Source organism: Sphingopyxis granuli (assembly GCF_001559015.1).
GTDB lineage: Bacteria > Pseudomonadota > Alphaproteobacteria > Sphingomonadales > Sphingomonadaceae > Sphingopyxis > Sphingopyxis granuli.
Map to the genome: position 1 here is coordinate 2,934,650 of NZ_CP012199.1, position 56,083 is coordinate 2,990,732.

Annotated in this window: 53 protein-coding genes and 1 tRNA gene (2 of these 54 cut by a window edge); 16 read left to right on the top strand and 38 right to left on the bottom strand. The window is 67.7% G+C overall.

Annotation, left to right across the window (positions count from 1 at the left end; genetic code table 11):
- A protein-coding gene (locus SGRAN_RS13620) for a FecCD family ABC transporter permease (protein ID WP_237233510.1) crosses the window boundary here: on the bottom strand, positions 1-762 show its 5' portion. 288 nt of this gene lie to the left of the window's left edge; 762 of the gene's 1,050 nt are visible here — the first part of the coding sequence; the start codon lies at positions 760-762; its stop codon lies off the left edge, out of view.
- Positions 763-892: 130 nt separating this feature from the next.
- Between SGRAN_RS13620 and SGRAN_RS13625 the strand changes: the two genes are divergently transcribed.
- Both SGRAN_RS13625 and SGRAN_RS13630 read left to right on the top strand, forming a co-directional pair.
- Positions 893-1,699, top strand: a complete 807-nt coding sequence (locus SGRAN_RS13625; protein ID WP_067184491.1) for an alpha/beta hydrolase — start codon at positions 893-895, stop codon at positions 1,697-1,699.
- A gap of 281 nt (positions 1,700-1,980) precedes the next feature.
- Positions 1,981-2,559 (top strand): cytochrome b, encoded by a 579-nt coding sequence (locus SGRAN_RS13630; protein WP_067184494.1) that lies wholly within the window; start codon positions 1,981-1,983, stop codon positions 2,557-2,559.
- On the opposite strand, the gene SGRAN_RS13635 is transcribed toward SGRAN_RS13630, so the two are convergent.
- Positions 2,556-2,993, bottom strand: a complete 438-nt coding sequence (locus SGRAN_RS13635) for a YciI family protein (protein WP_237233511.1) — start codon at positions 2,991-2,993, stop codon at positions 2,556-2,558. The genes SGRAN_RS13630 and SGRAN_RS13635 overlap by 4 nt on opposite strands.
- Positions 2,994-3,093: 100 nt before the next feature.
- On the opposite strand from SGRAN_RS13635, the gene SGRAN_RS13640 reads away from it, so the two are divergent.
- From SGRAN_RS13640 to SGRAN_RS13650, 3 genes are all read left to right on the top strand, one after another.
- Positions 3,094-3,654: a peroxiredoxin gene (locus tag SGRAN_RS13640; protein ID WP_067184496.1), complete on the top strand. Its 561-nt coding sequence runs from the start codon at positions 3,094-3,096 to the stop codon at positions 3,652-3,654.
- A gap of 221 nt (positions 3,655-3,875) precedes the next feature.
- Positions 3,876-5,423, top strand: coding sequence for an acetolactate synthase large subunit (locus SGRAN_RS13645; RefSeq protein WP_067184498.1), 1,548 nt, complete (start codon positions 3,876-3,878; stop codon positions 5,421-5,423).
- Between the two features lie 33 nt (positions 5,424-5,456).
- Positions 5,457-6,866, top strand: coding sequence for an FAD-binding oxidoreductase (locus SGRAN_RS13650; protein WP_067184500.1), 1,410 nt, complete (start codon positions 5,457-5,459; stop codon positions 6,864-6,866).
- 82 nt (positions 6,867-6,948) lie between these two features.
- Here SGRAN_RS13650 and SGRAN_RS13655 read toward each other — a convergent pair.
- The 19 genes from SGRAN_RS13655 to SGRAN_RS13745 form a co-directional block, all read right to left on the bottom strand.
- Positions 6,949-7,024 (bottom strand) — tRNA-Phe (locus SGRAN_RS13655).
- Positions 7,025-7,118: 94 nt separating this feature from the next.
- Complete coding sequence (locus tag SGRAN_RS13660) at positions 7,119-7,313, bottom strand: DNA gyrase inhibitor YacG (protein ID WP_067184503.1); 195 nt, start codon at positions 7,311-7,313, stop codon at positions 7,119-7,121.
- On the bottom strand, positions 7,303-8,271 hold the full coding sequence (locus tag SGRAN_RS13665) for a ribonuclease (protein WP_067184505.1): 969 nt from the start codon (positions 8,269-8,271) through the stop codon (positions 7,303-7,305). Before SGRAN_RS13665 ends, SGRAN_RS13660 begins: the two co-directional genes overlap by 11 nt.
- The gene (locus SGRAN_RS13670; RefSeq protein ID WP_067184507.1) at positions 8,264-8,836 is read right to left on the bottom strand and encodes a Maf family protein; all 573 of its coding nucleotides are present in this window, start codon (positions 8,834-8,836) and stop codon (positions 8,264-8,266) included. Before SGRAN_RS13670 ends, SGRAN_RS13665 begins: the two co-directional genes overlap by 8 nt.
- 26 nt (positions 8,837-8,862) lie before the next feature.
- Positions 8,863-9,081 carry a translation initiation factor IF-1 gene (gene infA, locus SGRAN_RS13675; RefSeq protein WP_010162480.1) on the bottom strand — a complete coding sequence of 73 codons (219 nt, stop codon included), beginning with the start codon at positions 9,079-9,081 and terminating at the stop codon, positions 8,863-8,865.
- A gap of 476 nt (positions 9,082-9,557) precedes the next feature.
- The gene (locus tag SGRAN_RS13680; protein WP_067184509.1) at positions 9,558-10,424 is read right to left on the bottom strand and encodes a cupin-like domain-containing protein; all 867 of its coding nucleotides are present in this window, start codon (positions 10,422-10,424) and stop codon (positions 9,558-9,560) included.
- A complete protein-coding gene (locus SGRAN_RS13685) occupies positions 10,421-11,620 on the bottom strand; it encodes a GNAT family N-acetyltransferase (RefSeq protein ID WP_067184511.1) in 1,200 nt (399 codons plus the stop codon). Before SGRAN_RS13685 ends, SGRAN_RS13680 begins: the two co-directional genes overlap by 4 nt.
- Before the next feature lie 80 nt (positions 11,621-11,700).
- Positions 11,701-13,596 (bottom strand): XrtA/PEP-CTERM system amidotransferase, encoded by a 1,896-nt coding sequence (locus tag SGRAN_RS13690; protein WP_067184513.1) that lies wholly within the window; start codon positions 13,594-13,596, stop codon positions 11,701-11,703.
- 11 nt (positions 13,597-13,607) lie between these two features.
- Positions 13,608-15,089, bottom strand: a complete 1,482-nt coding sequence (gene xrtA, locus SGRAN_RS13695) for an exosortase A (RefSeq protein WP_067184518.1) — start codon at positions 15,087-15,089, stop codon at positions 13,608-13,610.
- Entirely contained in the window at positions 15,086-16,294 is a 1,209-nt protein-coding gene (locus SGRAN_RS13700) for a TIGR03087 family PEP-CTERM/XrtA system glycosyltransferase (protein ID WP_067184519.1), read from the bottom strand. Before SGRAN_RS13700 ends, xrtA begins: the two co-directional genes overlap by 4 nt.
- Before the next feature lie 28 nt (positions 16,295-16,322).
- On the bottom strand, positions 16,323-17,393 hold the full coding sequence (locus SGRAN_RS13705; protein WP_067187093.1) for a FemAB family XrtA/PEP-CTERM system-associated protein: 1,071 nt from the start codon (positions 17,391-17,393) through the stop codon (positions 16,323-16,325).
- The gene (locus SGRAN_RS13710) at positions 17,390-18,250 is read right to left on the bottom strand and encodes an XrtA system polysaccharide deacetylase (RefSeq protein WP_067184521.1); all 861 of its coding nucleotides are present in this window, start codon (positions 18,248-18,250) and stop codon (positions 17,390-17,392) included. Before SGRAN_RS13710 ends, SGRAN_RS13705 begins: the two co-directional genes overlap by 4 nt.
- 44 nt (positions 18,251-18,294) lie before the next feature.
- Positions 18,295-19,440 (bottom strand): XrtA/PEP-CTERM system-associated ATPase, encoded by a 1,146-nt coding sequence (locus tag SGRAN_RS13715; RefSeq protein WP_067184523.1) that lies wholly within the window; start codon positions 19,438-19,440, stop codon positions 18,295-18,297.
- Between the two features lie 23 nt (positions 19,441-19,463).
- A complete protein-coding gene (locus SGRAN_RS13720; RefSeq protein ID WP_067184524.1) occupies positions 19,464-21,176 on the bottom strand; it encodes a porin family protein in 1,713 nt (570 codons plus the stop codon).
- Positions 21,173-22,201, bottom strand: coding sequence for an AAA family ATPase (locus SGRAN_RS13725; RefSeq protein ID WP_067111585.1), 1,029 nt, complete (start codon positions 22,199-22,201; stop codon positions 21,173-21,175). Before SGRAN_RS13725 ends, SGRAN_RS13720 begins: the two co-directional genes overlap by 4 nt.
- A 14-nt stretch (positions 22,202-22,215) precedes the next feature.
- Entirely contained in the window at positions 22,216-23,757 is a 1,542-nt protein-coding gene (locus SGRAN_RS13730) for an XrtA system polysaccharide chain length determinant (RefSeq protein ID WP_067111588.1), read from the bottom strand.
- A 48-nt stretch (positions 23,758-23,805) separates the two neighbouring features.
- Positions 23,806-24,459 carry an XrtA/PEP-CTERM system exopolysaccharide export protein gene (locus tag SGRAN_RS13735; RefSeq protein WP_067111617.1) on the bottom strand — a complete coding sequence of 218 codons (654 nt, stop codon included), beginning with the start codon at positions 24,457-24,459 and terminating at the stop codon, positions 23,806-23,808.
- A gap of 182 nt (positions 24,460-24,641) precedes the next feature.
- Positions 24,642-25,871 (bottom strand): pyridoxal-dependent decarboxylase, exosortase A system-associated, encoded by a 1,230-nt coding sequence (locus SGRAN_RS13740; RefSeq protein WP_067184526.1) that lies wholly within the window; start codon positions 25,869-25,871, stop codon positions 24,642-24,644.
- Positions 25,868-27,400: an acyl-CoA ligase (AMP-forming), exosortase A system-associated gene (locus tag SGRAN_RS13745; RefSeq protein ID WP_067184529.1), complete on the bottom strand. Its 1,533-nt coding sequence runs from the start codon at positions 27,398-27,400 to the stop codon at positions 25,868-25,870. The genes SGRAN_RS13740 and SGRAN_RS13745 overlap by 4 nt, the downstream gene beginning before the upstream one ends.
- A gap of 35 nt (positions 27,401-27,435) precedes the next feature.
- Between SGRAN_RS13745 and SGRAN_RS13750 the strand changes: the two genes are divergently transcribed.
- Genes SGRAN_RS13750 through SGRAN_RS13765 form a run of 4 tightly spaced genes read left to right on the top strand, consistent with a single transcriptional unit; the run spans position 27,436 to position 30,172 of the window.
- On the top strand, positions 27,436-28,431 hold the full coding sequence (locus tag SGRAN_RS13750) for a GNAT family N-acetyltransferase (RefSeq protein ID WP_067184531.1): 996 nt from the start codon (positions 27,436-27,438) through the stop codon (positions 28,429-28,431).
- 11 nt (positions 28,432-28,442) lie between these two features.
- Positions 28,443-28,706 (top strand): acyl carrier protein, encoded by a 264-nt coding sequence (locus SGRAN_RS13755; protein ID WP_234002610.1) that lies wholly within the window; start codon positions 28,443-28,445, stop codon positions 28,704-28,706.
- 15 nt (positions 28,707-28,721) lie between these two features.
- Positions 28,722-29,396, top strand: coding sequence for an alpha/beta hydrolase family protein (locus tag SGRAN_RS13760; RefSeq protein ID WP_067184534.1), 675 nt, complete (start codon positions 28,722-28,724; stop codon positions 29,394-29,396).
- Positions 29,381-30,172 carry a hydrolase 1, exosortase A system-associated gene (locus SGRAN_RS13765; RefSeq protein WP_067184536.1) on the top strand — a complete coding sequence of 264 codons (792 nt, stop codon included), beginning with the start codon at positions 29,381-29,383 and terminating at the stop codon, positions 30,170-30,172. Before SGRAN_RS13760 ends, SGRAN_RS13765 begins: the two co-directional genes overlap by 16 nt.
- Before the next feature lie 308 nt (positions 30,173-30,480).
- On the opposite strand, the gene trxB is transcribed toward SGRAN_RS13765, so the two are convergent.
- The gene (gene trxB, locus SGRAN_RS13770; protein ID WP_067184538.1) at positions 30,481-31,446 is read right to left on the bottom strand and encodes a thioredoxin-disulfide reductase; all 966 of its coding nucleotides are present in this window, start codon (positions 31,444-31,446) and stop codon (positions 30,481-30,483) included.
- A gap of 128 nt (positions 31,447-31,574) precedes the next feature.
- Between trxB and SGRAN_RS13775 the strand changes: the two genes are divergently transcribed.
- The gene (locus SGRAN_RS13775; protein WP_067184540.1) at positions 31,575-32,201 is read left to right on the top strand and encodes a class I SAM-dependent methyltransferase; all 627 of its coding nucleotides are present in this window, start codon (positions 31,575-31,577) and stop codon (positions 32,199-32,201) included.
- A 221-nt stretch (positions 32,202-32,422) separates the two neighbouring features.
- Here SGRAN_RS13775 and trhO read toward each other — a convergent pair whose 3' ends face one another.
- The 4 genes from trhO to SGRAN_RS13795 all read right to left on the bottom strand — a co-directional run bounded on the left by trhO (position 32,423) and on the right by SGRAN_RS13795 (position 37,315).
- Entirely contained in the window at positions 32,423-33,166 is a 744-nt protein-coding gene (gene trhO / locus SGRAN_RS13780) for an oxygen-dependent tRNA uridine(34) hydroxylase TrhO (RefSeq protein ID WP_082737265.1), read from the bottom strand.
- 39 nt (positions 33,167-33,205) lie between these two features.
- Positions 33,206-33,826: a DJ-1/PfpI family protein gene (locus SGRAN_RS13785; protein ID WP_067112040.1), complete on the bottom strand. Its 621-nt coding sequence runs from the start codon at positions 33,824-33,826 to the stop codon at positions 33,206-33,208.
- 88 nt (positions 33,827-33,914) lie between these two features.
- The gene (locus SGRAN_RS13790) at positions 33,915-36,008 is read right to left on the bottom strand and encodes a malate synthase G (RefSeq protein WP_067184544.1); all 2,094 of its coding nucleotides are present in this window, start codon (positions 36,006-36,008) and stop codon (positions 33,915-33,917) included.
- A gap of 134 nt (positions 36,009-36,142) precedes the next feature.
- Positions 36,143-37,315, bottom strand: a complete 1,173-nt coding sequence (locus tag SGRAN_RS13795; protein ID WP_067184547.1) for a GGDEF domain-containing protein — start codon at positions 37,313-37,315, stop codon at positions 36,143-36,145.
- A 193-nt stretch (positions 37,316-37,508) separates the two neighbouring features.
- Between SGRAN_RS13795 and SGRAN_RS13800 the strand changes: the two genes are divergently transcribed.
- The 5 genes from SGRAN_RS13800 to SGRAN_RS13820 all read left to right on the top strand — a co-directional run bounded on the left by SGRAN_RS13800 (position 37,509) and on the right by SGRAN_RS13820 (position 42,217).
- Positions 37,509-38,717, top strand: coding sequence for a hydrolase (locus SGRAN_RS13800; protein WP_067184550.1), 1,209 nt, complete (start codon positions 37,509-37,511; stop codon positions 38,715-38,717).
- Positions 38,714-39,715: an arginine N-succinyltransferase gene (locus tag SGRAN_RS13805; protein WP_067184552.1), complete on the top strand. Its 1,002-nt coding sequence runs from the start codon at positions 38,714-38,716 to the stop codon at positions 39,713-39,715. The genes SGRAN_RS13800 and SGRAN_RS13805 overlap by 4 nt, the downstream gene beginning before the upstream one ends.
- A gap of 50 nt (positions 39,716-39,765) precedes the next feature.
- Complete coding sequence (locus SGRAN_RS13810; RefSeq protein ID WP_067184553.1) at positions 39,766-41,016, top strand: N-succinylarginine dihydrolase; 1,251 nt, start codon at positions 39,766-39,768, stop codon at positions 41,014-41,016.
- Positions 41,017-41,143: 127 nt separating this feature from the next.
- Positions 41,144-41,380 carry a hypothetical protein gene (locus SGRAN_RS13815; RefSeq protein ID WP_067112049.1) on the top strand — a complete coding sequence of 79 codons (237 nt, stop codon included), beginning with the start codon at positions 41,144-41,146 and terminating at the stop codon, positions 41,378-41,380.
- Positions 41,381-41,458: 78 nt separating this feature from the next.
- Positions 41,459-42,217, top strand: coding sequence for an alpha/beta fold hydrolase (locus SGRAN_RS13820; RefSeq protein ID WP_067112022.1), 759 nt, complete (start codon positions 41,459-41,461; stop codon positions 42,215-42,217).
- Here SGRAN_RS13820 and SGRAN_RS13825 read toward each other — a convergent pair.
- Positions 42,165-43,205, bottom strand: a complete 1,041-nt coding sequence (locus tag SGRAN_RS13825; protein WP_067184556.1) for an alpha/beta fold hydrolase — start codon at positions 43,203-43,205, stop codon at positions 42,165-42,167. The two genes, SGRAN_RS13820 and SGRAN_RS13825, sit on opposite strands and share 53 nt — an antisense overlap.
- 97 nt (positions 43,206-43,302) lie before the next feature.
- The gene (locus SGRAN_RS13830; RefSeq protein WP_067184559.1) at positions 43,303-44,670 is read right to left on the bottom strand and encodes a DEAD/DEAH box helicase; all 1,368 of its coding nucleotides are present in this window, start codon (positions 44,668-44,670) and stop codon (positions 43,303-43,305) included.
- A 359-nt stretch (positions 44,671-45,029) separates the two neighbouring features.
- Here SGRAN_RS13830 and SGRAN_RS13835 point away from each other — a divergent pair, with 359 nt between their 5' ends.
- Positions 45,030-46,502 carry a glycerol kinase gene (locus SGRAN_RS13835; protein WP_067184560.1) on the top strand — a complete coding sequence of 491 codons (1,473 nt, stop codon included), beginning with the start codon at positions 45,030-45,032 and terminating at the stop codon, positions 46,500-46,502.
- A gap of 36 nt (positions 46,503-46,538) precedes the next feature.
- Here the strand turns inward: SGRAN_RS13835 and rpmE are convergent, their stop codons facing one another.
- The 10 genes from rpmE to pyrH form a co-directional block, all read right to left on the bottom strand.
- A complete protein-coding gene (gene rpmE, locus SGRAN_RS13840) occupies positions 46,539-46,766 on the bottom strand; it encodes a 50S ribosomal protein L31 (RefSeq protein ID WP_067112011.1) in 228 nt (75 codons plus the stop codon).
- 366 nt (positions 46,767-47,132) lie between these two features.
- A complete protein-coding gene (fabZ, locus tag SGRAN_RS13845; RefSeq protein ID WP_067184562.1) occupies positions 47,133-47,612 on the bottom strand; it encodes a 3-hydroxyacyl-ACP dehydratase FabZ in 480 nt (159 codons plus the stop codon).
- Between the two features lie 4 nt (positions 47,613-47,616).
- Complete coding sequence (locus tag SGRAN_RS13850; RefSeq protein ID WP_067184564.1) at positions 47,617-48,309, bottom strand: OmpH family outer membrane protein; 693 nt, start codon at positions 48,307-48,309, stop codon at positions 47,617-47,619.
- A complete protein-coding gene (gene bamA / locus SGRAN_RS13855) occupies positions 48,309-51,017 on the bottom strand; it encodes an outer membrane protein assembly factor BamA (protein WP_067184565.1) in 2,709 nt (902 codons plus the stop codon). Before bamA ends, SGRAN_RS13850 begins: the two co-directional genes overlap by 1 nt.
- Positions 51,018-51,086: 69 nt before the next feature.
- Positions 51,087-52,217: an RIP metalloprotease RseP gene (rseP, locus tag SGRAN_RS13860; protein WP_067184567.1), complete on the bottom strand. Its 1,131-nt coding sequence runs from the start codon at positions 52,215-52,217 to the stop codon at positions 51,087-51,089.
- Positions 52,210-53,373 (bottom strand): 1-deoxy-D-xylulose-5-phosphate reductoisomerase, encoded by a 1,164-nt coding sequence (locus SGRAN_RS13865; RefSeq protein ID WP_067184570.1) that lies wholly within the window; start codon positions 53,371-53,373, stop codon positions 52,210-52,212. Before SGRAN_RS13865 ends, rseP begins: the two co-directional genes overlap by 8 nt.
- A gap of 1 nt (position 53,374) precedes the next feature.
- A complete protein-coding gene (locus tag SGRAN_RS13870; RefSeq protein WP_067111633.1) occupies positions 53,375-54,049 on the bottom strand; it encodes a phosphatidate cytidylyltransferase in 675 nt (224 codons plus the stop codon).
- Positions 54,050-54,051: 2 nt separating this feature from the next.
- Positions 54,052-54,696 carry a polyprenyl diphosphate synthase gene (gene uppS, locus SGRAN_RS13875; protein ID WP_067111636.1) on the bottom strand — a complete coding sequence of 215 codons (645 nt, stop codon included), beginning with the start codon at positions 54,694-54,696 and terminating at the stop codon, positions 54,052-54,054.
- 165 nt (positions 54,697-54,861) lie between these two features.
- Positions 54,862-55,416: a ribosome recycling factor gene (gene frr / locus SGRAN_RS13880; protein ID WP_067111638.1), complete on the bottom strand. Its 555-nt coding sequence runs from the start codon at positions 55,414-55,416 to the stop codon at positions 54,862-54,864.
- 24 nt (positions 55,417-55,440) lie between these two features.
- On the bottom strand, positions 55,441-56,083 hold the 3' portion of the coding sequence (gene pyrH, locus SGRAN_RS13885) for a UMP kinase (RefSeq protein WP_067111641.1). It continues 80 nt past the right edge of the window; only the last 643 of its 723 coding nucleotides appear in the window; its start codon lies beyond the right edge, outside the window; it ends in the stop codon at positions 55,441-55,443.

The following is a 56,083-nucleotide window of genomic DNA, read 5'->3' on the forward strand; positions in this document are numbered from 1 at the left end:
CAGGAAGCGCAGCCGCCCGACGTCGACCCCGAAGCTCTGCGCCCGGTCCTCGCCGAGCCGGAGCGCGGTAAGCGCCTTCGCCGACGCCAGCGAAAAAGGCGCGACGACAAGCAGGACGAGCGCGAGCACGCTGACATTGCTCCACGTCGCGCGCGACAGCGACCCCATCGTCCAGAAGACGAGCTGCTGCAACGCCTCCTGTGACGAGAGGAACTGCACGAGCGAGGTCAGCGCGTTGAAGGCGAAGACGAGCGCGATGCCGAGCAGGACGAGCGTCTGTGCGCCCGCCGCGCGCTGCCGCGCGACCGCCTGAAGCAACAGCATCGCGAGGAAAGCGAAGAGAAAGGCGTTGAGCGATACCATCCAGTCGGCCGCCCAACTCCCCGCGAACGGCAGGCCGATCCCCAGCACAATCGCCAGCGACGCACCGAAGGAAGCGGCCGACGACACGCCGAGCGTGAAGGGACTCGCCATCGGATTGTCGAGGATCGTCTGCATTTCGGCGCCCGCGAGCGACAGCGATGCGCCGACCATCACCGCCATCATCGCATAAGGCAATCGCACGTCCCAGATGATCGCGCGCTGTCCCGGCGTGATCCGGTCGGGATAGGCGATGCCGTACAGCACGTCGCGCGCACCTATCCCCGACGGACCGGTCACCAGATCGACGACGAAAGCCGCCACCGCGATCGCCGCGATCAGCACGATGACGATCACGCGCCGCCGCACCGTGCGCCGATAATCGTCCAGCATGGCTTTCATCGTCGGAGAAGGTCCGGCCGACCGGATCATGACATTTTGTTTCCCTTGGATTGGCATGGGTTGATCGAACGGCGCATCGATGCCATCCGCCTTATTGAAAACCGCTCGCAATTCCAGCCCTAATCGGACCATGACCGCTTCCGCCACCCCCGCCACCGATCCACGCATCGCCGAAAGCCTGTCGCTGAGCCTGCCGCACGGGGATGCGGCCTATCGCGTCGACCTCCACGTCCCGGCGGGCGAAGCACCCGTCGGGGGCTGGCCCGCGATGCTGATGCTCGACGGCGAAGGCTGCTTCGCGACCGCTGTGGAAGCCTTGCGGCGGATGAGTCGCCGTCCCGACGCAACGGGAACCGGACCGATGATCCTGATCGGCCTGTCGTCGCCCGACCGCGACCCGCAGGATCGCCATCGCGAACGCGATTTCGGCGCGCGCGGCGCGGCGTCGGATTTCGCGCGTTTCGTCGAGGCCGATGTGATCGCCGCCGTCGCGGCGCACGCGCGGCTCGATCCGCGACGCCTGACCCTCTTCGGCCATTCGTTCGGCGGCTATCATGCGCTGTGGATGCTGGCGCATCGCCCGCATCTGTTCGCCGCGATCGCCGCTATCAGTCCATCCATCTGGTGGGACCCCGAAGGCCTGCGCGACGCCTTGCGGCAGGCGTCGCTCGGCAATCATCGCATCCTGCTCTGCGTCGGCGAGTGGGAGGAGGAACTGCCGCCCTGGCAGGCCGCGCGGCAGGACAGCGATGCGGTCCGCAACCGGCGGGCCGAGCGGCAGATGGTGGCGCGCGCCCGCGACATGGCGACGCTGCTCGCGGACCGCCTCGACCCCGCGAACGTCCAGTACCGGAGGCTCGCCGAAGAAGATCATGCGTCGATCATATCCGCCGCCATCCCGCGCGCACTGCGGCTTGCGTCGGCGGCCGGGCGCTAGGGTCAGGACCCATTAATTTGCGGTTCGAGGTTTGAAGCGATTTCGTTCAGGGCGAGGAAGAAAGGTGTAGGAATATGGTTATATTCCAAGGCTTTCTGACGAAGCCATGGACGAAATCGGTCAAATCCCGCAGGGACGCCGAAATGGCTTCGATCTCAAGCTCGTGCGGCCTTGCGGGTAGCGATGCTACCCGCTGCGTCCGCCCAAGCCCGATATCTTCGCCATTTCGACGCCTCGAACCGCAAATTAATGGGTCCTGGCCCTAGGAACGGAGAACCGACATGCTGCTGCGCGACACGCCCAACCATTATGGATCGGTGACACGTCTGCTGCATTGGACGATGGCGCTGCTGCTGTTCTGGCAGCTCGGCGGCATGATCATGAAGAGCGTACTCGGCCGCGTCCCGCTGATGAAATTCTGGGTCGGCACGCACGCATCGATCGGCGTCCTCATCCTTGCGCTCGTCGTCGTCCGCGCGCTTTGGGCGCTTCGCAACCGGCGGCGGCGCCCCGCCTATTCATCGAATGCGATCGGCCAGGCCGCGCGTATCGGCCATATCCTTCTCTATCTGCTGATGATCGTCGTGCCCGCGCTCGCGCTGTTCCGCATGGCTGGAAGCGGCAAGGGGGTGACGCTGTTCGGCATCGAGTTCGCAGCACCGACGGGGCAGGAGATCGCGTGGATGACCGCCCCGGCCAATGCGGTGCACGGCTTGCTGGCCTGGACGCTGCTTGCGCTGATCGCAGGGCACGTCGCGATGGTTCTGGTGCATCGCTTCGGGTGGCGGGACGACACGCTCTCCCGCATGCTCGGCCGCCGCGTGGACGCCGCGGCGCCGCTGCAATCGAGTACGGACTAGCTCGCGGGGTCGTACATGAATTCGCGAAGCTCCTGCGCGCACCGGCAGGCCGCCGCGATCTTGCTCGCCCACTCGACCGCCTCCTCGCGGGACGGCAGTTCCAGCACCGTGAAGCCGCCCGTGAGTCCGCTGCCGGGATAGATTTCGGCCGACACCGATCCGTCGGCGGAGACCAGTACGGGCGCAACCTGCTCCGCTATCCCTCCGCCGAACACATAGACGCCGGCGGCCCTGGCTTCCTCGATCACCGCGTGCGCGTCGGCGGACACGATCGGGAACTCCGCGTCGGTGAGGACCATGGCTTCGCTCGGAAAGGAGATGAGGTATTTGGTCATCGCTTGAGGATGCATCGTGGGGGCCGCGACGACAAGGGGCCCGTCGAGCGCGCGGCCGGGAAACGAATGATCGGTGTAGACGCCGCCCAATTTTTTCATCATCCTGTCCCCGCCGCACCTTTTCGCCACGCGCCGACGAATAGGGAGGCGGGAGAGTCCGGACGAGGCGCGCGCCCACCGTTCCAGTTGGAGAACCCAGATGAAAATCCGGAACAAGATCGCGACGTCGTTCGGCCTCGGCCTGTTGCTGGCCGTCCTTCCGGCGCAGGGCATCGCGGCTCTCCAGCAGGGCGCGAAGGCGCCCGACTTCACGCTGAACGCCGCGCAGGGCGGCAAATCCTTCAGCCTGACGCTGAAACAGACGCTGCGGAACGGGCCGGTCGTGCTCTATTTCTTCCCCGCCGCCTTCACCCCCGGCTGCACGATGGAAGCCCATCTGTTCGCGGAAGCGAACAGCCAGTTCAACCAGCTGGGCGCCCGCGTCATCGGCGTGACCGCAGGCAACATCGATCGCGTGGCGGAATTCTCCAAGTCGGAATGCCGCGACAAATTCGCCGTCGCGGCCGATCCGGGCGCCAAGGTCGCGGTCAAATACGACACCGCCATGCCGGGTCCCAACCAGACGCTCATCTCCAACCGGACGTCGTTCGTCATCGCACCCGACGGAACCATCCTGCTGAGCTACACCGACCGCAACCCGCAGGCGCATATCGAAAAGACGCTGGCGGCGGTCCGCGCATGGAACGCCAGGCGCGGCTGACCTCCTCCAAGTCTCCCGGCCATTCCCCGAACCGGGAGCAATGCATCCTTCACGAGCCTGAGGCGATCGACCGGGCTCCAAAACATCGCCATGACGACCGACAATTGATGCGGGAGAAGCGTGCGTTTTGCGCTAGGTCATTTCGTTGCGGCTGCCATCGGCTATCAATCGGTTCGCCACGCCACCGGGACCGGCCGCGATCGAGATAAGGGGAGATACGTATGAACGGCGCTGAAGCTCTGATCGAAACCCTGGCCCAGGCAGGCGTCGAAGTATGTTTCGCCAATCCCGGAACGTCCGAGATGCAGCTCGTCGCCGCGATCGACCGGCAGCACGGGATGCGCGCGATACTGGGCCTGTTCGAAGGCGTGGTCACGGGCGCGGCCGACGGTTACGGCCGCATGGCCGACAAGCCGGCGATGACCCTGCTCCACCTCGGCCCCGGCCTCGCCAACGGCCTCGCCAATCTGCACAATGCGCGGCGGGCCGGATCGCCCGTCGTCAACGTCGTCGGCGATCATGCGACCTATCATCTGCAATATAATTCGCCGCTGACCAGCGATCTGGCGGGCGTCGCAAGGCCGATGTCCGATTGGGTCAAGGCGTCGCGGTCCGAACGCGACCTGCCGCAGGCCGGTGCCGAGGCGATGGCGGTCGCCACAACCTATCCCGGGCGCATCGCGACCCTCGTCGCCCCCGCCAACCATGCATGGACCGAGGGCAGCGCGAGCGTCGCTGCGCGCCCGGCGCCGGCCGCGCCGACGGTCCCGGCGGCGGTGATCGAAGAGGTCGCGACGCTGCTTCGCGAAGCCGATGCGCCGAAAGCGATCTTCCTGGGCGGACGCGCGCTGCGCGAAGGCGCGCTCGAGCAGGCCGGGCGTGTCGCGGCGGCAACGGGCGCGCGCCTGATCTGCGAGACGTTCCCCGCCCGGCTGCAGCGCGGGGCGGGCCGCGTGGCGGTGGAGAGACTCCCCTATTTCGGCGAACAGGCGCAGGACTATCTGCAGGATTTCAAGGCGATCGTCTTTTGCGGCTGCGAACCGCCGGTGTCCTTCTTCGCCTATCCCGGCAAGCCCAGCCGGCTTTCACCCGATGGCGCGCGCACGGCCCGGCTCGCCTCCGCGGAAGAGGATGCCGAACGGGCGCTGACCGATCTCGCCGACGCGCTGGGCGCCCCGGCCGAGCCGGCGCTGGCCCAGCAGGCGGGAACGCCGCCGATCGACGGCGGCCGGCTCGATCCGGTGAAAATGGGTGCGGTCATCGCGGCCGCGCTGCCGAAGGACGCGATCGTCACCGACGAGGCGAACACGTCGGGCATCGCGCTATTTCCGTATACGGCGGGCGCCGCGCCGCACGACTGGCTGACGCTGACCGGCGGCGCGATCGGGATCGGCCTGCCGCTCGCCGTGGGAGCGGCGGTGGCATGCCCCGATCGCAAGGTGATCGCGCTCCAGGCCGACGGCAGCGCGATGTATACCTGCCAGGCGCTGTGGACGATGGCGCGCGAAAAGCTGGATGTCACCACGATCCTCATCAACAACGGCAGCTATGCCATCCTCAACATCGAACTGATGCGCGTGGGCGTGCAGAACCCCGGCCCCAAGGCGCTGTCGATGCTCGATCTGCGCAATCCGGCGATCGACTGGGTTTCGATCAGCGAGGGCATGGGGGTGCCGGCACGCAGAGCCACGACGTCGGAAGAGCTACGCGAAGCGCTGGACGAAGCGCTGGCCGACAAGGGACCGCACCTGATCGAAGTCCTGATCTGACCCCACCATATCCCGCCGCCAGGAGACGCAGCCATGCCACAGGACGATCTGCTCGACGCCATCAGGGCCATCGCGGGGGACGGCGGCGTCATCGCCGGTGCCGAGCTTGCCAAACGGCCGGGCGACTGGCTCGGTTTCTCGTCCTGCATGGCCGCCGCCATCGTCCGGCCGCGCTCGACGGACGAACTGTCCCGGATCATGCGCCTGTGCCACGCCCGCCGCCAGCCCGTCATCGCCGCGGGCGGACTGAGCGGACTGGTCCACGGCACCGACGCGGCCGGCCACGAGCTGCAGATATCGTTCGAACGGATGCGCGCGGTCGAAGCGGTCGATCCGGTCGGGCGAACGATGACGGTCGAGGCGGGCGTGCCGTTGCAGGCAGCGCAGGACGCGGCGCTGGAGCACGATCTGATCTACGCGGTCGATCTGGGGGCGCGGGGGTCGGCCACGATCGGCGGAACCGTCTCGACCAACGCCGGCGGCAATCAGGTGGTCCGCTACGGCATGACGCGCGAGAATGTCCTGGGGCTGGAAGTCGTTCTCGCCGACGGCACGGTGCTGTCGTCGATGAACCATCTGCTCAAGAACAATGCGGCCTATGACCTCAAGCAGATGTTCATCGGCAGCGAGGGGACGCTGGGCCTCGTCACCCGCGCCGTCCTGCGGTTGCATCCCAGGCCCCTGACCATCGCCACCGCCTTGCTGGCGGTGGACGATTTCGATGGCATCACCGGGCTGCTTTCGCTGTGCAGCGGCAGGCTCGGCGCCATGCTGACCTCGTTCGAGGTGATGTGGCAATCGCATTACCGGGCGATCGCGATCGACAGCGGGCGGCACCAACCGCCCCTCCCCGCCGGGCACGCCTATTATGTCATCGTCGAAGCGTCGGGCATGGACCCGGGGCGCGACGAGGCGTTCTTCACGGCATTGATGGAGGAAACGCTCGCCGGCGGACTGGCCGCCGACGCGGTGATCGCGGCGTCGGGCGCCCAGCGTGGCGCGATCTGGGGCATCCGCGAGGATATCCCCGGAATCATGGCGGCGATGATGCCCTGCGCCGTGTTCGACGTGAGCCTGCCCGTGACCGCGATGCCCGATTATGTCGCGGGCCTGACCGCTTCGGTCGACGCCGAATGGACCGGCCAGGGCAAGCTGATGGTGTTCGGCCATCTGGGGGACGGCAATCTGCACATCAGTGTCGCTCCGCGCCCGTGGAGCGAAGAGGCGCGCCACCGCGCGGAGGAACTCGTCTATCGCCCGCTCGAAGCGATCGGCGGATCGATCTCCGCCGAGCATGGCATCGGACTGGAAAAGCGCGCCTGGCTGTCTTCGTCCCGAACCCCGGAAGAAATCGCCACCATGCGGCTTCTGAAAGCCGCGCTCGATCCGCTGAATCTGCTCAATCCGGGCAAAGTCCTGATTCCGGAAGATAGCAGCGCCTGACCAGCGCAGCGGTCCGCCCGCTTCCGGGTGATCCGGAATCGGCAATGCCCTGGATTCGAAGACGATGATGATGAATGGCGAATGGTGCCCGGGGGCGGGATCGAACCACCGACACTGCGATTTTCAGTCGCATGCTCTACCAACTGAGCTACCCGGGCATCGCCGCCGCGGCTGACGGCCGGGCGGGAGAGCGGCGGCTATAGGCAGGGCTTTCGATCCTGTCCAGAGCCTTTGTGGCGTCCGTCGCGCCCCTCAATCTTCGCTTTGCCGGCCGCCGTCGGCGCCGCCGTCCGGGGCTTGGTCGACGGGCACCCGATAGCCTTCGCCGAACCACGCGTTGAGGTCGCGATCGCGGCAGCCGCGGCTGCAGAAGGGCTTGTAGGCCTCGTCGCGCGGCTTGCCGCACAGCGGGCAGCGCCGCGCCCTCGCCGAACGTTCATTGGGCATGGCCCGCTCCTTTTACCTGCGCATCGGCGACGACCGCCACGGCGCGTCCGCTCTGCTTCTGCAAGGCATCGATCCAGTGCGGATGCGCGCCGATCCATTCGGCAACGGCCGGGCGCGTCACAAGTTGCAGCGCTCCCGTTCCCACCGCGCGCCCCGCCTGCCGCAGCAGCAACGCCGCGTCGGTCGCAACCGGGTCGAATCGCACCTGCTCGATCAGCGACGGCCGTTCGCGCCGCCGCACGATCTGAAGAAAACCGAAACCGTTGACCGCGGTGCGCTCGAAAGGCTGCGGCAGCAAGGCGTCGATCAGCCCGTCGATCGCCTGCCGCTCGGCACGCCCGGGCAAGGACGGAAAGTCGATGCCGATCGCGCCGCCGACGTCGCAGCAGCGCACGACATGCACCGCCGCAGCCGCGCCGCCCTTCGCGAGCGCGAAGGCGTCGCCTTCGCCGTCGATATCGATCAGCAGCATCGCCGGGGTCGCATCGACCCACAGCGCCCCGCCCGCAAAAGGCCAGTATCCCGTGCGGACGCGGTCGATCAATTCGGACCAGCCGGCCTCTTCGAGCCGGTCGGGCCCGGTCGCGGGCAGATCGGCGACGGGAGCTCCGGTGGCGGCGATCCGCGCGCGCAGGTCGGGGCCCGCCGACGGCCGGGCACCGTCATCCGCCAGCCGCGCGCGCGCCGGCTTGTCGCGGCCGCGCTCGCGCAGCGCCATGCGGATGATCTCGACCGTCAGGCGGCTGCCGAGCGGGACGCCCGGCGCGGCGATCGTCGCGACCGGCTCGCCCGGCGCGTCGAGCGCCAGCCGGCCCGGTTCGACGAGCCGTGCCGTCAGGATCGCCCCGACACGCGGTCCCTCGCATTCGCGCTCGATCCGCGCCTCGACGATGTGGCCGTCCTCGACCAGCGCGGCGCGCGCCTCGCCGATCCCGGCCTCATAAAGCCACTCAGCCAAGCGGAATGCCTGCGGCGGTCAGCAGCGCCCGCGTCTCGAAGAGCGGCAGGCCGACGACGTTCGAATGGCTTCCCGACAGGAAGCGGACGAAGATTTCGGCGCGCCCCTGGATCGCATAGCCGCCCGCCTTCCCCATGCCCTCGCCGCTCGCGACATACCAGTCGATCTCGGCAGGGGTCAGCCGCTTGAAGGCGACGACGGTGTCGGCAACACGCGCCCGCGCCCTGCCATCGGCATCGACGACGCAGACGCCCGAATAAACATGGTGCCGGCGTCCCGACAGCAGCGCCAGCATGCGGCGCAAATCCGCCTCGTCGGCCGGCTTTTCGAGAATGCGGCGACCGACCGCGACCGTCGTGTCGCCGGCGAGCACGACCTCGTCCGCCGCCCGCTCGACCGCGCACGCCTTGCTTTCGGCGAGGCGCGCGACATAGGCGCGCGGGCTCTCGCCCTTCAGCGGCGTCTCGTCGATCTCGGGGGCGACGATGCGCGACGGCGTCAGGCCGATCCGCGCCAGCAGCTCGCGCCTGCGCGGCGATGTCGAAGCGAGGACCAGATGTCGCATGGGGGCGGGCATCGTCGCCGCACCGCTCATTTGAAGCGATAGGTGATCCGACCCTTGGTCAGGTCATAGGGGGTGAGTTCGACAAGCACCTCGTCGCCCACCAGCACGCGGATGCGGTTCTTGCGCATCTTGCCGGCCGTGTGGCCCAGAATCTCGTGGTCGTTTTCCAGTTTGACGCGAAACATCGCGTTCGGCAGCAGTTCGACCACCTGGCCGCGCATTTCCAGAAGTTCTTCTTTCGCCATCTATCCTCTGGGGGCTCGAAATATTCGGATGCGCGCCCATAACGCCAAATCGGCGCAATGGAAAGCCATCTGTCGCGGGGGTGGCCTTCACGCTGAAGGCATGAAGAATTTGCTTCACGCAAAGACGCAAAGAGGGTGCGCCGCCTTGCAAGCGTGCTTGCCGCCGCAGGCGGCCGTTTTTTAAAGCGCTGCGCGCATCATGCACGATGTCGCGGAGCGCAGTCGCCCTCTTTGTGTCTTTGTGTGAGATCTTTTATTTGGCGATTATATCGATTGCAAACGCAAGCGAGGACGCCGGCTTTGGGGTGGGAAGCGGACATTCGCCTGCCTTCCCCACCTTTGTCATTCCCGCGAAAGCGGGAATCCAGGGTATGCGTCGGCTGACCCCACGCTGGATTCCCGCTTTCGCGGGAATGACAAGATTTCTAAACATACCGGCAGTCGCCTTTATTTACGCCTTTGCGTGAGGCAAATCATCATGACACCAGCTTGAGTTTCCGCGCGATGCGCCAGCCCACCGTCTTTGCGCGCGCATAGTCCGGCCAGCGCGGCGGCATCGCGGGATCGAGCCCCAGACGCCGCAGCAGCGCGTTGGCGGCGTGCGCCTCGGACTCGCGATAGCTCCATTCGCTGCGCCAGGTGATCGATAGCGAGATCGACGGCGCATCGCCGTTGGCGACGAAATGCGGGGCCATCACCGGCACCAGCACCGCGTCGCCGGGGCCGAGCGGCACCTGTTGCTCGCCGCCGCGAAAGGCGTCCTGCCACGGCAGGTTGCGATGGCCGCCGGTGTGATAGCGCTCATGCTCGCGCCGGTCGGCGAAGCGTTCGTCCCCCGCGGGCCAGACGTGCATCACCTTGCGACCGCGCAGTTGCAGCAGGATGTTGTGCTCGGGATCGAAATGATAGGGGGTGATCGACCTGGGCGACGAGATGAAGAGAAAGCCCTGCGGCATCAGCATGGCGCCGGTGCGCGGTGCGACGACCGGTTCGAGCTCGCCGAGCAGGTCCATCAGCAACGCGCGGTAGCCGGCCTCCGTCTCGATATTCTTGAGCACCGCCCAGCTCCGGTTGGTCTCGATGGTGCGGATCGTCTCGCCGATCGACAGGCCGTTCGACGGGACGTCCTCGGGCCGGATGCCGACCGGCAGGTCGCCGGGATTATATTCGACCTGCCCCGCGGGCAGGCTCTCGCCGAGCGTCGCCAGCGCGCCCAGCGACAGCAACGGATGCTCATCGAGCCGATGGTGCAGCAATCCGGCCTGCGAGGGATAGAGTTCGGCCATGCGGTCGAGCGTCTCGGCGGGAAAGATCGGAGTGGCGATCGCCTGATGCATGGTCATGACGGGTCCTGTATTGCGTCGGAAGGGGTGGAATGCGGGCGCTTCCAGCGCCGCCAGATCGCCTCGATCCGGGTCAGCGCGTCGAAGCGCCAGCGATCGGGCGCGGCGGACAGCGGCACATTGACCCAGACCAGCCGCCGGCGCTCGCGCCAGATGCTGTCGATCATCGGATGATGCGGCACCGCGCAACTGTCGACCCAGTCGATCGCCGGATCGGCGAGCAGGTCGAGATTCTCGCGCTGGAGGAGGACCCCGGGGGAGAAGCGCGCATAAGCCTCGTCGAACGCCGTCTTGAACGAGAAGCCGCCGGGTGGGCAGAGGAAATGGATCAGCATCGCGAGCGGCCGGCCGTCGAGATCGAGCGCGCTCATCGCGAGCCGGTCGGCGGCGACAGCGCCCGCCAGCGTCGCGCGAAACCAGGCCTCGGTCTCGCCATGGCTCGCGAGCGCCGATCCGGCGCGCCCCTTCCAGCCGCGCATCTCGAGGTCGAGGAAAGCGTCGATCCACGGGTCGAGCGGTTCGTCCGGCCGCCAGCGGCGAAAGGCAAGCTCGCCCTGATCCGCGAGACGCTTCGTCTGTCGTCGCAGTTCCTTGCGCTTCTTGGCGCGCACCGCGGCCTGCCAATAGGCGTCGGGCGACAGGCGGCTGTCGAGCAGCGCGCGTTCCTCGCGGTGGACGATTTCGACCGCACGGCCGCGCCCCTGCGCCACATCGGCGAGCGCGCGGTGCAGCGGCCCGTCCTCGGTCAGGCGCGGCAGGTGGACCAGCGTTCTCGCCCAGGGCGCGGCATCGCACCAGCCGAGCAGGATCGACCAGAACAGCCGCTCGAATCCCGCGCGGACCAGCGGCAGGCCCAGGAAATGGTTGGGGTGCGCCCAGCCGATCGCATGGCGCAGCGGCAGGCGGCCGTACCGGTCCGCCGGCGCGAGCGGCATCACGCCGATCACCGGCCCGCCGTCGCCGTCGCGCACCATCACCAGCCGCGCCCGCCGTTCGGGGTCGAGCAGGTGGAGCGCGGGCTGCAGGCACCAGCGTTCGACAAAGGGGTTGGGCTCGCTCGCGTCGTCCGCCAGCGCGTCCCATGCCGCCGCCAGTTCGGGCGATAGCGACAGCGGATCGACGACGCGCACCGCCAGCGGCGCGGCGTCCTCGTGCGTCGCCACATCGTGGGCCGGAAAGGCGGGATAGACCGTCATCGGCGGCGAGCCTGACAGCAAGTCGTTAAGATGACGTGGCGATTCATGCGACGGATTTTCCGTAGGCCGATCTTCAGCCGTCACAATCCGAACAGCTTCGCCAGCGACTTCTCGAGCATGAAGAACTGCCAGATCAGCCGGCCGTGATCGCGGCGGCCCGCCTGGTGCGCGGCGACGATGCGTTCGATTTCCGCCATGTCGAACCAGCCCGACCGCGCCAGCGTCGACGAGGTCGCGAGCGCGCGCGCCTGATCGGCGAGCGCCCCGCGGAACCAGTGCGACACCGGCGTCACGAACCCCATCTTCGGGCGATAGAGGATGTCGTGCGGCAGATAGCGCTCCATCGCCTGCTTGAGGATCGCCTTGCCCGTTCCGCCCTTGACGCGCATCGCGGCGGGCAGCGCCGCGGCGAATTCGACGAGGCGATAGTCGAGCAGCGGCTCGCGCGCCTCCAGGCTGACCGCCATGCTCATCCGGTCGGTCTTGGTCAGGATGTCGCCGGGCAGCCAGATCTTCAGATCGGCATATTGCGCGCGGTCGAGCCGCTCGCGCGCCGGCGCCTCGACCATGGCTTTCCAATAGCGCGCCTCGGCGACATGATCGCCGAGCGCCCGTTTCGCGGCGTCGTTGAACAGGCGCGCGCGCTGGTCGGGGCCGGTGACGCCGACCGCCTCGGCATAGGCTTCGGCGCCGCCTTTCGACAGGCCGGCGAGCGTCGCGCGGGCACGCAGCGGGCGCGGCGCCCAGTCCATCTGCGGCCAGACGCGCGCGAGCGGGCCGAGCAGGTTGCGCCGCAGCACCGCCGGGATCATCGCGCGCAGCCGTTCCTCCTGATGCTGGAACACCAGCCGGCGATAGCCCGCGAACGCCTCGTCCGCGCCGTCGCCCGACAGCGCGACCGTCACCTCCTCGCGCGCCAGTTCACACACGCGGTAGGTGGGCAGCGCGCTCGCATCGGCGAAGGGTTCGTCGAACATGTCGGCGATGCGGTCGACCAGCGCAAAGTCGGCCGCCGCGACGGTACGCGTGCGATGGTCGGTGGCGAACCGCTCGGCGATCTGCTGCGCATAGGCGGTCTCGTCGAGCGCCGCCTGGTCGAAACCGATGGTGCAGGTCCTGACCGCCCGCGCGCTCGCCTCCGCCATCAGCGCGACGACCGCGCTGCTGTCGACCCCGCCCGACAGGAAGGCGCCCAGCGGCACGTCGGCGACCATCCGGTCGGTGACGGCGGCGCGCATCAGGTGGACGAGATGCTCGGCCGCCTCGCCTTCGCTGGCGCGGATGCGGTTCGAGAAATCGGGCGACCACCAGCAGGACGGCGCGGGAACGGCCTTGCCGCGTTCGAGCATCAGATAGTGGCCGGCGGGCAGTTTCTCGACCCCCGCGACGATGCAACTGTCGTCGGGAACATAGCCGAAGGCGAGATAATCCTCGACCGCCGTCAGCTTCGCCTCGCAGCGCAGCAGCGGGTGGCGGAGCAGCCCCTTGAGCTCGGACGCAAAGGCGATCGAACCGTCGGACAGGCGCGCATAATGCAGCGGCTTCACGCCCAGCCGGTCGCGCGCGAGGAACAGGCAGCCGCGCACATGGTCGTGGATCGCAAAGGCGAACATGCCGTTGAGTCGCGACAGGCAATCGGGCCCCCATTGCCGCCACGCGGCGATGATGACCTCGGTATCGCCGCTGGTGCGGAACCGATGGCCGCGATCCTCCAGTTCGGCGCGCAGCGCGCGGAAATTATAGATTTCGCCGTTATAGGTCAGCGTCACCGCCTCGTCGTCGCTCGCCATCGGCTGCGGGCTGCCCGCGATGTCGATGATCGACAGGCGCAGGTGGCCGAGCCCGACCCCCGGCGCGGTCCAGTCGCCCGACCCGTCGGGGCCGCGATGCGCCATCGGGTGCAGCATCGCACGCACGCGCGCCGGGTCGACGGGCTTCGCCGTTTCGAGATGATAGATGCCCGCGATCCCACACATGGATCAGGGCCTTAGCGGTTTTCGAGGGCGCGGTCAGCCATCGCCTGCGCTCCGCCCGACGCGGAAAGGAAATCGGCGATCGCATCGCGCCCGCCCTGCCCCGCCTCGCTCGACACGATCAGCGACAGCGCGCGCGGGTCGCCGCCGAGCAGCCGCGCGCGCAGCCCGGCCAGCTTCGCCGCGCGCGCGCTGCCGGTCGCGCGCCCGTCGACGACATACCAGGTCGCGGCGTCGCGGAGCACCGGGCCGGGGTGGAGCAGCCGCTCGGTCCGGCCGCCGTCCACCGGGGCAAGCGCCGCGCTCCATGCCCATTTGCTGGCGGGATCGACCGCCCCCTGCCCGAAAGCGACGACCTCGCGCCCCTCGGCCTGCCGCTCGTAACCGCCGACCGCGACCGCAACGCGGCGCCCCTTCGCATCGGCGAAATGGCGCAGCAGGCGCTGGTCGGCGCCGTCGAAACGCGGCACCCACGGCAGGCCCTCCGCCGCCGCCGCCGCATGCCAGCCGGCGGGCGTCTCGACCGGCATCGTCGCCGGCAGCGGCGCCGAACGCCCGCCGACCAGCGCCGCCCAGCCGATGAACAGCAACGGGATCGCCAGCGCGACCGGCAGGATGGCCCGGCCGTCGCCGCGATAGCGCACAGGCCCGCCGAGCCGCGAGACGTCGACCGCCGCATCGCCGGCCGGGCGGTCGAACCAGCGGCGCGCGCCCAGCATCACCGCCAGAATCACCAGACCGAAGAAGATCCAGCCATAGAAGATATGGTCGATCCCTGCCGCGCGCTCGATTCCCCAGATTTCGGCGGCGACCATCGTACCCCAGGCGCGCAGCGCGTTGGCGAGAACCGTCGCGGCCAGCGCGATGGCGACGAACAGGACGCGCCGCGGCCAGCTTCGGAAACAAAGATGCGCCGCGAACACCGCATAGGCGAGCATCGCGATCAGGAAATTGACCCCCGAGCAGGCTTCGGCCACCTCGAAGAAACCGGCGCGCGTCGTGATGAACACGCCCTCCATATGCGCTTCGAGCCCCGCCAGATGCAGCAGCGCGACGCTGATATGCGCGGTAAGCGTCTGGAGCAGCGGCACCAGTTCCTCGCCGAACGGCACAAGGAGCAGCGCATAACCGAGCGGAAAGAGCAGCGCGCGAACCGCCTTTTCGCCGAGCGTCGCGCCGACCGCTCCCTGCAGCATCAGCACAAGGCCCAACTGTCGCAGCAGCGCCACCCCCGCCGCCTCGCCGACCAGCCAGACGCATGCCGCGCCCGCGAGCCAGCCGACCGCCGGCCACCAGAAGGCCGGCGTCAGCGTCTTCAGTTGCGGCCAACGCTGCGCCACCAGCCAGCCGATCATCGGCACCATCAGCAGGCAATGGGTGAAGGTGGAGCTATGCCACCAGATACCGGCCAGATCGGCCAGATCGCGCGCGAAAAGCGCAAGGATCGCTCCCGCCAGCAATGCCAGCGCGGCCAGATGTCTCCGCCACACCGTCATCGCGTCGTCAGTCCCAGCAGATCGCGGAGCGGGGCCAGCCGCGCGTCCCAGCCATAGCGCGCGATCATCCGCGCGCGCGCGGCGGCGCCCATCGCCGCGGCCGCCTGCGGATCGTCGAACAGGCGGACGACCGCATCGGCCATCGCCGCAGCATCGTCGGCGACCAGCAACTGATCGCCGGGGACCGCGTCGATCCCCGTCGCGGCGGCGGCGCTGGCGACGACGGGCCGCGCCATCGCCATCGCCTCGAGCAGCTTGTTCTGCACCCCGCGCGCCAGCAGCAGCGGCGCGACTACGGCGTCGGCGGCGGCCAGCCACGGCCGCACGTCGGGCACCTCGCCGGTGACGGTGACGCCGGGCTGGCCTTCGAGCGCGCGCACCGTATCGGTCGGCGCCCGGCCGACGATCGCGAAACGCGCCTGCGGATGCCGTCGCCGGATCAGCGGCAGGATATCGGCCGCGAACCAGCTTACCGCATCGACATTGGGGCGATAATCCATCTGGCCGGTGAACACGGCAAGCGGCCCCTCGCCCGCCCCGACTTCGGCCAGCGGCAGCGCGGGATCGAAGCGATCGGTGTCGATACCGTTCTCGACCGCGTGCACCTTGTCGGCATCGACCTCGCTTTGCCGGCGGAACAGCGCCGCCTCCGCCTCGCTGACGAACAGACTGGCATCGGCGCTGCGCGCGACCTTGGCTTCATAGGCGCCAAGCACCCGTGCTTCGCGCGCATGAATCCAGTGGAGCGGCTGGCGCGCGTCCTGCTGTGCGTAAGTGGCGAATTTGGCCGAATCGACATCGACGAAATCCATGATGACCGGACCGTCGAACCGTGTTGGCAGATATTGCGCCATCTGGCCCGAAAACCCCACGATATGCGTGACCCGGCCACTCGCGAGAAGCCCGCGCACATGCGCGGCAAGCGCGCCGCTGCGGAACAGCCGGTTCGAAACCGGCTCGCCGCGCAGCACGGCCTGCGCCAGCGCCACCGGTCGCGACACCTTGCGAACCTCGATTGCCAAACTTTTGCAAAGCGGGGTCATTTTCTCACGCGCTACCGCTGCATCCGCCGCATCGTCGGCGAGCGCGGCAACATGCACCGGCGCCCATTTTGCCAGCGCCTCGAACATGTGCCAGCTTCTGATCCGGTCGCCGCGATCGGGCGGCCACGGCGCGCGATGCACCAGGAACAGGACCTCAGCCATCGGGAAAAGGCCGTCGAGGGGCAAGCATCTATCCCAACCCCCGCGCGATCAGCGGTCCGATGCGGTTGGCGGCCCACAGCGGTAGTTTCTTCCACAGATCGACCTGCAACCGGTATTTCGCGCTGGTGGGATTGGTATCGCGCGGCGTCTCGCCCGGCGCCAGCCAGCGCGCATAGACGAGCGGTCGCGGCTCGAACCCCCAGTTCTTCTTGTAGGCGAACGGCCCGGTGCCGACTTTCGATCGGCCGAAATCGAAGCGCGTGCAGCCCTTTGCGCGCGCATGCCGCATCAGCGCATAATACATCAGTTCGTTCGCGCGCAGCGCCCGCGCCTCGGCCAGCCCGCCGCCCCAATAGGGCATCACCGCGCCGCGCCAGTAGAGGCTGAGCACGCTCGCCACCGCGCGGCCATCCTCGCGCACGGTCAATATGTCGGCATCGTCGCCGAAGGCATCGAGGACCGCGTCGAACAATCGTTTCGGAAAAACCGGCGTCCCCAGATTGCGCACGCTCGTCGCATAGACGCGATAATGGTCGCGCCGTTCGGCGGCGTCCCGGCCTGTCGTCACCGTCAGGCCGCTTTCGAGCACCTTGCGCACCTCGGCGCGTTGCTTGCGCGGGATGGCGAGCAGTTCTGCGGCATCGTCGGCCGCCAGATCGCGCGCGAAACCGGCGTAGACGCCGTCCTCGCGCATCCATCCCTCCGCCATGGGCAGCACGCCGCCGCGCAATTCGACCGAAGGCACGCCCAGCGACCGCGCGACATCGGCCGCCCCGTCTGCCAGCGTCGCCGCGACGGCGGCATCGTCCGCCAATATCCCGCCATCGACGGCAAAGCCGGTCGCGACGAGCGCCTGCCCGAACAGCGCCGATCGGACATGATGAAGCGGCAGGATGCCGGTCAGCGCCCCTGTCGCGTCGCGCGCCGCGACCAGGTGGCACCGATGCCCCGTCGCCGCGGTCACTGCGTCGCACCACATGCGGCTGTGGAAAGGCGTCGCGGCGGGATGCGCCGCGACATAGGCGTCCCATGCCGTCGCTTCGCCAAGCGGCGCGGCCGAAACGCCCGGCGCTGCGGCTGGATGGTTGGGGGCGTTCATGCCGCTGCGCGCCACGGCCGCGCGCGTTCCTGCTGCGCGGGAAGCAGCGCATCGGCCCGCGTCCATTCGAAATCGGCGAGCAGTTGCTTCAGCTTGCCAGCCATGGCCGACAAGCCGCTGTAATGCCGTATCTTCGATTTCAGCGGCGCGTCGGTCACGCGCGGCTGGCCGGGGTCGATCTCCCACGGGTGAAAATACAGGATGGCCGGATGCCCCTCGGCATTCATCCGCCGGATCGCCCAGCGCGTGAAGCCATAGGGCAGCAGGCGCATGAAGCCGCCGCCGCCCGCCGCGAGCGTTCGGCCGAAGGCGCGCGCCGTCGTCACCGGCCATTCGACAAGGTCGCTGTCCGCGACCGGCCGCCATGCGTGGCGCGGACTTTGCGGCCAGCCATAATGATCGTGGACGACCGGCGCGACGCTGCTCGAATAGGCATAGCCCTGTTCAGCGAGGATCGGGTGGGCCCACGGCGTGCGCGCGTCGATCGAAAAGCTCGGCGCGCGATAGCCGCGCACCGCGACGCCGCCCAGGTCCTCGAGGATCGCGCGCGCCTTTTTCAGGTCCGCGGCGAAGTCGTCGGCGCTCATCTGAAAGACGCGCTTGTGGTCGTAGCCGTGGCTCGCCAGTTCGTGTCCCGCCGCGACGATCCGCCGGATCAGCGCGGGGTAGCGCTCGGCGACCCAGCCCAGCGTGAAGAAGGTGCCGTGGACGCCGGCTTCGGCGAACATCTGCAGCACCGCGTCGCAATTCGCCTCGACCCGGCATTCGAGCGTCGGCCAGTCGGCGCGGTCGATCGTGCGCTCAAAGGCGCCGACCTGGAACCAGTCCTCGACATCGACCGACAGGCCGTTCCGCATCGTTTTTCACCTCATCGACCCCATAGCCGGGAATCATGGCTGCGTCAGGCCGCCCATACCTGCGACCGCGCCGGATTGGGCGCATTCTCGGGATCGCGCTCGACCCATTCGATCAGCAGGTCAAGCACCCGGCGCAGCGCGTCGTCCTGTTCGGAGATGCGCGCCTCGAGCCGCGCGATCTGCTCGTGCAGGGCGGCAAGCTGCTCGGGATCGACCGCCGGCGGGTCGGCAGGGGCCGGCGCGGCAAAGGGCGCCGCGTCGGGCGTGGCCGGCGGCCATTCCGTCGGCGCCGTGGGCACGGCGACGGGTGCCATCGCAGCGGCAAGTTCCACGACCTCCTCGACCGGCGCCGGCGCCAGCGTCGCTTCGTCGATGCCGCGGTCGGCCTCGATCTCGGCGATCACGCTGCGGACATGATGCCCCGAAATCCGGTGCAGTTCCTCGACCGCGCCGAACAGCAGCAGGCGGCTGACCAGCACGTTCAGCTTGCGCGGCACGCCGCCGCTGTAATCGAAGATCAGCTCGAACGCCTCGGGGCTGAAGCTCGGGTTGCCCGTCCAGCCGACCTTGCCCAGCCGGTGCAGGATATAGGGCTCGACCTCCTCGGGCTCCATCGGGTCGAGGTGATGCGTCGCGATCACGCGCTGGCGCAACTGTTCGAGCGTCGGCGAATGGAACAGGGTCTGGCGGAACTCGGGCTGGCCGAGCAGGAAAATCTGGAGCAGCGAATGTCCGCCGAGCTGGAAGTTCGACAGCATCCGCAGTTCTTCGAGCGCGGAGATGGCGAGATTCTGCCCTTCGTCGACGATCAGCAGCGTGCGGCGGCCCGCGCGCGCCTGCTCGCGCAGATATTGTTCCATCGCGCGGATCAGTTCGGCCTTGCTCTGCCCTTCCCACTCCAGGCCGAACTGCTCGGCGACCAGGCGCAGCAGATCATCGCCCTCGACCTGCGTCGACACCAGCTTGACCGCGGTCAGCCGGTTGGCGTCGATCGTGTTCATCAGGTGGCCGACCAGCGTCGTCTTGCCCGCGCCGACATCGCCGGTGATGACGATGAACCCCTCGCCCTGCGCCAGGCCATAGCCCAGGTAGGACATCGCCTTGCGGTGCGTGCCGCTCTCGAAATAGAAGGCCGGGTCGGGCGTGAGCTGGAACGGGCGCCCGCTGAAGCCGTAAAATTGATCGTACATCGCTCTATCCCCGGGAGTCTGGATCAGAAATTATAGCGCAGGCCGACGAGCGCCGAACCGATAAGCTGGCTGTTGAAGCCATCCTGGTCGAAGGCATTCAGCGCCGCCGCCGCGGTTCCGGTCAACCCGCGCCAGAATCTACGCGAATAAGCCGCCGAAACCCCCCCCGACCGCACATCGCCGACCCCCGGCGTGCCATTGTCGAAATAGTTGACGTAACCCGCAAGGCTGAGGCTTGCATCGGTGCCGAGTTCGCGGCCCGCCGACAGGAAGAGATAATAGCTTTCATCCTTCACGCCGTCGAAATCGGCGATCGCCGACAGCGCCGGTGCCAGCAGGCGGCGCTGGTCATAGCCGATACCGACGCCATAGGTCCAACGCCCGTAGCGCGAAGAGTACATCGCCTGAACGCCGCGGCTGCGGAACTGGAACGCTGTTGCGCTGCCGAGTTGCGGATTGAGGCATCCGGCGCTCTGCTGGCCGAAGACGCAGGGATTGATGTCGCCGCCTACCGGGTTGCGCGTCGGATCGAACTGGGTCGGCAGCGCGGCAAGACCGCCCGACAGCCCGCGTCCGAAGCTGGAGAGGCCGTCATAGACGCCGACCTGCACCAGCGTCGCGTGATCGGGACGATAGGTGAAACTGCCGGTATAGATGGTGTCGCCATAACGGCGGCCGATGCGCGCGGTCAGCGAGGTGCGGCGGCTCGGCTGCCACATGACGCCCGCGTCCCAGATCAGTCCATCGGTATCGAAGGAAAGCTGACGCGGGCTCGATTTGTCGGTGATGTAGCGACCATTAGCGTCGAGGACGGGAATGCCGTTCGTGTCGAGCACGGGGTCGCGCTGACCGATCTCGATGTCCTCATAGCCGATTCCGCCGAGCAGTGCTACTGTCGGACCGATCGGGACGGTAACGTCGGCGCGTGCATATTTGCCTTCGAAGCGCTGGTCTAGTTGGCTTGCATCCTCGCGTTCGTAGCCGCCCGAAAGCTGCCAGCCGAAGGGCAGATCACCCGGCCGCTGGCCGATGCTGGCCCATGCCACGTGGTTGGTCGAACTGTCGAAGACATTCTGCCGTGCAGCGCCGCCGGGCAGCAGCGCGGGCGCTTCGACATCGACCTTGGTGTAACCGAAGCGATAGCCCGCCCCGACGTCAAGATCGCCGATACGCTGGACCAACGTCGGGCCGGCATATACGGAATAGAGGTTGGCGACATTGCTGGCGCGGCCGTTGAAGATGCCGTTGTCGGCGCCCTGCCCGTCGGCACGCGTTCGCGTCGCGAGCGCCCCGCCTTCGAGGTTGAGGCCGCGCACGAGTTCGAGCCGCCCGCGCGCGAGACCGCTGATGATATCCTGATCGCTGTAGCCGCGCGATTCGGCGAACTGATGCTCGTAGCGCAGCGTCGCCGCCAGCTCGGCGCGGCGGGTGACGATCGCGGCGTCGACCCCGGCCGCAACGGTCGTATAGGTCAGGACATCGCCGCCGCCCTTGAGCTCGGCGGTCAGCACCTGTCCGATTTCGAGATAGGGCGTCACGTCGATCGTTTTCTGCCCGCGCGACCGCTCGCCGCGGCGCTGGCCCGGCTCCGAGGCGGTGGACGCGCCGGCAGCGGGAGCATCGCTCGCCCCCGGACCGCCATCACCCGAAAATTGCGCGTGCGCGCCGGTCGCGGTGCCGGCGAGCAGCAGCGCTGCGATCGCGCCCACGCGGCGCAAGCTGGTTGTGCGCATCATGACGCGCCTCCCTGTCCGTAATAGGTGCCGAAGCGGCGACCGCCCGGTGAATATTTGACGCCGTTGAGCAGCAACTGGACGTGCGGGCAGGCGCCCATCAGTCCGATCGCGTCGCGCAGTGCCGATTCGAGCGTTTCGTCGGCGCGCACGACCATGATGAGCTGCCCCACATGGCCGGCGAGCACCGCGGCCGGCGATGCCGCCAGCACCGGCGGCGAATCGAAGATGATGATGCGCCCCGGCGCACCCGCTTCGAGCTGGGCGATCAGCGCCTCTGTGCGCGCGGAGGCGAGCAGTTCGGTATCGTGCGTATGCTGCGTTCCGGCAGGCATGACCTTCAGCCCCGGAATGTCGGTCTGGATCAGGCAATCGCCGAGCGTCAGATGCGGATCGGCGAGCGCGTCCATCAGGCCCGGCCCATCCTCCAGCCCCAGCGTTTCGAGCACGCTCGGCTTCGCGATGTCGGCATCGACGAGCAGCACGTCATGATCGGCCTCGACCGCGAGGCTGAGCGCGAGATTGACCGCGGAGAAGGTCTTGCCCTCGCCCGGATTGGCCGAAGCGATCAGCACGCGGTGGCCGCGCGGCACGACCGGGCGGTTCGCCGTTCCCGCGAAGTTGCGGATCAACTCGCGCTTCACGATACGATATTCCTCGGCGATCCCGGTGACGGGCGCGCCGGGCACGATCATGCCGCGCGCGGCAAGCCGCTCGCGGTCAATCGTCCCCTGGCGCGTCGGCACGACGGCGGGCGCGGCCTTGGCGACCTCCTTGCGCGGCGAAGGTTTCGCCGGCGCGGGATCGATCGCGGGGGCGGCCTCGACCACGGCTTCGGGAGGCAATGCCTCCGCCTGCGGCGTTTCGGCGGCGGGCGCCGGCCGGGCCTTCGCCTTCTTCTTCTCGGGCTCGGGCGGCAGCTTCGATACGTCGATCGTCGGCGCGTTCGCCGCGGGGTCGAGGCCGAACATGTCGGCGGCGCGTTCGAGCAGCGACGGCGGGCGCTTGACGGGGCGTTGGTCGTTCATGTCCTTCTCCCCGCTCACGCGACCATGCCGCGCTGGACGAACTCGGCGACGAGCAGCAGGGCGTAGAGGCCGACGAGCGCGCCCGCCCCGCCCGCGAGCCACATCAATCGCTTGCGTCGTTCGACATGCCGTTCGGGCGTCACCACCTCGGTGATCGAGCCGATCACCGGCAGTCCGCTTGCGCGTTCGAGCTTGCCCGCCGTCGCGTAGCTGGTGCGGACCTGCGCGAGGCCAAAGGCCACGCCGATGCCGCCGGCAAGACCCGCGAGCAGGACGCCGGTCAGGAACAGCGGGCGATTGGGCGCGGCGGGGCTGGTCGGCTTGGTCGGCGGATCGAGCAGCTCGACGCGGATCGCGTCGGTTTCCGTCTGCACGTCGCCGCGGAGGCGCACCTGCTCGCGCTGCCCGAGCAGCTTGTCATATTGTGCCTTGAGCGCGGTATACTCGCCGTTGATCCGGTCATATTCCGCCGCGATGCCGGGATTCTGGATCTGCTGCGACGTGATCCTGGCGATATCGGCGGTCAGTTGCGCCTTGCGCGCGCTCAGCGCGCTGACGGTGGCCTGCCGCTCGGCACGCATGGCGGCGAGCGAACCATAAGCCGGGTTCTGCGCGTTGCCGGCGCTTCCGCCGCTGCCTTCGCGATCCGCCTGCGCCTTCAGCGAGGCGATCTGGCTCTTGAGCGCGACGACGTCGGGGTGCGCATCGGTCAGCCCGCGCGCGCGCATCGCCGACAGTTCGGCCTGCGCGCCCGCCAACTGCTGGCGCGCGACGCCGCCGCCGGTGGCACCGAGACCCGGCACGTTGATCGTCGCCGGGGTCGAGGCGAGCTGGCCGTTGGTCGCGGCAAGCGCAGCCTGCGCGGCAACGAGCTGCGTGTCGATCTGACCAAGTTCGGCGCGCGCCGCTTCGACGCGCTGCGCGGGCGAGCCGGCGCCGGCGGGAATCAGCCCGATGTTCTGCGCCTCGAAGGCCGCGCGCCGACCCTCGACCTCGCGCAGCGCCTTTTCCCGGTCGGCGATCTGCGAATCGAGGAATTTCAGCCCCTCGCGCGCGTTCATGCGCCCGCCGCGCAACTGGTCATCACGGAAAACGGTTATCAGGCTGTCGAGTACCCCCGAAGCCAGCTTGGCATTGTCGGCATCCGACAGGCTGCCGACGGCGACGCTCGACGTGATCTCAAAGATATTATCCTGTTGCGGAACGATCTTGATGCTCTTCTGCAACATGCCGACCGCCCCGGCCCGCTCGCGCTCGCCCGCGCCGACGGGCAGCAAGCCCGTCGTCACCGCGACCTTTTCGAGGTTGCGCGCGCTGGTCAGCGTCTCGCGAATCTGATCGATCCGCTGACGGCCGCCGAAACCGGCGGTCGTATCGTCGGGCAGGATCTGGTTGATGTCGACGAGCAGGCGCGCCCGCGAATCGTAGCGATTCGGGATCGAGGCGATCGCGAGCCAGCCGAGGATGCAGATACCCCAGGCGACGCCCAGCACCAGCCACCGGCGTGTCCAGACGCTGTGCAGCGCCAACCGCAGTTCGTCATATAGACCATTCATCGCCGGGGTTCAGTCCTTCGGATCGCGGGGCAGGGTCGGCCGTCCATGTCAGAACATGCTTTCGGGAATGATGATGACGTCGCCCGGCTGAAGCTTCACATTGGCCTTGATGTCGCCGCGCTTGATCAGATCGTTGAGGCGCAGAGCATATTCGTGCTGCTTGCCGCTTCCCTTATCGTAGCGCACGAGCCGCGCCTTGTTGCCCGCGGCATATTCGCCGAGACCGCCGACGGCGATCATCGCGTCGAGCACGGTCATGTTGGCGCGATAGGGAATCGACGCCGGCTTCTCCGTCGCGCCGACGATGCGCACCTGCTGCGAGAAGGTGCTGTTGAAGCTGGTGACGATGACGCTGACGATCGGGTCGGTGATATATTGGCCGAGCGCCAGCTTGATGTCCTGCTGAAGCATCGTCGGCGTCTTGCCGACCGCGGGCATGTCGGTGATCAGCGGCGTCGTGATCCGCCCGTCGGGACGCACCTGGACCTTGCCGCCGAGTTCCGGATTGCGCCACACGAAAATCTGCAGTTCGTCGAGCGGCCCGATGATATATTCCTCGCCCGGCCCTTCCTGGTTCGCGACGAAATTGGCGCTCGGCAATTGCGGCGCGGTTCCGGCGCTCATGCAGCCGGTCAGCGCGGTCGCGGCGATGCCGGAAACCAGCGCGGCGCGGGCGGCGCGGAGCGAGGGGAAGGATCGCATGTTCATATCACCTTTCGCATAGCCGGGCGCCCTCGCGGGCCCGGAAACGCGCCGGAACCCGCAATGACATCCATTGCGTCAGGGTCAGCCATGCTCGAAAAGGGTGAACATACCGTTAGTATTGGGGTAGGTTCGCGCCGCGCTTGTCGCAAACTGTCCCTGTTCGGAACAGAAATCGCCGTCTAGACGAGCATTTCGCGCGCCGGTCCCTGGCCGAGAAAAGCTGCCGGGCTCGCCGTGGCGCCATAGGCGCCCGCCTGAAAAAGCGCAACAAGATCGCCGACTTGTGCCGCGGGTAGCGCAACCTGATCGCCCAGCCGATCGAGCGGCGTGCACAGACAGCCCACTACCGACACCGTCTCGGCCGGCTCGCCGCCGAAGCGGTTGGCAAGCGCGATCGGATAGTTGCGCCGGATCACGGTGCCGAAATTGCCGCTTGCCGCCAGTTGATGGTGGAGTCCGCCATCGGTGACGAGGAAGGTTTCGCCGTGGCTGACCTTGCGATCGACGATCCGCGTCAGGTAGACGCCGGCTTCGGCGACGAGCCAGCGGCCAAGTTCCATCGCGAAGCGGCTGGTCGCCAGCACCGGATCGCGCGCCGCCAGCGTATCGGCGAGTGCGGCGCCGACCGCCACAGCATCCACCGCGGTATCGCCAGGAAAATAGGGCACGCCCATACCGCCGCCGATGTTGACGAGCGGCGGCGGCGCACCGACGTCGTTCGCCAGCCGCGCCGCGAGCGCCACCGTCTGCCCCTGCGTCTCCGCGATGGCGGCGGCGTCCAGCGCCTGCGATCCGGCGAAAATGTGGAAACCCCGCCAATCGGCACCGGCGTCGATCAGCCGCCGCACCAGCGCCGGGACCTCCGCCGCATCGACGCCGAACGGCTTGGCGCCGCCGCCCATCTTCATCCCCGATCCCTTGAGGTCGAAGTCGGGATTGACCCGCACCGCCAGCCGCGGCGTGATGCCGAGCCGCGCGGCGACGGCGAGCGCGCGGGTCGCCTCGCCAATCGATTCGAGGTTGAGCGTCGCGCCCGCCGCGATCGCCGCTTCCAGTTCGCGGTCGCGCTTGCCGGGTCCGGCAAAGCTGATGTGTTCGGCCGCCATGCCGCTCGCCAGCGCGGCCCGCAATTCGCCGCCCGAGGCGACGTCGAACCCGTCGACCCGCTCCGCCATGAAGGCGAGCAATGGCGGATAGGGGTTCGCCTTCATGGCATAGTGAAGCTGCACCGTTTCGGGAAATGCGGCGCGCCATTCGGCGATCCGCGCCGCCAGCAGCGCGCCGACATAGACGAACAGCGGCGTGTCGCCCGCAGCATCGGCAAGCCGGTCCGCGCGCGCGCCCCCGATCAGCAGCATGCCGTCGGCGTCGGCGGCGAAGCCGGGCGGAATCGGGCCGTGCGGCTTCATGCCGCCACCTGCCGCGTCCAGTCCGCAGCGATCGCGACGCGGTCGAGCTTGCCGTTGGGATTGCGCGGCAGGGTGTCGCGCCACTCGATCGTCTGCGGCTGCATGAAGTTGGGCAGCGTCTGGCGCAGCCACGCCGCCAGCCCGTCACGATCCGCATCCCCCCCCCTGCCGCGCACGATCAGCACGATCGCCGCGCCGAGCCGCGCATCGGGGATGCCGAAGGCGACGGCTTCGTAAACAAGGCCGGAGGCGACGGCCGCATCCTCGACCTCGGTGGGGCTGACGCGGTTGCCCGCGGTCTTGATCATCGCATCGTCGCGGCCGACGAAGGTCAGCAGGCCCTCGGCATCGCGGCGCACCGTGTCACCCGACCAGACCGCGATGCCGCCATGGCGCGAGGCCGGCGGTGCGGGGCGAAAACGCTCTGCGGTGCGTTCGGCGTCGTGCCAGTAACCCTGCGCGACGAGCGGTCCGCAATGCACCAGTTCGCCCGGCTCGTCGTCGTCGGTCACGCTGCCGTCAGGGCGGCACACCAGGATTTCGGCATGGGGGATCGCACGGCCCATCGAGGTCGGATGCGACGCCACGAGCGCCGGGTCGAGCCAGGTCGACCGGAACGCCTCGGTCAGTCCGTACATCGGGTAGATGGCGGCATTCGGAAAGGTGGCGCGCATCGCATCGATGAGCGTCGGGGTCAGCGCGCCGCCGCTGTTGGTCAGGCGGCGCAGCAGGGCGGCAGTATCGGCGGGCCAGTCGCTTTCGACGAGTTGCACCCACAGCGGCGGCACCCCCGCCAGCGTCGTTGCGCGGTATCGCGCCACGGCCTTCACCACGTCGCGCGGGGTCAGATAGTCGAGCGGCGCGACCGCCCCGCCCGCGTACCAGGTCGAAAGAAGCTGGTTCTGGCCATAGTCGAAGCTGAGCGGCAGCACCGCGAGCACGCGGTCGTCGGGCGCGATCTTCAGATAGGAGGCGACGCTCTCTGCCCCCAGCCACAGGTTGGCGTGGCTCAGCATCACGCCCTTGGGACGTCCGGTCGATCCGCTGGTGTAGAGGATCGCGGCCAGTTCGTCCGTTCCGGCCCGCGAGGGCGGCAGCGCCGGCCCGTCCGAATCGATCGCCGTTTCGGCGGCCTTCAGATCCTCGAACGCGCAATCCGCCGGCCGGCCGTCGCCGAGCATGTCGGCGCGCGGCGCGTTGGTGACGAGCAGTGTCGCACCGCTGTCGGCCAGTATATGCGCGACCTGCGGTCCCTTGAGCAGCGGGTTGACGGGCACATGGATCAGCCCGGCGCGCGCCGCGGCGAGCGGCATCAGGCAGATCGCCCGCGTCTTCGCGCCCCAGCTGGCGACGCGCTCGCCCGGACCGCCCGCGCGCTCGCGCAGCCAGGCGGCCAGCCGCCCGACCCCGGCATCGAAGTCGGCGAAGGACAGGACGCGCTCGCCGATCAGCAGCGCGGGCGCGTCGGGAACGCCGCGCAGCGCAAGATGGTCGATCGGATGCGACGGAGGATTTTCGATCTTGGTCATCGGCTGTTAGGAGACGGGTGATAGAGCGCGCGACCATGCAAGGGAACGGTGAACATCCCGCTAATGATGCGAAACGCCCCCCGGCGCGGGGCGCTGGCTTCGCCTCGCCCTTCGACCGCGAAGAGTGGTTCGATCTGCTCACGGCGCATGGCTTTGCCGGCGCGGGACGCCATGACGCGCGCGGCACGGCCGTCGACACGCACGCCCTCCTGCCCCTGCGCATCGAACGACCGGGCCATTATGCCGGGCTCGCCAACTGGTACAGCTTCGCGATCCGGCCGCTCTACACCGGCGATGGCGACCGCCCGGCGGCGCTCGCGGACCTGTTCGCGGCGCTGCGCCGGCGCGCCGTGCGGCTGACCCTCTACCCCGTTCCCGATACCGAACAGATGGCCGTCGCCTCCGCGTTGCGCTCGGCGGGCTGGTGGGTGAAGGCCAGTCCGAAAGGCGACCGGCACTGGCTCGACCTGTCGGATCTCAACCATGACAGCTGGTGGGAGAGCCGCCCCGGCGCGCTGCGCAGCACCGTCCGGCGCAAGGCGAAGAAGGGCGTGGTCGACATCGAACTCTTCACCGCCTTCGACGCCGACGCGTGGGCGGCCTATGAAGCCATATACGCCGCGAGCTGGAAGCCGGAGGAAGGCGATTCCGCACTGCTGCGCGCCTTTGCCGAGGCCGAAAGCGCGCGCGGCACCTTTCGCATGGGACTCGCGCGCATCGAGGGCGCACCGGTCGCCGCGCAATATTGGACCGTCGAGGACGGCACCGCCTTCATCCACAAGCTCGCGCATGTCGAGGACAGCCTGAAAGCGTCGCCGGGAACCTTGCTGTCGGCAGCGCTGTTCCGCCATGTCATCGAGGTCGACCGCGTGTGCCGGGTCGATTTCGGCACCGGCAACGACGCCTACAAGCGCGACTGGATGAACCGGCACGAACCGCTGTGGCATATCGAGGCTTTCAATCCGGCGCGCATCGCGGCATGGGGACCGGGACTCAAGGCTTTTGCGCGTTCGGTCCTCGGGCGCGAATGAGGATCAGGATCGTGACCGAACCCGTCGACACCCAGCTTCGCGCCCTGCTCGCCGACATCCTCGGCCTGGGCGAAGAGCGCGCCGCCGCGCTGACCGCCGACAGCGGCCTGTTCGGCGAACTGCCCGAATTCGATTCGATGGCGGTCGCGACCGTGCTCACCGAGATGGAAGATCGCCTCGGCATCCTGATCGACGACGACGAGATCGACGGCGAGATATTCGAAACCTATGGCCACCTGCTCGCCTTTGCCGAGCGCAAGGTTCGAGGTTCATAGGATGGGCGGGGGCGCATGGACGGTCATCGGCTGCGCATAGACCCCGCCGGAACGCCGCGCGCGACCGTCCTGTTCGTCCCGCCGCTGTTCGAGGAAGCGAACCGCACGCGCCGCACGCTGGTGCTGGCGATGCGCGCGCTGGCGGCCGACGGATTCGCCGCGCTGCTGCCCGACCTGCCCGGACAGAATGAAAGCCTGACCCCGCTCGTCGAGGTCGATCTGGCGCGCTGGATCGAAGCGCTGGCCGCGATCGCTGCCCAAATCGACAGTCCGCTGATCGTCGCATCGCTGCGCGGCGGCTGCCTGATCGACCATCGCGCCAAGGCCGCGGCCCATTGGCGGCTGGCACCGGTCGCCGGCGCGTCGCTGCTCCGCACGCTGCTGCGCGCGCGCGTCAGTGCCGACCGCGAGGCTGGAAAATCCTCGTCGCTCGAAAACCTGCAAGCCGAAGCGCGCAATGCTCCGCTGCTACTCGCAGGCAATCGGCTGTCGCCCGCGATGATCGCCCAGCTTGGCGGCGCCGAGGTCCAGGCGGTCGCGCCGTTGCGCAGCCTCCCGCTCGGCAGCGGCGACGGCGCGCTGCCGGGCACGCCATTGTGGCTGCGCGCCGAGCCGGGCGAGGACGCCGCGATGGCGAACGCGATCGCCGCCGACATCGCGGCCTGGGGGGCGGCATGCGGCATCAGCTGAGTTTCGTCTGCGAGGGCACGGCGCTCGCCGCGACACTCGACGACGCGCCGGGAACGAGCGGGCTGCTGATCGTGTCGGGCGGCAACGAAATCCGCAGCGGCGCGCATCGCGGCATGGCGACGCTCGCGCAGCGGATCGCTGAAGCCGGTCATCCGGTCTTTCGCTTCGACCGCCGCGGCATCGGCGACAGCGAGGGCGAGAACGGCGGGTTCGAGTCGAGCGCCCCCGACATCGCCGCCGCCATCGCCGCCTTTCGCACCGCGGCGCCGCAGGTCGCGCGGATCGTCGCCTTCGGCAATTGCGACGCGGCGAGCGCGCTGCTGCTCCATCAGCCGCTGCCGCTCGACGCGCTGATCCTGGCCAACCCGTGGACCTATGAGGATGCCGACGGTGACGGGGAAGCCGAACCGGCGCTGCCGCCGGCGGCGGCGATCCGGGCGCGCTATCTGTCGCGGCTGAAGGACCCCAAAAGCCTGCTCAGGCTGGTGAAGGGCGAGGTCGATCTTCGCAAGCTGGCGCGCGGACTGTCGGCGCTCGGCCGGCGGAAGGCGGAAGCGGCTCCCGACAGCCTTGCCGCGCGGCTCGACAAGACGATGGCGGCGCTTCCCTGCCCCGCCACGATCCTGCTCGCCACGGGCGACCGGACGGCACAGGCATTTGCGGAGAATTGCAGGCCGGACGCGCTGCCGGTCGAACGGCTCGACAGCGCATCACACAGCTTTGCGGGTGCGGATGGCGACTGGCTGGCGACACGGATATTGGAAAGACTGGGCTGACTTCCGGTTGGGGACAAGGAACTGCCCGTTCCAAAATCGTCTCTGTTCTGTTTGACTTGAAGCAAGCCCCTCCCCTGAAGGTGGAGGCCATCAGCCTTGCGCAAGGGTTCAAGCCCCCACCCCAACCCCTCCCCTGGAGGGGAGGGGCTTTCATGCTGCTTCAATCTGAACGGGACAGACTCCAGACAGGTAATCGTTCCCCGGCGAAAGCCGGGGTCCACGCGGGGTAGCGCCATGCCATCTGGACCCCGGCTTTCGCCGGGGGACAAGCCCTCACTTGTTGGCCGGAATCCTCGATCGGGCTCCGTCTACGCATCCACCGTCGCGCGATATTCCGCCTCGGCGAGGAAGCGTTCGGCGTCGAGCGCGGCCATGCAGCCCATGCCTGCCGCGGTCACCGCCTGGCGGTAGACCTTGTCGGTCACGTCGCCCGCCGCAAAGACGCCGGGAACGGCGGTCAGCGAGGTGCCGGGCGTCACCTGCAGATAACCGTCGTCGTCGAGCGGCAGCTTGCCGACGAACAATTCGGTCGATGGCTTGTGCCCGATCGCGACGAAGCCGCCGTCGGTGGGCTCGTGCCTCGCCTCGCCCGTGACGGTGTCGATCAGGTCGACGCCGACCAGTCCCGCGGCGCCTTCGCCCGCGACGAAGCGATCGACCTTCTTGTTCCAGATGACCTTGATCTTCGGATTGGCGAACAGCCGATCCTGCAGGATTTTTTCGGCGCGCAGCGAATCGCGACGGTGGATCAGCGTCACGTCGTCGCTGTGGTTGGTGAGGTAGAGCGCTTCCTCGACCGCGGTATTGCCGCCGCCGATCACCACCACTTTCTTGCCGCGATAGAAGAAGCCGTCGCACGTCGCGCAGGCCGACACGCCCTTGCCGCCCAGTTCCTGCTCGCCGGGAACTCCCAGCCATTTCGCCTGCGCGCCGGTCGCGATCACCAGCGTTTCGGCGACATAGACGTCGCCGCCGTCACCGATGAGCCGGAAGGGGCGTTGCGACAGGTCGACGTCGACGATCGTGTCCCAGATCATGCTGGTCCCGACATGGACCGCCTGCGCGGTCATCTGTTCCATCAGCCAGGGGCCCTGAATCACCTCGGCGAAACCGGGATAATTTTCGACGTCGGTGGTGATGGTCAACTGGCCGCCGGGCTGGAGCCCCTGGACCACGATCGGCTGCATCCCGGCACGCGCGGCATAGATGGCGGCCGACAGGCCCGCCGGACCCGAACCGAGGATGAGCATCTTGGTGTGGTGAGTGGTGGGCATGATCGTCCTGTTGCTGCGTGATCGATGAGCGTTTCGACCGTCTCTTCGACAATCGAACTGCCCGGTCGAGATGGGTGTTGCCAAGCGCGCTAGCAAGGGACAGGCTGCGCGCCAAGGGGAGAGAGACAATGGCTAGCTGGTGGGACCGTCACGCCGTACCGCGCCTGATCCGCTGCGCCTGTTCGCAGGGTCAGATCATGAAGGCGCGCAGCAAGGTGGTTCCGAACGCGGCGGGCGACGTGCTGGAGCTGGGCTGTGGCGGCGGGATCAACATGGAATTCTATGACTGGAGCCGGGTCTCCAGCTTCACGGGCCTCGACCCGTCGCCCGAACTTCTCGCGATGAGCCGCGCCGCGGCGCAGGAGCGCGGGATCGAGGCGACGATCGCGGGCGGAGTCGGCGAGGCGATGCCCTTCGACAGTGGACGCTTCGACACCGTCGTCACCACCTTCACCCTGTGCTCGGTCGCCGACCAGGCGGCAGTGCTGGCGGAGATTCGCCGGGTTCTGAAACCGGGCGGCACCGCGCTATTCCTCGAACATGGTGGCGCACCCGATGCCGGCGTCGCCAAATGGCAGCGGCGGATCGAGCCGGTGTGGAAGCGCATCGGCGGCAATTGCCACCTGACGCGGCAGATTTCCGACGCCTATGCCAGGGCGGGCTTTGCGGTCGATCGGCAGGCCGCGCACTATATGCCCAAGACCCCGCGCCCGTTCGGCTGGATCGAATATGGCGCGGCGCGTGCGGTCGGCTGAGTCGAGGATCGGCGCGCCTTGTTCGTCATGCGGAAGTTATTCGGTAATCGTCCCTTTTCGGCAGGTAGCTGTTCCCCGGCGAAAGCCGGGGTCCATATGGCGTAGTGCCGCCCCTGTCTGGACCCCGGCTTTCGCCGGGGAACAAGCCTCGATTGACGCGGCGTTTACCGTGAGACCGGGCCATGAATGCTGAAACAAGTTCAGCATGACGCAGGTGGGATTCAGCGAAGTTCGTGGCCTTCCTTCTCCCCCATCTCGACCAGACCATGGCCGATGCTCACGCGTTCGTCGAAGACGAAGCAGCCGCCCTGCCAGCGGCTCTCCGCCTCGGGCACCTGTTCGAGATAGGCGAGGATGCCGCCCTTCAGATGGACGACGTCGGCGACGCCCTCACGCTTCAGGAAGGCGGTCGATTTCTCGCAGCGGATGCCGCCGGTGCAGAACATCGCGACGCGCTTTCCCGCGAAGCGATCGGCATTGGCGCGCCACCAGTCGGGAAAATCGCCGAAACTGCGGGTGCGCGGGTTGATCGCGCCGTCGAAACTGCCGTAGCCGACCTCGAAATCATTGCGCGTGTCGATCAGCACCGTGTCGGGATCGTCGACCAGCGCGTTCCAGTCGGCGGGGTCGACATAGGCGCCGACCTCGCGCGCCGGGTCGATTCCCGGCACCTTCATCGTCACGATTTCCTTTTTCAGCCGGACCTTGAGGCGCCCGAAGGGCATCGCCGCCGCGATCGAATATTTGACGTCGAGGTCAGCGCAGCCGGGAAGCGCGCGGATATGCGCGACGACCGCGGCGATACCGGTTTCGCTGCCCGCGATCGTCCCGTTGATGCCCTCGCGCGCCAGCAGCAGCGTGCCCATGACCCCATTGGCGGCGCAAAACTCCAGCAAGGGCTGGCGCAATGCGGCGGGATCGTCGAACGGCGCGAAGCGATAGAGGGCGGCGACGGTGAAGCTCATGGCCGACGCCCATAGCCGCGCGGCCAGGCGATTTGAAGATCAGGCGGCCGCGACGACACCATGCCGCAGAAAAGGCCGGACAGCCGCCATCGCGCGCTCGACATAAAGCGCCTTCTCGCCGACCGGCGCGACATAGTGGAGCGCCTCTTCCGCCGCGGCTTCGTCCGCGAGGCGCGCGATGACCCACGCAGCGAGATATTGCGAGGCGAGACAGCCGCCCGCGGTCGCGACATTGCCGTGCGCGACGAAGGGCGCGTCGAGTACCTCCACCCCCGCCTCGATCACCCAGGGCTTCGTCGTCAGGTCGGTGCAGGCGGGAAGATCGCCGATCAGTCCCAGCTTCGCGAGCAGCAATGTCCCCGAGCATTGCGCGCCGACAAGCTGGCGTGCCGGATCGAGCCGGATCCGGTCGAGGATCGCCGGATCGGCCGCGATTTCGCGCGTGCGGACGCCGCTGCCGACGATGACGGCATCGGCCTCTTCAGCATATTCCAGCGGCTTCTGCCGGTCGATCGCGACGCCGTTCATCGAGGTCACGCGCGCCGTCGGTGCCGTAATATGCGCCGCCCATCCCTGTCCGCGTAGCCGGTTGAGGATCGCGGCGGCGATGAACGAATCCAGTTCGTTGAAGCCGTCGAACGTCAGCACCGCGATCTGCATGGGAAACTCCATCGAATGAATGAGACGAAAGCCCTACAGGACTCACCCCCACATTCAAATCTTCGTCACCCTGAAGGTCAACGCTGCGCTACGCTGCCTTCTTCGCCTGCCGGAAGCTGTGCAGCAGCGGCTCGGTATAGCCCGACGGCTGGACCGTGCCCTCGAAGATCAGCGCCCGCGCCGCGCGCCAGGCGATGCCGTCGAGCGTCAGCGTTTCGTAGAGCGGGTCGCCGGCATTCTGCGCGTCGACCTTCTTTGCCATGCGCGCGAGCGCGGCATCGACCTGATCGGCGGTGCAGACGCCGTGGAGCAGCCAGTTGGCGATCGCCTGGCTGCTGATCCGCAGCGTCGCGCGATCCTCCATCAGGCCGACGTCGTCGATGTCGGGCACCTTCGAGCAGCCGACGCCCTGGTCGATCCAGCGCACGACATAGCCGAGGATGCCCTGGCAATTATTGTCGAGCTCGCGCGTCACCTCCGCCTCGCTCCAGTTGCGGCCGGTGGCGACGGGAATGGCGAGCAGGCGGTCGAGCGGCGGCACCGCCTCGCCCGCGATCTCCTTCTGCCGCGCGAACACGTCAACGGCGTGATAATGGAGCGCGTGGAGCGTCGCGGCGGTCGGCGAAGGCACCCAGGCGGTGTTCGCGCCCGACTTCGGATGGCCGATCTTCGCCTCCAGCATCGCCTTCATCATGTCGGGCATCGCCCACATGCCCTTGCCGATCTGCGCCTTGCCCGACAGGCCGCAGGCCAGGCCGATGCGGACGTTGCGATCCTCGTAGGCGGCGATCCAGTCGCTGGCCTTCATCTCCCCCTTCGGGATCATCGGGCCGGCGTGCATCGAGGTGTGGATCTCGTCCCCGGTGCGATCGAGGAAGCCGGTGTTGATGAAGACGATGCGATCCTTCACCGCTTCGATGCAGGCGGTAAGGTTGGCGCTGGTGCGGCGTTCCTCGTCCATCACCCCGACCTTCACGCTGTGGCGCGCGAAACCGAGCATGTCCTCGACCGCGTCGAACAGGCGGTCGGTGAAGGCGCATTCCTCCGGCCCATGCTGCTTGGGCTTGACGATATAGACGCTGCCCGTGCGGCTGTTGCGCAGCGTGCCGAGCTGCTTGAGGTCGTGGAGCGCGCACAGGCTGGTGATCACCGCGTCGCAAATGCCCTCCGGCGCCTCGCTGCCGCCCGGCAGGCGGATCATCGGGATGGTCATCAGATGACCGACGTTGCGCACGAACAGGACCGCGCGGCCATGCAGCGTGAAGGCGGTGCCGTCGGGCGCGGTCCATTCGCGGTCGGGCGCCATCGCGCGGGTGACGGTCCGGCCGCCCTTGTCGAAGCTTTCGACGAGGTCGCCGCGCATCAGGCCGAGCCAGTTGGCATAGCCGAGCACCTTATCCTCGCCATCGACCGCGGCGACCGAATCCTCGAGGTCGATGATCGTCGTCAGCGCGGCCTCGATCACCACGTCGGCGATTCCCGCCGGGTCGGTGCGACCGATCGGGCTGGCGGGGTCGATCACCAGTTCGATGTGCAGACCGTTGTGCCGCAGCAGGATGCCGCCGTCGCGCGTGCCGACAAGCTGCGCGGGGTCGGCGAGTTGCGGTTCCCCGCCCTGCCAGTCGGCCCACGAACCGGCGGCGAGCGGCACGGCTTCGTCAAGGAAGGCCTTGGCGCGCGCGATCACCGCCGCGCCGCGCTCAGGGTCGTAGCCGCCGGGCTTCGCCGCCGGCGCGTCGAGCGCGTCGGTGCCGTAGAAGGCGTCGTAGAGGCTGCCCCAGCGCGCATTGGCGGCGTTCAGCGCGAAACGCGCGTTGAGCGCGGGAACGACGAGTTGCGGGCCGGCCATGGTCGCGATCTCGGGATCGACATTCGCGGTGCCGACCTGAAATGGCGCTGGCTCCGGAACGAGATAGCCGATCTCGCGCAGGAATGCCTGATAGGCGGCGGGATCGTGCGCTTCGCCCTTGCGGGCGTCGTGCCAGGCGTCGATCTTCGCCTGCAGATCCTCGCGCTTGGCGAGCAGCGCGGCATTCTCGGGCGCGAACCGGCCGAGCAGCGCCGCGAAATCGGCCCAGAAGCGATCGGGATCGAGCCCCGTTCCCGGCAGCGCCCGGGTTTCGAGAAAATCGACCAGACGCGAATCGACGGAAAGGCCGTGGCGATCGAGAAAATCAGTCATGCAAGCACCCTTTGGTCAGCGCGAACGCGCCAGTGGACCCGGGGAGGAAAGGGCCGCCGCCCTATGGCGCGAATGGTGGGGCTTGGCAATGGGGCGGTGGGTCGAAAGAGGGGACGGGAGGGTTGTGGCGCCGGTCAGGCGGCGCCGCGCACCGGCGTCGGCGGCAGATCGCCCAGCGCAACGCAGACCCGGTTCCGACCGCCCGACTTTGCCCGGTAAAGCGCCGTGTCGGCGCGATGGAGCAGGTCGGGCAACGTCTCCGGCGGCATCCATTGGGCAACGCCGAAGGACGCGCTGAAACGGCGGTCGACGCCGAGCACGGGCAGTTCCGCCGACGCAAAGGCGGCGCGCACCGCCTCGGCATAGAGGCGTCCGTCGGACAGCAGCGCGGCGGGCAGCAGCACGGCGAACTCCTCGCCCCCGACGCGGCCGACGATCGCTTCGGATGGAGCGGCTTCGGCCAGCATCGCGGCGAAATGCGCGATCACGCCATCGCCCGCAGCGTGGCCGAAACTGTCGTTGATCTGCTTGAAATGGTCGAGGTCGGCTGCAATCAGCGCCGCTTTGCCCTCCCGCGCAAGCGCCGCTTCGGCGTGACGTTCGAAACCGCGGCGGTTGAAGACGCCCGATAGCGGATCGGTTTCCGAGCGGGCGATCATCTCGGCCGTCGTGTCGCGCATGGTCACCAGCAGCATGACGAGCCCGGTCGCGATCAGCACCACGACGCTGCCGCTTTGCGAGATCGCCGCATAAGTCGTCGCCATATAATCCTGCGGCGTGCGGGCCGTCCCCACCAATATCGCGAACAGTGGCTTGAGCAGGTAAAGCGTCGCCCCGACCGCCTGCAGCGCGACCAGCAGCAGATCGAGCGGTTGCCGGCGCCCCGAGCGCCAGATCATCATGCCGAAGAGCGCCTGCATGGCGAAATAGGGAAGCTGGTAGAGCACCAGCCGCGACAGCGAGCCATAGGTCATGCTGAAAACGACCGGTACCAACAGGACCGTGACAATCCAGATCGTGGCCATCGCGGTCCACGGTGGCTCGACGCGGTAATGGCGCGCGACCCCGATCAGCGCGAAGCTGAGCGCGGAAAGGAAAACGAGGAAGATGGCGATGCTGACCGGCACCGGATCGGCCTGTTGCCGGAGCAGGAATTCCAGACCGGCGTTGACGATTCCCACCCCGCAACCGAGCGCCAGCCACCATGCGCCACGCGCGCTCCGGTTCGTCGCCGCGACCACGGTGAAGGCGACGGCAAAGATGCCCGCAACGGCCATATTTATGCCAAGCACGAAAGCAGCAGTCATCGACCCACTCACCATTGGTCCGCCCCGCGTAGCGAAGCGGCCACCAAATTTTGGTTAATGGCGCGATCCGGCAGTCGGCTTCCCTGGAGGCTCTACTGGCAGGATTATTGGGCATCAGTGACTTACGGTATCGTGCCGACAAAATGCCAGGCCGGGGGTGCAAAAGCCCCTCGCCGCTCGCTATAGGCACGCAATGACCGCCCTTACTGCGAGTGAAATGGCGACGCTCGAACGCGCCGCCGATACCCCGATGCTGGCCGCGGTCGAGGCGTGGGCGGCGGTGAACAGCGGTACCGGCAATCTTGCGGGGCTGAAGACGATCGCGGGGATGCTCGCCGACGCCTTTGCCGTCCTGCCGGGCACGGTGCGGCTGGTCGAGCCCGATCCGGTCGAAAGCGTCGACGCGGCGGGGCAGGTCCAGACGATCGTGCGCGGCGATCATCTCCATGTCCGCGTGCGCCCCGACGCGCCGGTGCAACTGCTGCTGACCGGCCATATGGACACGGTGTTTCCGGCCGATCACCCGTTCCAGTTTCTGACATGGCGCGAACCCGGCGTGTTGAACGGTCCCGGCACCGCCGACATGAAGGGCGGAATCGCGGTGATCCTCGCGGCGCTGACCGCGCTCGAAGCGTCGCCGCTCGCCCCGCGCATCGGCTATGACGTGATGATCAACAGCGACGAGGAAACGGGAAGCCACGCCTCGGCCGCGCTGATCGCCGAACTGGCGAAGGGCAAGGCGGCGGCGCTCACCTATGAGCCCGCGCTTCCCGACGGAACGCTCGCCGGCGCGCGGCCGGGCAGCGGCAATTTCTCGGTGTCGATCCACGGCCGTTCGGCGCACGCCGGGCGCAACCCCGAGGAGGGACGCAACGCGCTGATCGCCGCGGCAGACCTCGCACTCCGGCTGAACGCGCTGAAATCGCCCGATCTCAAGGTCAACCCCGCGAAGATCGACGGCGGCGGACCGAATAACGTCGTTCCTGATCAGGCGATCCTGCGCGTCAACATGCGCCCTGCGACCCCCGCTGCGATGGCGGCGGCCGAAGCGGCGCTGCGCGATGCCATGGCAGCGGTGGCGCGGGAGCATGACGTGCATTGCCACCTTCATGGCGGTTTCAACCGGCCGCCCAAGCCGCTCGACGAGCCGGCAACGCGGCTGTTCGAACTGGTGCGCGATTGCGGCGCGCTGCTGGGGATCGCCATCGACTGGAAGGCGACGGGCGGCGTGTGCGACGGCAACAATATCGCCGCCTGCGGCGTGCCGGTGGTCGACACGATGGGGCCGCGCGGGGGCGCCATCCATTCGGCCGACGAATTTCTGATCGTCGACAGTTTGCCCGAACGCGCGCGGCTGTCGGCGCTGACCATGCTCAGACTGGCGGAACGGGGGACAGCGTGAATTATCTGATCCGGGCGGCAAAGCCGGGCGACCTGCAGAGCATTTATGAAATGGCGAAGCTGACGGGCGGCGGCTTCACCAACCTGCCCCCCGACCGGCAGGCGCTGCGGTCCAAGCTAGAGCGTGCCGAGGCGAGTTTCGCGCGCGAGGAGGATGCGCCGGGCGACGAACTCTATCTGATGGTGCTCGAAGAGGTCGAAACTGGCGAGGTACGCGGCACCTGCCAGATCTTCGCGCAGGTCGGGCAGCACTGGCCCTTCTATTCCTATCGCATCGGCACCGACAGCAAGCATAGCGAGCAATTGGGCCGCACCTTTCACGCGCAGGTGCTGATGCTGAGCAACGACCTGCACGGCGCGAGCGAGGTCGGCGGACTGTTCCTGCACCCCGCGGCGCGCGCGGGCGGGCTCGGCCTGCTGCTCGCGCGATCGCGCTATCTGTTCATCGCGCGGCATCGCGCACGTTTCGCCGATCGCATCCTCGCCGAATTGCGCGGGGTAATCGACGAAGCGGGCGGCTCGCCCTTCTGGGACGGAGTCGCGGGCAAATTCTTCGGGATGAGCTTTCAGGAGGCGGACCAGTTCAACGCCGTTCACGGCAACCAGTTCATTGCCGACCTGATGCCCAAGCATCCGGTCTATATCGCGATGCTGCCCGACAGCGCGCGATCGGTGATCGGCGTCCCGCATCCCAGCGGGCGTGCCGCGATGCGGATGCTGGAGAATGAAGGATTCGCCTTCGAGAACTATATCGACATCTTCGACGGCGGCCCGACGATGACCGCGCGCACCGATCAGGTGGCGAGCGTCCGGAACGCGCGGCATGTCGAAGTGGCGGGAATTGCAGAGAGCGGCGAGGACGCGCTGATCGCGACCGGCCGCCTCGCCGATTTCCGCTGCTGCTTCGGACAGGTCGGTGCGGATGGGACGATCGATGCGAAATGCGCGGGGCTGCTCGACATCGGCAAGGGTGCCGAGATCAGCTGGATCGGGCGGTAGTAGGAAACTGCATCCCTCCCCTGAAGGGGAGGGGCTCAGGAAAGAAAACCATGCTCACCGAAATCAACTTCGACGGCATCATCGGGCCCACGCATAATTACGCCGGGCTCAGCCGCGGCAACATCGCTTCGGCCAGCAATGCCGGCGACGTGTCGCAGCCACGCGCCGCGGCGTTGCAGGGGGTCGAGAAGATGCGGCACAATCTGGCGCTCGGCCTGCCGCAGGGATATTTCATGCCGCTCGACCGGCCCGACGCGGCGTGGCTCGAAACGCTCGCCACCACGCTCGACGAGGTCGAGCCGCACCTGCGCGCACAGGCGTGGTCGGCATCGTCGATGTGGGCCGCCAACGCCGCAACCGTGTCGCCGGCGCCCGATAGCGACGACGGGCGATGCCATCTGACCGTCGCCAACCTCGTCACCATGCCGCACCGCAGTCACGAATGGCCGGGCACGCTCGCGCAGCTTCGCCTTGCCTTCGCCGATCCGGCCTTCGCGGTCCACGGTCCCGTGCCGGCTCCGTTGGGCGACGAGGGTGCGGCGAACCATATGCGGCTGTGCGCGGGGCATGGGGCGCCGGGGGTGGAGATCTTCGTCTATGGCATCGGCGGCGGCCGCTTTCCCGCGCGCCAGCACCTCGACGCATCAAGGGCGATCGCGCGGCGGCACCGACTCGATCCCGCGCGCACGCTGTTTCTTCGCCAGTCGGACATGGCGATCCAGGGCGGCGCCTTTCACAACGACGTCGTCGCGGTCGCCAACGAGCGCGTCCTCTTCACGCACGAAACGGCGTTCGAGAACCGCGAGGAAGCGCATGCCGCGATCCGCGCCATCTTTCCCGAGGTCGAAATCGTCGAGGTTCCGGCCAGCGCGGTGAGCCTGCCCGACGCGATCAGATCCTATCTGTTCAACGCCCAGCTCGTCAGCCTACCCGAAGGCGACGGCATGGGACTCGTCCTGCCGACCGAGGCGCGCGAGACGCCGAGCGTCTGGACCTGGCTGGAGGCGCATGTCGCCGGCAACGGTCCGATCCGCAGGCTGCTGCCCGTCGATGTGCGCCAGTCGATGGCGAACGGCGGCGGCCCCGCCTGCCTACGGTTGCGCGTCGTCGCCGATCCGGCGACCGTCGATCCGCGCTTTCTGGCCGACGAGGCGAAGCTCGACCGGATCGCCGCGGTGGTCGCGGCGCATTGGCCCGAGGCGATCGCGCCGGGAGACCTTGCTTCGGCGGCGCTGGTCCGCGACGTCCGACGTGCCCGCGCGGCGTTGCTGGACGCGATGGACCTCGGCGAACTGGTGTAAAGGGGCGCCCTTCCCCTTCCCTTGTCCGTCGGGTTAATTTACAGTTTACCATCGGCCTGCGGCATCGAATCCCCGATTTGCGCCGCTGGCACGCCCCTTGCTTCGGATGGCGACGATGCTGATGGTGATGTTGAAGAAAATCGGACGGCTGTTCGTCATCAAGACGCGCTTCGAGGCGTGCCTGATCATCTACGCGCTCGGCGTGGGGGCGATGGCGCGCGGGATGATCTATCTGGACCAATATCCCGGTATCGGCGGCAAGCTGCTGCTCGCTGCGTGCAGCGGCTCGGTATTCCTCGCGGGCGCCAAAATCTTCGACTGCCTGCGCTACGAGAAAGCGGCCAGAGCGGCAGCGGACGGCTGAAATACCGCCGCGCGGCAAACCGCGGCGGCGAAGGCGGACCCCTTTCGCCCCGCGTCAAGCTGTGCCAAGGCGTGTGCTATGAGCAGGATCAGCGGGCGGCCGTCCGTCAGCACCGAACATGTCTATGGCCTGACGCTGCGCGTCGCGCGCTGGCGTGCGGGCAAGGGCGGACCACCCCTGCTGTTCCTCAACGGGATCGGCGCCGACATCACCGCGGCCGCGCCGCTGCTTGCCCAGATCGGCGAGCGCGAGGTGTGGACGCTCGACATGCCGGGAGTCGGCGGCTCGCCCGACGCGCTGCTACCCTATGCGGCGCCGACGATGGCGGCAACGGTCATGGAGATCGCCGACCGCTTCGGGCACCGACAGCTCGACCTCGCCGGTTTCAGCTGGGGCGGCGCGCTGGCGCAGCAGGTCGCGGTGCAATTTCCCGGCCGAATCCGCCGCCTCGTGCTGATGGCGACCACCCCCACCGTCGCGGCGCCGGGGATCGGCTGGGCCGCGCTGCTCGACGACGATATGCTCGCGAGCGGCCTGCGGCTGCCGACCGCGACGCCGCTCGGCCTGTCCTATCAGGCGATGGCGATGGCCGGATGGACGAGCGCGCCGATGCTGCCCCGGCTGAGGGCGCTGCCGACGCTGGTGCTGATGGGCGAGCGCGACGGCGTGGTGCCCGCCAGCCACGGCCGGGCGATTGCCGACCTGATCGAAGGCGCCACGCTGGAAATCGTGCCAGGGTCGCACCTTTTTCCCTTCACTCACGCCACGTCTGTCGCGGCGCGGATCAGGGCGTTTCTCGACCAGCCGGCGCGGGCGGAGCAACGAGCCGCCGCTTGAGGAAATCGGCGATCGCGGTGGCGGTCGCGTCGGGCGCCTCCTCCATCGGCAGATGGCCGACGCCGTCGAGCATCACCACATCCGACCCCGCGATGCGTTCATGGAAAGTCCGCGCCGCGCTGGGGTTTATCAACCGGTCCTGCTTGCCGAACAGGATCAGCGTCGGTACCGTGATCGCGCCGATGCGGTCCGCCATCGCGGGTTCGCGATCGAGCGTCGCGCGCAGCGAGGTCGCCTCGCGATTGCCGGGGAAGCGCAGCAGATTCCAATAGCGGTCGATCATTGCGTCGGTGACGATATCCTGCCGCTCCACCGACCCGCGCAGCGACCGTTCGACCAGCGAACGCGGCGTGATCTGTCCCGCCAGCCAGCGCCCGAGCGGATATTGCAGCAGGCGAAAGCCGATGTTCGACGGCGGAGGCTTTTCACCGGCGCGCAGCGGCATCCCCGCGGCGTCGAGCAGCAGCAGCGCGTCGATGCGATCGGGACGAGCGAGCGCATAACGCCATGCCACCCAACCGCCCATCGAATTGCCGCCGAGCACGAAGCGATCGAGATCGAGCCGCGCGGCAACGACATCGACCGCGGCGATCATGCCGTCGGCGCTATAGTCCTTGTCGGGCGTGCCGCCGGTCAGACCGTGCCCCGGCAGGTCGAGCGTGACGATGCGATAGCGATCGCCCAGCCGCCGGACCAGCGGCTCCCACGTCTGAAGGCTGCTGTTCGACCCGTGCAGCAGGACGAGCGCCTCCGCATCGCGCTTTCCCTGATCGCGATAATGGATGCGCTGCCCCGCCGGCCCCACCGCAAACTGTGCGTCCGCGCCGCCATATCGGGCGATCATCGCGTCGCGATCGGTGTCGGGGGTGCGCAGGGCGAGGAACAGCGCGACGAGCGCGAGCAGCAGCCCGAGCGGAATCAGGACGCGCTTGCGGCGTAGCAAGGGCCGCCGCGGCGGCAGCGGTTCGAACTCGTCCTCGTCGATCATTACGCCTCCCCAGACCCCCGCCGACCCTAACGTGCCGGAACGGCACGTCAATCGGCGGCGGTCGGGAAAGGATCGGGAGCGGACGAGGTTGCCGGCGTCAGCCGACGCGCTGGACCGCGCCCTTGTGCGCGCCGACGCCGCCGCGACGCGGCCGGAAACGGCGCTTGCGCTGGGGCTGTGCGCCCTCGCCCGCCGCTTCGCGGCGCGGACCGCGCGACGGGGCGCCGTCCGCCTTCTTGCGCAGCGCATCTTCGCGCTGGCGCTGCGGATCGCGGCCCTTGCCGCCGGTATTGCGCGGCGGCTGGGCGGGCTTGGGCAGGTTGCGGACCATCTCCGTAAAACCGTCGGGCAGCGCAACCGGCTCGGCGCGGGTTCGCGTCACGCGTTCGATGTCACGCAGATAGGTGCGCTCGTCGGGCGCGACGAAGCTGATCGCGATGCCCTCCGCCCCGGCGCGCGCGGTGCGGCCGATCCGGTGGACATATTGTTCGGGGACGTTCGGAATCTCGAAGTTGATGACGTGGCTGACTCCGGACACGTCGATGCCGCGCGCCGCGATGTCGGTCGCGACGAGCAGCCGCACCTGCCCCGAACGGAAGGCCTGAAGCGCCGTGGTGCGCTGTCCCTGGCTCTTGTTGCCGTGGATCGCAAAGGCATCGATCCCCGCGCCTTTCAGATGGCGAACGACACGGTCGGCGCCATGCTTGGTGCGCGTGAAGATCAGCGCGCGGTCGATCTCCTCGCTGCGCAGGACATGATGAAGCAGCGCCTGCTTCTCCTTCTGCTCGACGAAGGTGACGCGCTGGCGGATCTTTTCCGCGGTCGTCGCCTGCGGCGCCACCGAGACGGTGACGGGGTCGTGCAGGAACTGCTGCGCGAGCGCCGCGATCTCCTTCGGCATCGTTGCCGAGAAGAAGAGATTCTGGCGCTGCTTCGGCAGGATCTTGGCGACGCGACGCAGCGAATGGATGAAGCCCATGTCCATCATCTGATCGGCCTCGTCGAGGACGAAGATTTCAACGTCGTCGAGGCGCAGCGCGCGCTGGTCGACCAGGTCGAGCAGCCGGCCCGGCGTCGCGACGAGGATGTCGACGCCCTGCGACAGGTCGCGAATCTGGCGATTGATCGGCACGCCGCCGAACACCGTCGCAACACTGAGCTTGGTGAAACGGCCGTAGTCGCGGCAGCTCTGCGCGATCTGCGCCGCCAGTTCGCGGGTCGGCGACAGGACGAGCATGCGGCAACCGCGCGGAGTGCGCGGGCGCGGGTTCGACAGCATATAGTCGAGCGAAGGCAGCGAGAAGGCCGCGGTCTTGCCGGTGCCGGTCTGCGCGATACCGCACAGGTCGCGCCCTTCGAGCAGGACGGGGATCGCCTGGCTCTGAATCGGCGTCGGTTGGGTATAGCGCTTGGCCGTCAGCGCACGCTCGATGTCGGCGTGGAGGCCGAAGTCTTTGAATTCCATTTTGATAATCTACTCACGATAAAGCCGTGGACGCGCCGCAAAACGGCCGCGCACGGCGGGCGGGTTCGAAACGACCCGCGTGAAAGGGTGCCTCAAGGGACTCAGCGCAACCGGCTCGTCCAGCCCTGTCGCGGGCGGGAAAATCACGCTGCCGGTGGAGGGCGGCCTGCTGCCGCCATGCTGCGCTGCACAAGCATATGGCGGATATTGCGCAAAATTGCAAGATGATTGCGTGAGCCTGACGCCTCGCCCAAAAACCCGTTCGCCCTGAGCTTGTCGAAGGGCCGTTCTTTCTTCATTGCTAATCAAAAGAAAAGACCAGGGCTTCGACAAGCCGAGCACGAACCGAGGAGATTCAGGTGCCGGAAAACATCATCGTCATCGACGAAGGCACCACCTCAACGCGCACGATGCTGTTCGCCGCCGACGGCACACCGCTGGGCAGCGCGCAGCGCGAGTTCCGGCAGCATTATCCCGGCCCCGGCCTGGTCGAGCATGATGCCGAGGAAATCTGGCAGGCCACGCTCGCCTGCACGCGGACGATGATCGACAAGGCGGGCGGCGCCGACCGGATCGCCGCGATCGGCATCACCAACCAGCGAGAGACGGCGGTGTTCTGGGACCGGGCGACCGGCGCACCGCTTGCGCGCGCAATCGTCTGGCAGGACCGGCGCACCGCCGCCGCCTGCGCCGCGCTCAAGGACGCGGGACACGAAGCGACGGTGCAGGAACGCAGCGGCCTATTGCTCGATCCCTATTTTTCGGGAAGCAAGATCGGTTGGGCGCTCGAAAACTGGCCGCAGTTACGCGAAGCGGGCGACCGGCTCGCGGTCGGAACGATCGAATCCTATCTCGTTTTCCGCCTGACCGGCGGCGTCCATGTCAGCGATGCGACCAACGCGTCCCGCACGCTGCTGATGAACATCGACGGGGCGGGCGGCTGGGATGCCGGTCTGTGCGACCTGCTGGGCGTGCCGATGGACTTGCTGCCCGAGATCGCGGGCTGCACGACCCGGGTCGGGGCCACCGATCCCGCGCTGTTCGGCGGCGCCATTCCGATCTGCGGCATGGCGGGCGACCAGCAGGCGGCGACGATCGGCCAGGCGTGCCTTGCCCCCGGCCAGACCAAGGCGACCTTCGGCACCGGTGCCTTCATCCTGTCGGCGAGCGGAGAGACGCGCCCGCATTCGGCGAACCGCCTGCTGGCCACGGTGCTGGTGCAGGAAGGCGACCGGCGCAGTTATGCACTCGAAGGGTCGGTGTTCGTCGCCGGCAGCCTGATCCAGTGGCTGCGCGACGGATTGGGACTGCTCGCGAGCGCCGGCGAGAGCGAAGGACTGGCCCGGTCGGTGTCCGACAATGGCGGCATCTATCTGGTCCCTGCCCTGTCCGGACTCGGCGCGCCGCACTGGCGCCCCGATGCGCTTGCCGCGCTGTCCGGGCTCAGCTTCGCGAGCGGCAAGGCGCATGTCGCGCGCGCCGCGCTCGAGGCGCAGGCCTATCAGGCGCACGACCTCAAGACCGCCTTCGCGGCCGACGGCGTCGACTGGGCCGACCTTCGCATCGATGGCGGCATGGCAGCGAACAACTGGATGGCGCAGGATCTGGCCGACATGCTGGGGCTGGTGGTCGAACGTCCGGACTTCGTCGAAAGCACGGCGCTCGGCGCCGCAATGCTGGCCGCGACGGGCGCGGGCCTGTATCCGAACCTTGCCGAGGCGGCACGGACGATGCGCGGCCGCACGACGCGCTTCACCCCGGCGCTCGACGCGCAGAAACGCGAAGCGCGCCTTGCCGGGTGGCAAAGCGCGCTTGCGAAGATTTTGACCTGATCATCGTCGCTCCCGCGAATGCGGGTGCGACACATCTTAGCGCTTGAGGGTGAGGCCGCCGAAGCGCTTGTTGAACTTCGCGACCTGGCCGCCCTGATCGAGCAGGCGCTGGTTGCCGCCGGTCCATGCCGGGTGCGCGGTCGGGTCGATGTCGAGCGTCAGCACATCGCCTTCGCTGCCCCAGGTCGAGCGCGTCTGATATTCGGTGCCATCGGTCATCTTGACCGTGATCATGTGATAATCGGGGTGAAGGTCTTTTTTCATCTCGTCTGCTCCTGTGCCGCTGGTTTCCGACCAGCCGCGTGAGTCTGTGCGCCCGGGGACGCGAAGCCCGCGCCTTTAGGGGGCAATGGGGGGAAATGCAACACCCGACCCCTCTATCTGGCGTCACGCCGGACTTGAACCGGCATCCACACTCGCTGCGCCCGCGATGAAGTGCCGAATGGCCCCTGGATCAAGTCGGCGTTTATACCCTTGAGACAAGGACGCTGGTGATCCCCGGCGAAAGCCGGGGTCCATGCGAGGCAGGCACACGTAGCTGGACCCCGGCTTTCGCCGGGGAACGCTTACCTGTCGGAAGGGGGTAATTGCCGATCAAGTCCGGGGTGACGATGCAGCAGGGTCAGCCTCTTATTCCCCCGGCGGGTCAGCGATCATCGCGGTGAACTGGCACTCGGTCGCCACCTGCCCGTTGAGCATCGCCTTGCCCTCGAACTTGCAGATGGTGCGTTTCGCCTGAAGGATCGTGACGTGCAGGTCGAGCAAGCAGCCCGGCTCGACCGGCTTGCGGAATTTCACCCCGTCGATGCCCATGAAATAGACGAGCTTACCGGTGCCGGCGAGCCCGAGCGACTCGATCGCCAGCACCCCGCCCGCCTGCGCGAGCGCCTCGACGATGAGGACGCCCGGCATGATCGGCCGGCCGGGGAAATGCCCCTGAAAGAAGGGCTCGTTGATCGTCACCGCCTTGACCGCGTGGATCGACCGGTCCCTGACCATCGATTCCACCCGGTCGACGAGCAGCATCGGATAGCGATGCGGCAACAGGCTGAGGATGCGCCGGATGTCGACCGGCCCCAGCGTTTCCGCAGCCTGTTCGCCGTCGCTCATCGGCTTAGCGCGTCGTCGGCTGGCTGCCGTTCGCCGGCGGCGCCGCCGGAGCGGCCGTGCCCTGCTGCGCGCGCGCGGCGTCCATCAGCTGCTGGTTGCGCTGCTGGACCAGCTGGCCCGGCTGGTAGCCGGCCGGCGGCGTGATCGTCACGTTCGGCAGGATGCGGTTGAGCTCGGTCACGACGGCATCGGTGATATCGACATTGGTCTCGCGCGCCAGAACCGCATCCGGATTGAGCAGCAGATCGACCTTCTTAGCAGTCATCGCGGCCTTGATCGCCTCGTTCATGCGGACGCTGATCTGGTCCTCGACATAGGCGATGGCGAGATCGACCGGCGCGCCGATGCGGCCGAGTTCCTCGCTGGCGGACTGGCGCTTGTCCTGCACCGCCTTCGCCGCCGCCTGAAGCGCTGCCTGGTTCTGCGGCGTCTTCTTCGCTTCCTCGTTATACTTGGCTACCAGCACGTTGAGCTCTGCCTGCAGCGTCTGGCCGCGCGATTCCTGCTGGTCGATCTGCGCCTTGTAGGTGGTCTGGATCTGCTGCGACGCGGTGGTGAAGGCGTTCGACTTGGCGGCGGCCACGCGCACGTCGGCGACCGCCGTGGAGCGCGCCTGCGCGGCGGCGGGAGCAGCGAACATCGGCGAGACCGAAAGGCTGGCGATCGCCAGCGCCGAAGCGACAAAAATTTTCTTCATCAGAATTGGGTTCCTACGTTGAATGAGAAGCGTTTGGTATCGTCACCCTCTTCTTTGCGGAGGGCATAGGCGAAGTCGATGCGGAACGGACCGAAGGGAGAATTCCAGTTGACCCCGGCGCCGATCGCGACGCGCGGCATCCAGGTATCGCCATAGAAGCGTTCCTCGAACGGTGCGAGGGCCGAGAAGCCGTTCGCGGTATCGCAGGTCTGATATTGACCGGAAGGGGTTCCGTCGGCGTTGGGCGTTTCGGTCGCGAACACCCGCTGCCCGGTGGCCGCGTTGCGACAGAGATATTTGGTCAGGCCAAAGCCCGGCGCGTTCGGGTCGGTCTCCCGGAAATCGGCGAGCGTTGTCAGAGTCGGGCGCTTAACGCTCCACACCGACCCGACGTCGAGGAACACCGACGGACGCAGCCCCAGTTCCTTCGCGCCGGTGCCGAGCGGAATGTCGACCTCCAGACGGCCCTGATAATAAGCACGGCCGCCCAGCGAGTCGTCGATCCGGCCGTTGCGTTTCGACAGGCTGGTGTCGAGGATCGGGTTCGCCGGGTCGGTCAGGTCGACATTGCCGTAGCGGATGACGCGTGGGCCGACGCCGCGGATGTCGAAGCCGCGCATCTGCGGTTCGCCCAGGAAGAAGCGGTCGGTCAGGCGCACCTTATCGCTCGTCGGCGTCGGGCGCCCGCCGAGCGGATAGATATAGCCGCCCTCTGCCGACACATTGAGGATGAAGCGGCTGCCGAGGTTGAAGTGCTTGCTCGCCGCAGCCCGGGTGCGAACATATTTGACGCTGCCCCCCAGCCCCGCGAAATCCTGGCTGATGCTGAACGACTGGCCGCGCGTCGGGCGCAGGCGATTGTCGCGGTCGTCATAGGCGAGGGTAAAGCCGACGAGCGAGGTCGTGCGTTTGCCGATCGCGTCGCACAGATAGCGACCCGCGACCAATGGATCGCACTCGCCGCCGAAATAATAAAGTCGCTCGTCGAGCGAAACATCGTCGTAATTGAGGCTGTAACGTCCGAAGAAGGACATGAACTCGGTCAGCGGCACCCCGGCGTTGAGCTGGAAGCCCGTCGTCGTCTGCTCGAAGGTCGTCTGGCGATCGTTGCCGATGAAGTTGAACGAATTGAGGTCGCGGCGATAGATGCTGCCGCCGATCGAGATATTGCGGTCGAACAGATAGGGCTCGGTAAAGCCGAGCTCGATCGACTTGGAATAGCTCGAATAATTGACCGACGCCGACAATTGCTGCCCAAGACCGCGGAAGTTGCGCTGGCGGATCGATGCCTGGAGCAGGAAGCTTTCGATCGACGAGAAGCCGGCCGACAGCGACAATTCGCCGGTCGGCTTTTCCTGAACATTGGTTTCGAGGACGATGCGGTCGGGTTCGCTCCCTTCCTTGCGGTCGATCTCCAGATTCTCCTGGAAATAGCCGAGGCTGTTGATGCGGTTCTGGGTGCGCTTGATACCGAAGCTGTTGAAGGCATCGCCCTCGTTCAGGCGGAATTCGCGGCGAACCACCTTGTCGTGGGTCAGCGTGTTGCCGTTGACGTCGATCCGCTCGACATAGGTGCGCGGGCTTTCGGCGACGTCGAAGGTGATCGACATCGTCCGGTTGTCGGGATCGCGGCGGAACTCAGGATTGATGTCGGCAAAGGCATAGCCGAACAGGCCCGCGGTCTCGCTGAGGCTTTCGACCGTGTCCTCGACCTGCTTTGCGTCATACCAGTCGCCGGTAGTCATCGGCAGCAGACGCTTCAGCGTCTCCGGCTGGAAGTCGCGGATCTGGCTCTTCACGTCGATGTCGCCGAACTTGTAGCGTTCGCCTTCCTCGACGACATAGGTGATGATGAAATCCTGCTTGTTGCTCGTCAGTTCGGCGACCGCCGAGATGACGCGGAAGTCGGCATAGCCGTTCTGCAGGTAGAACAGTCGCAGCTTCTGCTGGTCATAGGCGAGGCGGTCGGGATCGTAGGTCGTGTTCGACGACAGAATGGTGAGCAGCCCCGATTCCTTGGTCGCCATCTCTCCCTTGAGTTCACCGTCGCTGAATTTCTCGTTGCCGATGATGTTGATCTGGCGGACCTTCGATTTCGGTCCCTCGTTGATCTCGAACACCACGTCGACGCGGTTCTGGTCGAGCGTGACCATCTTGGGATCGACGGTCGCGGCGAAACGACCCTGGCGCTTGTAGAGTTCGATGATGCGCGCAACGTCGGCGCGGACCTTCGACCGGGTGAAGATCTGGCGCGGCGCGAGCTTGATCTCGGGCCGGATCTTGTCTTCCTTCAGGCGCTTGTTGCCTTCCAGGATGACGCGGTTGATCACCGGGTTTTCGGTGACCTGAATGGTCAGCGCCCCATTGTTGTCGGTGATCTGGAAATCCTTGAACAGCTCCGTCGCCGCAAGATCCTTCAGCGCCTGGTCGAGCGTCGCGCGGTCATAGGGCTGGCCGACGCGCAGGCGGAGATAGGAGAGGATCGTCTGCGCCTCGAGCCGCTGGTTGCCCGTCACCGTGATCGACTGCACGGTCGAGGCCGCGGGCACCGCTTCCGGCGAGGGGATCGGAACCGTCGGGGCCGGAACAACCGGCGGCGCGACTTCCTGCGCCAGCAGCGCGGCGGGCCATGCCAGCATCGTCCCCGCCATAAGGAGAGCCGACACCTGCGCCCGCGCCATAGATTTGTGTGAAGCCACGCTGTTCATCCCGCAAAAATAACTCGAAGCGATCAACCCGCCGAACGCGGACCTGCGCGCTCTCCTGCCCCAGACCGGCTATCCAATCAAGCGGGCGATCCGATCCCACAGGCCGAATGAGCCCAAATCGTTGAAAGTCACGACCAGCATCAGGGTCACGACCACCGCAAAACCAAATCGAAAGGCCCATTCCTGCGCCTGCAGCGGCGCCGGGCGCCGCCGGACCGCTTCATAGGCATGAAAGAGAAGATGGCCGCCATCGAGCATCGGCAATGGCAACAGGTTTATGAACCCCAGATTGATGGACACGAAGGCGATGAAGAAGATCAGCGACGCCACGCCGAGCGTCGCCATCTCGCCCGACTGCTTCGCGATCCGCAACGGCCCGCCCATATCCTTGACCGAGCGCTGGCCGGTCACGAACTGGCCGAGAATCTTGCCGGTCATCCGAACAAGGCCCCAGGTCTGCGCGGTGCCGGCAGTCAGCGCCTCGACCGGTCCGACCGTGGTATAGACCGGCGCCACCGGGCGGATGCCGATGATCGCGCGCTCGGCCTTGTTCCCGAAGCGATCGGTCTCGGTCACGATCCGCGGGCGCAGCGTGAGGGTCCGCTGCTCGCCGCCGCGCTCGATCCCGATTTCCACCGGCCGGCCGAGATCGAAGGCAACGGCCATGGGGATGTCCATAAAATCCTCGATCGCACGTCCGTTGATCCGGGCGATGCGGTCGCCGACCTCGAGTTGCGCCTTGTCCGCCGCGCTGCCCGCTTCGATCGCGCCGATCACCGGCGGGGTCGTCGCGACGCCGTAGACCATGGCAAAGGCCGCGAAGATCGCGATGGCGAACAGGAAATTGGTCAGCGGCCCGGCGAGGACGATCAGCGCGCGCTTCCACACCGGCTGCGCGGGAAAGCTGTGCGCGCGCTCGGCCTCGGGCAGCGATTGCCATTCGGCATCGGGCTGGCTCACCGCATCGCGGTCGCCGGCGAACTGGACATAGCCGCCGAGCGGCAGCCAGCCGACCTTCCATTCGGTGCCGCGCCTGTCGGTCCAGCCGAATATCCGGCGCCCGAAGCCGATCGAGAAGGTGTCGGCCTTCACCCCGCACCAGCGGCCGACGATATAATGCCCATATTCGTGCACGAACACGAGCGGCCCGAGGACGATCAGGAAGGCGATCAGATAGAGCCAGGGCGGCACGTCAAGCATGTTCGAGCTGGTCCACAAAATGCTGCGCGGTCGTGCGCGATGCGGCATCGACGCTGAATATGTCCTGAAGCGATGCCGGCACCGCCGGCGCATCGGCGTCGAGCACCCGCTTCACCGTATCGACGATCGCGGGAAAGGCGATGCGTCCGCCGAGGAAAGCGGCGACGGCCGTCTCGTTCGCGGCATTGAGCTGCGCCGGTCGCGCGCCGCCTTCTGCAATGGCGGCGCGGCAGAGCGCGGTCGCGGGAAAGCGCGCCTCGTCGGGCGCCTCGAAATCGAGCCGGGCGATGGCGGGAAGGTCGAGCGGCGCACACGGCGTGACCATGCGCTGCGGCCACGCAAGTGCAGAGGCAATCGGGATGCGCATGTCGGGCGAGCCGAGCTGCGCGAGTGTCGAACAATCGACATATTCGACGAGGCTGTGGATCACCGACTGCGGATGGACGAGGATTTCGATCCGATCGAGGCCCACCGGAAAGAGGTGATGTGCCTCGATCAGTTCGAGCCCCTTGTTCATCATCGTCGCCGAATCGACGCTGATCTTCGCGCCCATCGACCAGTTGGGATGCGCAACCGCCTGCGCCGGGGTGACGTGTGCCATCGCTTCCGCCGTCATGGTGCGGAAGGGACCGCCGCTCGCGGTCAGGATGATCCGGCGCACCTGCTCGATGCGTCCGCCCGCCAGGCACTGGAAGATCGCATTATGCTCTGAATCGACGGGCAGGATCGTCGCACCCGACGCGCGGGCGGTCGCGGTCATCAGCGCACCCGCGGACACCAGCGCTTCCTTGTTGGCGAGCGCGACGTCGGTGCCCGCTTCGAGCGCCGCCATCGTCGGCGCGAGGCCGGCGGTGCCGACGATCGCCGCCATGACGAGATCGGCCGGGCGCCGCGCCGCCTCGACGAGTGCGTCGGCGCCCGCCGCCGCCTCGATGCCCGTTCCGGCCAGCGCGGCCTTCAGCGCCGGATAGCGCGCCTCGTCGGCGATCACCGCGACTTCGGGCCGGAATTCGTGCGCCAGCTTCGCGAGCTCGGCGACATCGCGGTTCGCGGTCAGCACCGTCACCCGCCATGACTCTCCATCGCGGCGGACGAGGTCGAGGGTCGACTGGCCGACCGACCCCGTGGCGCCGAAGAGCGAGAGGCGGCGCGTCATCTCAGCCCGCCGCCCGCACCGCGATCTGCCCCGCGAAAGCCAGTGCGCCGAGCACCAGCGCCACCGGCAGCAAGCCGTCGACGCGGTCGAAGACGCCCCCATGACCGGGGATCAGGCTGCCCGAATCCTTGACGCCGGCGCGGCGCTTCATCCAGCTTTCGCCCAAGTCGCCGAGTTGCGCGAGCAGCCCCATGAACAGGCCGATCCACAGCGGAATGCCGACGATCCCCGCGCGGTCGCCGATCGTCGCGCTGGCCACCAGTGCCGCGATCATGCCGCCGAACAGCCCCGACCAGGTCTTCGATGGGCTGATCGCCGGAGCAAGCCGCGCGCCCCCGAAGGCGCGGCCGGCGAAATAGGCGCCGATGTCGGTCGCCCAGACCATGCCGAACACCCACAGCGCCGCGGTGACGCCCAGTTGGTCGCGGATATGCCAGAGACCACCCACCGCGCCGAGCACGAGCAGCGGACCGAGCAGCGCCAAGGCCCCGCGCGCGCCGCCGCCGAGCGCCATGGCGCGGACGAGCGCGAACCATTCGACGAGCAGAAGCGCCGCGCCGACAAGGAGCAGCAGCCCGAAGGCGATGCCGCCGAACCACAGTGCCGCGCCCGCGATCGCGAAGAGGACGATCGCCGAGCCGACGCGGACGCCCAGATCCGATTTTGCTGCCGCCATCGTCACAATCCCCCGAAGCGGCGTTCGCGCCGCGCAAAATGGTCGAGCGCCGCCCGCAGGTCGGCCGGCTTGAAATCGGGCCAGAGCGTATCGGTGAAATAGAGTTCGGCATAGGCCGATTGCCAAAGCAGGAAATTCGACAGCCGCACCTCGCCCGAAGTGCGGATGAGCAGGTCGAGCGGCGGCAGGCCGGCCGTGTCGAGGTGGGCCTCGATCGCCTGCGCGCTGATCCCGCCTTCCGCGGCGGCCGCGCGCGCGGCGCGCACCAGTTCATCCTGCGCGCCATAGTTGAGCGCGACGGCCAGCGTCGTGCGGCTGTTCCCCGCGGTGCGCGCGATTGCATCCTCGATCAGCGCGACGACGTCGGGTGCCAATGCGCGCCAGTCGCCGATGACCTTGAGCCGGACGTCGTTGGCGGCAAATTCGTCGAGATCGCTCAGGATGAAGCGCTTCATCAGCCCCATCAGGTCGCTGACCTCTTCCTCGGGCCGCTTCCAGTTTTCCGAGGAGAAGGCGTAGAGCGTCATCGCCTCCAGTTCCATCTCGGCCGCGGCGCGCACGATGTTGCGCACCGCCTCGACCCCGGCCTTGTGGCCGGCGACGCGCGGCAGAAAGCGCTTCTTCGCCCAACGGCCATTGCCGTCCATGATGATGGCGACATGCCGTGCGCCGTGGGAGGGGGTGGTCACGAGAGCGCCTTCAGAATCCGTTCGTGTCGAGCGAAGTCGAGACACCCGTCAGCATCGCGCAACGAGGATGGGCATCTCGACTTCGCTCGATGCGAACGAAAGAGAGGCGGGGACGGGAGGGCACTAGCCGAGGATTTCCTTTTCTTTCGCGCTCGCGGCGGCGTCGATTTCGGCGATGACCGAATCGGTCAGCTTCTGCACCTCGGTCTCCGACCGCTTGCGGTCGTCCTCGCTGATTTCCTTCTTGTTCTCGTCCTGCTTCAGCGCGTCCATCCCGTCGCGGCGGACGTTACGCACCGCGACGCGGGCCTTTTCGGCATATTGGCCGGCAAGCTTCGACAGTTCCTTGCGGCGCTCCTGCGTCATCTCGGGGATCGGCAGGCGCAGCACCTGACCGTCGACGATCGGGTTCAGGCCCAGGCCGGCGGCGCGGATCGCCTTGTCGACCGGGCCGACGTTCGACTTGTCCCACACCTGCACCGACAGCATCCGCGGTTCGGGCGCGCTGATCGACGCAAGCTGGTTGAGGGGCATGTGCGAGCCATAGACCTCAACCGTCACCGGATCGAGCAGCGCCGTATGCGCGCGGCCGGTGCGCAGCCCCGCAAGGTCGTGCTTGAGCGATTCGACCGCGCCGTGCATGCGGCGATCGAGGTCGGCCTTGTCATATTTCGCCATCGTCTTGTCCTCTTCTATGCGGTCTCAGGCCGCGTCGCCGACGACGGTGCATACGCCATCGCCTGCCAGCACGCGGGCCAGATTGCCGGGTTCGCGGATGTTGAACACGACAATCGGAATCTGATTGTCGCGGCACAGCGCCACCGCGCTCGCGTCCATCACCTTCAGATTGTCGGCAAGCACGCGGTCGTAGCCGAGCCGGTCGTAACGCACCGCCGTCGGGTCCTGCTTGGGATCGGCATTATAGACGCCGTCGACGCTGGTGCCCTTCAGCAGTGCGTCGCACTTCATCTCCGCCGCGCGCAGCGCCGCGCCGCTGTCGGTGGTAAAATAGGGCGCGCCGACGCCGGCGGCGAAGATCACCACCCGCCCCTTTTCCATATGGCGTTCGGCGCGGCGGCGGATGACGGGCTCGCACACCTTGTCCATTTCGATCGCCGACTGGACGCGCGTCTCCACGCCAAGCTGTTCAAGCGCATTCTGCATCGCCAGCGCGTTCATCACCGTCGCGAGCATCCCCATATAGTCGGCCTGCGCGCGGTCCATGCCCTTGGCCGCGCCCGCCATGCCGCGGAAGATGTTGCCGCCGCCGATGACGAGGCAGATTTCAAGCCCGCGATCCTTCGCCGCCTTGACCTCGGCCGCCATGCTCGCGACCGTGTCGGGG

Coding starts and splice junctions, on each gene's coding strand:
- SGRAN_RS13625 (WP_067184491.1), top strand. CDS start 893: ATGACCGCTTCCGCCACCCCCGCCACCGATCCACGCATCGCCGAAAGC.
- SGRAN_RS13630 (WP_067184494.1), top strand. CDS start 1,981: ATGCTGCTGCGCGACACGCCCAACCATTATGGATCGGTGACACGTCTG.
- SGRAN_RS13635 (WP_237233511.1), bottom strand. CDS start 2,993: ATGAAAAAATTGGGCGGCGTCTACACCGATCATTCGTTTCCCGGCCGC.
- SGRAN_RS13640 (WP_067184496.1), top strand. CDS start 3,094: ATGAAAATCCGGAACAAGATCGCGACGTCGTTCGGCCTCGGCCTGTTG.
- SGRAN_RS13645 (WP_067184498.1), top strand. CDS start 3,876: ATGAACGGCGCTGAAGCTCTGATCGAAACCCTGGCCCAGGCAGGCGTC.
- SGRAN_RS13650 (WP_067184500.1), top strand. CDS start 5,457: ATGCCACAGGACGATCTGCTCGACGCCATCAGGGCCATCGCGGGGGAC.
- SGRAN_RS13660 (WP_067184503.1), bottom strand. CDS start 7,313: ATGCCCAATGAACGTTCGGCGAGGGCGCGGCGCTGCCCGCTGTGCGGC.
- SGRAN_RS13670 (WP_067184507.1), bottom strand. CDS start 8,836: ATGCGACATCTGGTCCTCGCTTCGACATCGCCGCGCAGGCGCGAGCTG.
- infA (WP_010162480.1), bottom strand. CDS start 9,081: ATGGCGAAAGAAGAACTTCTGGAAATGCGCGGCCAGGTGGTCGAACTG.
- SGRAN_RS13680 (WP_067184509.1), bottom strand. CDS start 10,424: ATGACCATGCATCAGGCGATCGCCACTCCGATCTTTCCCGCCGAGACG.
- SGRAN_RS13685 (WP_067184511.1), bottom strand. CDS start 11,620: ATGACGGTCTATCCCGCCTTTCCGGCCCACGATGTGGCGACGCACGAG.
- SGRAN_RS13690 (WP_067184513.1), bottom strand. CDS start 13,596: ATGTGTGGGATCGCGGGCATCTATCATCTCGAAACGGCGAAGCCCGTC.
- xrtA (WP_067184518.1), bottom strand. CDS start 15,089: ATGACGGTGTGGCGGAGACATCTGGCCGCGCTGGCATTGCTGGCGGGA.
- SGRAN_RS13700 (WP_067184519.1), bottom strand. CDS start 16,294: ATGGCTGAGGTCCTGTTCCTGGTGCATCGCGCGCCGTGGCCGCCCGAT.
- SGRAN_RS13705 (WP_067187093.1), bottom strand. CDS start 17,393: ATGAACGCCCCCAACCATCCAGCCGCAGCGCCGGGCGTTTCGGCCGCG.
- SGRAN_RS13710 (WP_067184521.1), bottom strand. CDS start 18,250: ATGCGGAACGGCCTGTCGGTCGATGTCGAGGACTGGTTCCAGGTCGGC.
- SGRAN_RS13715 (WP_067184523.1), bottom strand. CDS start 19,440: ATGTACGATCAATTTTACGGCTTCAGCGGGCGCCCGTTCCAGCTCACG.
- SGRAN_RS13720 (WP_067184524.1), bottom strand. CDS start 21,176: ATGATGCGCACAACCAGCTTGCGCCGCGTGGGCGCGATCGCAGCGCTG.
- SGRAN_RS13725 (WP_067111585.1), bottom strand. CDS start 22,201: ATGAACGACCAACGCCCCGTCAAGCGCCCGCCGTCGCTGCTCGAACGC.
- SGRAN_RS13730 (WP_067111588.1), bottom strand. CDS start 23,757: ATGAATGGTCTATATGACGAACTGCGGTTGGCGCTGCACAGCGTCTGG.
- SGRAN_RS13735 (WP_067111617.1), bottom strand. CDS start 24,459: ATGCGATCCTTCCCCTCGCTCCGCGCCGCCCGCGCCGCGCTGGTTTCC.
- SGRAN_RS13740 (WP_067184526.1), bottom strand. CDS start 25,871: ATGAAGCCGCACGGCCCGATTCCGCCCGGCTTCGCCGCCGACGCCGAC.
- SGRAN_RS13745 (WP_067184529.1), bottom strand. CDS start 27,400: ATGACCAAGATCGAAAATCCTCCGTCGCATCCGATCGACCATCTTGCG.
- SGRAN_RS13750 (WP_067184531.1), top strand. CDS start 27,436: ATGCAAGGGAACGGTGAACATCCCGCTAATGATGCGAAACGCCCCCCG.
- SGRAN_RS13760 (WP_067184534.1), top strand. CDS start 28,722: ATGGACGGTCATCGGCTGCGCATAGACCCCGCCGGAACGCCGCGCGCG.
- SGRAN_RS13765 (WP_067184536.1), top strand. CDS start 29,381: ATGCGGCATCAGCTGAGTTTCGTCTGCGAGGGCACGGCGCTCGCCGCG.
- trxB (WP_067184538.1), bottom strand. CDS start 31,446: ATGCCCACCACTCACCACACCAAGATGCTCATCCTCGGTTCGGGTCCG.
- SGRAN_RS13775 (WP_067184540.1), top strand. CDS start 31,575: ATGGCTAGCTGGTGGGACCGTCACGCCGTACCGCGCCTGATCCGCTGC.
- trhO (WP_082737265.1), bottom strand. CDS start 33,166: ATGAGCTTCACCGTCGCCGCCCTCTATCGCTTCGCGCCGTTCGACGAT.
- SGRAN_RS13785 (WP_067112040.1), bottom strand. CDS start 33,826: ATGCAGATCGCGGTGCTGACGTTCGACGGCTTCAACGAACTGGATTCG.
- SGRAN_RS13790 (WP_067184544.1), bottom strand. CDS start 36,008: ATGACTGATTTTCTCGATCGCCACGGCCTTTCCGTCGATTCGCGTCTG.
- SGRAN_RS13795 (WP_067184547.1), bottom strand. CDS start 37,315: ATGACTGCTGCTTTCGTGCTTGGCATAAATATGGCCGTTGCGGGCATC.
- SGRAN_RS13800 (WP_067184550.1), top strand. CDS start 37,509: ATGACCGCCCTTACTGCGAGTGAAATGGCGACGCTCGAACGCGCCGCC.
- SGRAN_RS13810 (WP_067184553.1), top strand. CDS start 39,766: ATGCTCACCGAAATCAACTTCGACGGCATCATCGGGCCCACGCATAAT.
- SGRAN_RS13815 (WP_067112049.1), top strand. CDS start 41,144: ATGTTGAAGAAAATCGGACGGCTGTTCGTCATCAAGACGCGCTTCGAG.
- SGRAN_RS13820 (WP_067112022.1), top strand. CDS start 41,459: ATGAGCAGGATCAGCGGGCGGCCGTCCGTCAGCACCGAACATGTCTAT.
- SGRAN_RS13825 (WP_067184556.1), bottom strand. CDS start 43,205: ATGATCGACGAGGACGAGTTCGAACCGCTGCCGCCGCGGCGGCCCTTG.
- SGRAN_RS13830 (WP_067184559.1), bottom strand. CDS start 44,670: ATGGAATTCAAAGACTTCGGCCTCCACGCCGACATCGAGCGTGCGCTG.
- rpmE (WP_067112011.1), bottom strand. CDS start 46,766: ATGAAAAAAGACCTTCACCCCGATTATCACATGATCACGGTCAAGATG.
- fabZ (WP_067184562.1), bottom strand. CDS start 47,612: ATGAGCGACGGCGAACAGGCTGCGGAAACGCTGGGGCCGGTCGACATC.
- SGRAN_RS13850 (WP_067184564.1), bottom strand. CDS start 48,309: ATGAAGAAAATTTTTGTCGCTTCGGCGCTGGCGATCGCCAGCCTTTCG.
- bamA (WP_067184565.1), bottom strand. CDS start 51,017: ATGAACAGCGTGGCTTCACACAAATCTATGGCGCGGGCGCAGGTGTCG.
- rseP (WP_067184567.1), bottom strand. CDS start 52,217: ATGCTTGACGTGCCGCCCTGGCTCTATCTGATCGCCTTCCTGATCGTC.
- SGRAN_RS13865 (WP_067184570.1), bottom strand. CDS start 53,373: ATGACGCGCCGCCTCTCGCTCTTCGGCGCCACGGGGTCGGTCGGCCAG.
- SGRAN_RS13870 (WP_067111633.1), bottom strand. CDS start 54,049: ATGGCGGCAGCAAAATCGGATCTGGGCGTCCGCGTCGGCTCGGCGATC.
- uppS (WP_067111636.1), bottom strand. CDS start 54,696: ATGGACGGCAATGGCCGTTGGGCGAAGAAGCGCTTTCTGCCGCGCGTC.
- frr (WP_067111638.1), bottom strand. CDS start 55,416: ATGGCGAAATATGACAAGGCCGACCTCGATCGCCGCATGCACGGCGCG.